This is a genomic window from Nonomuraea endophytica (assembly GCF_014203235.1).
Taxonomy (GTDB): Bacteria; Actinomycetota; Actinomycetes; order Streptosporangiales; family Streptosporangiaceae; genus Nonomuraea; species Nonomuraea endophytica.
In genome coordinates, this window is sequence record NZ_JACHIN010000012.1 from 204,026 (window position 1) to 259,438 (window position 55,413).

The 55,413-nt window shown below is 72.0% G+C and carries 50 protein-coding genes and 1 pseudogene (1 of these 51 running past the window's edge); 11 read left to right on the top strand and 40 right to left on the bottom strand.

Features of this window, described 5'->3' with window-relative positions; all coding sequences use genetic code 11:
* Nucleotides 1-65 precede the first annotated feature (65 nt).
* Genes HNR40_RS37395 through HNR40_RS37405 form a run of 3 tightly spaced genes read right to left on the bottom strand, consistent with a single transcriptional unit; the run spans nt 66 to nt 2,790 of the window.
* Nucleotides 66-380, bottom strand: coding sequence for a hypothetical protein (locus tag HNR40_RS37395; RefSeq protein ID WP_184969982.1), 315 nt, complete (start codon nt 378-380; stop codon nt 66-68).
* Nucleotides 371-1,609, bottom strand: a complete 1,239-nt coding sequence (locus tag HNR40_RS37400) for an NAD(P)-binding domain-containing protein (protein ID WP_184969984.1) — start codon at nt 1,607-1,609, stop codon at nt 371-373. The genes HNR40_RS37395 and HNR40_RS37400 overlap by 10 nt, the downstream gene beginning before the upstream one ends.
* The gene (locus HNR40_RS37405) at nt 1,606-2,790 is read right to left on the bottom strand and encodes a carboxylate--amine ligase (protein WP_184969986.1); all 1,185 of its coding nucleotides are present in this window, start codon (nt 2,788-2,790) and stop codon (nt 1,606-1,608) included. Before HNR40_RS37405 ends, HNR40_RS37400 begins: the two co-directional genes overlap by 4 nt.
* Before the next feature lie 362 nt (nt 2,791-3,152).
* Here HNR40_RS37405 and HNR40_RS37410 point away from each other — a divergent pair, with 362 nt between their 5' ends.
* A complete protein-coding gene (locus tag HNR40_RS37410; protein ID WP_184969987.1) occupies nt 3,153-4,901 on the top strand; it encodes a glycoside hydrolase family 26 protein in 1,749 nt (582 codons plus the stop codon).
* A 19-nt stretch (nt 4,902-4,920) separates the two neighbouring features.
* Here HNR40_RS37410 and HNR40_RS37415 read toward each other — a convergent pair whose 3' ends face one another.
* Genes HNR40_RS37415 through HNR40_RS37450 form a run of 8 tightly spaced genes read right to left on the bottom strand, consistent with a single transcriptional unit; the run spans nt 4,921 to nt 13,811 of the window.
* Nucleotides 4,921-6,027 (bottom strand): glycosyltransferase, encoded by a 1,107-nt coding sequence (locus tag HNR40_RS37415; RefSeq protein WP_221341312.1) that lies wholly within the window; start codon nt 6,025-6,027, stop codon nt 4,921-4,923.
* On the bottom strand, nt 6,024-7,136 hold the full coding sequence (locus tag HNR40_RS37420) for a GNAT family N-acetyltransferase (protein WP_184969989.1): 1,113 nt from the start codon (nt 7,134-7,136) through the stop codon (nt 6,024-6,026). Before HNR40_RS37420 ends, HNR40_RS37415 begins: the two co-directional genes overlap by 4 nt.
* On the bottom strand, nt 7,133-7,777 hold the full coding sequence (locus tag HNR40_RS37425; protein WP_184969991.1) for a YveK family protein: 645 nt from the start codon (nt 7,775-7,777) through the stop codon (nt 7,133-7,135). The genes HNR40_RS37420 and HNR40_RS37425 overlap by 4 nt, the downstream gene beginning before the upstream one ends.
* The gene (locus HNR40_RS37430; RefSeq protein ID WP_184969993.1) at nt 7,774-8,904 is read right to left on the bottom strand and encodes a glycosyltransferase; all 1,131 of its coding nucleotides are present in this window, start codon (nt 8,902-8,904) and stop codon (nt 7,774-7,776) included. The genes HNR40_RS37425 and HNR40_RS37430 overlap by 4 nt, the downstream gene beginning before the upstream one ends.
* Nucleotides 8,901-9,605, bottom strand: coding sequence for a polysaccharide deacetylase family protein (locus HNR40_RS37435; protein ID WP_312896662.1), 705 nt, complete (start codon nt 9,603-9,605; stop codon nt 8,901-8,903). The genes HNR40_RS37430 and HNR40_RS37435 overlap by 4 nt, the downstream gene beginning before the upstream one ends.
* Complete coding sequence (murJ, locus tag HNR40_RS37440) at nt 9,602-11,131, bottom strand: murein biosynthesis integral membrane protein MurJ (RefSeq protein WP_184969995.1); 1,530 nt, start codon at nt 11,129-11,131, stop codon at nt 9,602-9,604. Before murJ ends, HNR40_RS37435 begins: the two co-directional genes overlap by 4 nt.
* Entirely contained in the window at nt 11,128-12,423 is a 1,296-nt protein-coding gene (locus HNR40_RS57515; RefSeq protein ID WP_184969997.1) for an O-antigen ligase family protein, read from the bottom strand. The genes murJ and HNR40_RS57515 overlap by 4 nt, the downstream gene beginning before the upstream one ends.
* Nucleotides 12,423-13,811 carry an exopolysaccharide biosynthesis polyprenyl glycosylphosphotransferase gene (locus tag HNR40_RS37450; RefSeq protein WP_184969999.1) on the bottom strand — a complete coding sequence of 463 codons (1,389 nt, stop codon included), beginning with the start codon at nt 13,809-13,811 and terminating at the stop codon, nt 12,423-12,425. The genes HNR40_RS57515 and HNR40_RS37450 overlap by 1 nt, the downstream gene beginning before the upstream one ends.
* 658 nt (nt 13,812-14,469) lie before the next feature.
* Here HNR40_RS37450 and HNR40_RS37455 point away from each other — a divergent pair.
* Nucleotides 14,470-15,345: a hypothetical protein gene (locus HNR40_RS37455; protein ID WP_184970001.1), complete on the top strand. Its 876-nt coding sequence runs from the start codon at nt 14,470-14,472 to the stop codon at nt 15,343-15,345.
* 571 nt (nt 15,346-15,916) lie between these two features.
* Complete coding sequence (locus tag HNR40_RS37460; RefSeq protein ID WP_184970003.1) at nt 15,917-16,906, top strand: DUF8814 domain-containing protein; 990 nt, start codon at nt 15,917-15,919, stop codon at nt 16,904-16,906.
* 270 nt (nt 16,907-17,176) lie between these two features.
* Here the strand turns inward: HNR40_RS37460 and ptsP are convergent, their stop codons facing one another.
* The 9 genes from ptsP to HNR40_RS37505 form a co-directional block, all read right to left on the bottom strand.
* A complete protein-coding gene (gene ptsP / locus HNR40_RS37465; RefSeq protein WP_184970005.1) occupies nt 17,177-18,781 on the bottom strand; it encodes a phosphoenolpyruvate--protein phosphotransferase in 1,605 nt (534 codons plus the stop codon).
* Nucleotides 18,774-19,052: an HPr family phosphocarrier protein gene (locus tag HNR40_RS37470; protein ID WP_184970007.1), complete on the bottom strand. Its 279-nt coding sequence runs from the start codon at nt 19,050-19,052 to the stop codon at nt 18,774-18,776. Before HNR40_RS37470 ends, ptsP begins: the two co-directional genes overlap by 8 nt.
* A gap of 12 nt (nt 19,053-19,064) precedes the next feature.
* The gene (locus tag HNR40_RS37475; protein ID WP_184970009.1) at nt 19,065-20,060 is read right to left on the bottom strand and encodes a zinc-dependent dehydrogenase; all 996 of its coding nucleotides are present in this window, start codon (nt 20,058-20,060) and stop codon (nt 19,065-19,067) included.
* A complete protein-coding gene (locus HNR40_RS37480) occupies nt 20,057-20,473 on the bottom strand; it encodes a PTS mannitol transporter subunit IIA (protein ID WP_184970011.1) in 417 nt (138 codons plus the stop codon). The genes HNR40_RS37475 and HNR40_RS37480 overlap by 4 nt, the downstream gene beginning before the upstream one ends.
* On the bottom strand, nt 20,466-20,774 hold the full coding sequence (locus HNR40_RS37485; protein ID WP_184970013.1) for a PTS sugar transporter subunit IIBC family protein: 309 nt from the start codon (nt 20,772-20,774) through the stop codon (nt 20,466-20,468). Before HNR40_RS37485 ends, HNR40_RS37480 begins: the two co-directional genes overlap by 8 nt.
* Nucleotides 20,771-21,871 (bottom strand): mannitol-specific PTS transporter subunit IIC, encoded by a 1,101-nt coding sequence (gene mtlA / locus HNR40_RS37490; protein ID WP_184970015.1) that lies wholly within the window; start codon nt 21,869-21,871, stop codon nt 20,771-20,773. Before mtlA ends, HNR40_RS37485 begins: the two co-directional genes overlap by 4 nt.
* Nucleotides 21,872-21,873: 2 nt before the next feature.
* On the bottom strand, nt 21,874-22,881 hold the full coding sequence (locus HNR40_RS37495; RefSeq protein ID WP_184970017.1) for a 1-phosphofructokinase family hexose kinase: 1,008 nt from the start codon (nt 22,879-22,881) through the stop codon (nt 21,874-21,876).
* Nucleotides 22,878-23,639, bottom strand: a complete 762-nt coding sequence (locus HNR40_RS37500; RefSeq protein WP_184970019.1) for a DeoR/GlpR family DNA-binding transcription regulator — start codon at nt 23,637-23,639, stop codon at nt 22,878-22,880. The genes HNR40_RS37495 and HNR40_RS37500 overlap by 4 nt, the downstream gene beginning before the upstream one ends.
* Before the next feature lie 128 nt (nt 23,640-23,767).
* The gene (locus HNR40_RS37505; protein ID WP_184970021.1) at nt 23,768-25,351 is read right to left on the bottom strand and encodes an exo-alpha-sialidase; all 1,584 of its coding nucleotides are present in this window, start codon (nt 25,349-25,351) and stop codon (nt 23,768-23,770) included.
* 128 nt (nt 25,352-25,479) lie between these two features.
* On the opposite strand from HNR40_RS37505, the gene HNR40_RS37510 reads away from it, so the two are divergent.
* Together HNR40_RS37510 and HNR40_RS37515 are read left to right on the top strand one after the other, a co-directional pair.
* Entirely contained in the window at nt 25,480-27,042 is a 1,563-nt protein-coding gene (locus HNR40_RS37510) for an FAD-dependent monooxygenase (RefSeq protein WP_184970023.1), read from the top strand.
* Nucleotides 27,043-27,128: 86 nt separating this feature from the next.
* Nucleotides 27,129-27,731 carry a TetR/AcrR family transcriptional regulator gene (locus HNR40_RS37515; protein ID WP_184970025.1) on the top strand — a complete coding sequence of 201 codons (603 nt, stop codon included), beginning with the start codon at nt 27,129-27,131 and terminating at the stop codon, nt 27,729-27,731.
* Here the strand turns inward: HNR40_RS37515 and HNR40_RS37520 are convergent.
* Nucleotides 27,718-28,533, bottom strand: a complete 816-nt coding sequence (locus HNR40_RS37520) for an SDR family NAD(P)-dependent oxidoreductase (RefSeq protein ID WP_184970027.1) — start codon at nt 28,531-28,533, stop codon at nt 27,718-27,720. The two genes, HNR40_RS37515 and HNR40_RS37520, sit on opposite strands and share 14 nt — an antisense overlap.
* Nucleotides 28,534-28,599: 66 nt before the next feature.
* Here HNR40_RS37520 and HNR40_RS37525 point away from each other — a divergent pair, with 66 nt between their 5' ends.
* Nucleotides 28,600-29,079 carry a hypothetical protein gene (locus tag HNR40_RS37525; protein WP_184970029.1) on the top strand — a complete coding sequence of 160 codons (480 nt, stop codon included), beginning with the start codon at nt 28,600-28,602 and terminating at the stop codon, nt 29,077-29,079.
* Here HNR40_RS37525 and HNR40_RS37530 read toward each other — a convergent pair.
* From HNR40_RS37530 to HNR40_RS37590, 13 genes are read right to left on the bottom strand one after another with little or no spacing between them, the layout of a single operon-like run.
* Nucleotides 29,022-30,095: an alanine racemase gene (locus tag HNR40_RS37530; protein ID WP_184970031.1), complete on the bottom strand. Its 1,074-nt coding sequence runs from the start codon at nt 30,093-30,095 to the stop codon at nt 29,022-29,024. The genes HNR40_RS37525 and HNR40_RS37530 overlap by 58 nt on opposite strands.
* Nucleotides 30,092-30,919: an amidohydrolase family protein gene (locus HNR40_RS37535; RefSeq protein WP_184970033.1), complete on the bottom strand. Its 828-nt coding sequence runs from the start codon at nt 30,917-30,919 to the stop codon at nt 30,092-30,094. Before HNR40_RS37535 ends, HNR40_RS37530 begins: the two co-directional genes overlap by 4 nt.
* 25 nt (nt 30,920-30,944) lie before the next feature.
* Nucleotides 30,945-31,808, bottom strand: coding sequence for an IclR family transcriptional regulator (locus HNR40_RS37540; protein WP_184970035.1), 864 nt, complete (start codon nt 31,806-31,808; stop codon nt 30,945-30,947).
* The gene (locus HNR40_RS37545) at nt 31,805-33,364 is read right to left on the bottom strand and encodes an N-acyl-D-amino-acid deacylase family protein (RefSeq protein ID WP_184970037.1); all 1,560 of its coding nucleotides are present in this window, start codon (nt 33,362-33,364) and stop codon (nt 31,805-31,807) included. The genes HNR40_RS37540 and HNR40_RS37545 overlap by 4 nt, the downstream gene beginning before the upstream one ends.
* A complete protein-coding gene (locus tag HNR40_RS37550; RefSeq protein ID WP_184970039.1) occupies nt 33,354-33,785 on the bottom strand; it encodes a RidA family protein in 432 nt (143 codons plus the stop codon). The genes HNR40_RS37545 and HNR40_RS37550 overlap by 11 nt, the downstream gene beginning before the upstream one ends.
* A complete protein-coding gene (locus HNR40_RS37555; RefSeq protein ID WP_184970041.1) occupies nt 33,745-34,758 on the bottom strand; it encodes an ABC transporter ATP-binding protein in 1,014 nt (337 codons plus the stop codon). Before HNR40_RS37555 ends, HNR40_RS37550 begins: the two co-directional genes overlap by 41 nt.
* Nucleotides 34,755-35,732, bottom strand: coding sequence for an ABC transporter ATP-binding protein (locus tag HNR40_RS37560; protein ID WP_184970044.1), 978 nt, complete (start codon nt 35,730-35,732; stop codon nt 34,755-34,757). Before HNR40_RS37560 ends, HNR40_RS37555 begins: the two co-directional genes overlap by 4 nt.
* Nucleotides 35,729-36,598 carry an oligopeptide ABC transporter permease gene (opp4C, locus tag HNR40_RS37565; protein WP_184970046.1) on the bottom strand — a complete coding sequence of 290 codons (870 nt, stop codon included), beginning with the start codon at nt 36,596-36,598 and terminating at the stop codon, nt 35,729-35,731. Before opp4C ends, HNR40_RS37560 begins: the two co-directional genes overlap by 4 nt.
* A complete protein-coding gene (locus tag HNR40_RS37570; RefSeq protein ID WP_184970048.1) occupies nt 36,595-37,554 on the bottom strand; it encodes an ABC transporter permease in 960 nt (319 codons plus the stop codon). The genes opp4C and HNR40_RS37570 overlap by 4 nt, the downstream gene beginning before the upstream one ends.
* Complete coding sequence (locus tag HNR40_RS37575) at nt 37,554-39,104, bottom strand: ABC transporter substrate-binding protein (protein WP_184970050.1); 1,551 nt, start codon at nt 39,102-39,104, stop codon at nt 37,554-37,556. Before HNR40_RS37575 ends, HNR40_RS37570 begins: the two co-directional genes overlap by 1 nt.
* On the bottom strand, nt 39,101-39,958 hold the full coding sequence (locus HNR40_RS37580) for a fumarylacetoacetate hydrolase family protein (RefSeq protein ID WP_184970052.1): 858 nt from the start codon (nt 39,956-39,958) through the stop codon (nt 39,101-39,103). The genes HNR40_RS37575 and HNR40_RS37580 overlap by 4 nt, the downstream gene beginning before the upstream one ends.
* Nucleotides 39,955-40,911 carry a Gfo/Idh/MocA family protein gene (locus HNR40_RS37585; RefSeq protein WP_184970054.1) on the bottom strand — a complete coding sequence of 319 codons (957 nt, stop codon included), beginning with the start codon at nt 40,909-40,911 and terminating at the stop codon, nt 39,955-39,957. The genes HNR40_RS37580 and HNR40_RS37585 overlap by 4 nt, the downstream gene beginning before the upstream one ends.
* A complete protein-coding gene (locus tag HNR40_RS37590; protein ID WP_184970056.1) occupies nt 40,908-41,921 on the bottom strand; it encodes a Gfo/Idh/MocA family protein in 1,014 nt (337 codons plus the stop codon). Before HNR40_RS37590 ends, HNR40_RS37585 begins: the two co-directional genes overlap by 4 nt.
* Nucleotides 41,922-42,026: 105 nt before the next feature.
* Here HNR40_RS37590 and HNR40_RS37595 point away from each other — a divergent pair, with 105 nt between their 5' ends.
* Nucleotides 42,027-43,328 (top strand): aspartate aminotransferase family protein, encoded by a 1,302-nt coding sequence (locus HNR40_RS37595; RefSeq protein ID WP_221341313.1) that lies wholly within the window; start codon nt 42,027-42,029, stop codon nt 43,326-43,328.
* Nucleotides 43,329-43,340: 12 nt separating this feature from the next.
* Here the strand turns inward: HNR40_RS37595 and HNR40_RS37600 are convergent, their stop codons facing one another.
* The 4 genes from HNR40_RS37600 to HNR40_RS37615 form a co-directional block, all read right to left on the bottom strand.
* Nucleotides 43,341-44,165 carry an SAM-dependent methyltransferase gene (locus HNR40_RS37600; protein ID WP_184970058.1) on the bottom strand — a complete coding sequence of 275 codons (825 nt, stop codon included), beginning with the start codon at nt 44,163-44,165 and terminating at the stop codon, nt 43,341-43,343.
* Between the two features lie 75 nt (nt 44,166-44,240).
* Complete coding sequence (locus tag HNR40_RS37605) at nt 44,241-45,173, bottom strand: ABC transporter permease (protein WP_184970059.1); 933 nt, start codon at nt 45,171-45,173, stop codon at nt 44,241-44,243.
* Entirely contained in the window at nt 45,170-46,648 is a 1,479-nt protein-coding gene (locus HNR40_RS37610; protein WP_184970061.1) for a sugar ABC transporter ATP-binding protein, read from the bottom strand. The genes HNR40_RS37605 and HNR40_RS37610 overlap by 4 nt, the downstream gene beginning before the upstream one ends.
* Complete coding sequence (locus HNR40_RS37615; protein WP_184970063.1) at nt 46,645-47,649, bottom strand: sugar ABC transporter substrate-binding protein; 1,005 nt, start codon at nt 47,647-47,649, stop codon at nt 46,645-46,647. The genes HNR40_RS37610 and HNR40_RS37615 overlap by 4 nt, the downstream gene beginning before the upstream one ends.
* A gap of 206 nt (nt 47,650-47,855) precedes the next feature.
* Between HNR40_RS37615 and HNR40_RS37620 the strand changes: the two genes are divergently transcribed.
* Entirely contained in the window at nt 47,856-50,774 is a 2,919-nt protein-coding gene (locus tag HNR40_RS37620) for an AfsR/SARP family transcriptional regulator (RefSeq protein WP_184970065.1), read from the top strand.
* Nucleotides 50,775-51,814: 1,040 nt separating this feature from the next.
* Here HNR40_RS37620 and HNR40_RS58130 read toward each other — a convergent pair.
* A pseudogene (locus HNR40_RS58130) lies at nt 51,815-52,153 on the bottom strand (class III lanthionine synthetase LanKC N-terminal domain-containing protein); the annotation flags it as partial.
* A gap of 63 nt (nt 52,154-52,216) precedes the next feature.
* On the opposite strand from HNR40_RS58130, the gene HNR40_RS37625 reads away from it, so the two are divergent.
* Together HNR40_RS37625 and HNR40_RS37630 are read left to right on the top strand one after the other, a co-directional pair.
* A complete protein-coding gene (locus HNR40_RS37625) occupies nt 52,217-52,525 on the top strand; it encodes a hypothetical protein (RefSeq protein WP_184970067.1) in 309 nt (102 codons plus the stop codon).
* 111 nt (nt 52,526-52,636) lie between these two features.
* On the top strand, nt 52,637-54,562 hold the full coding sequence (locus HNR40_RS37630) for a glycosyl hydrolase family 8 (RefSeq protein WP_246509859.1): 1,926 nt from the start codon (nt 52,637-52,639) through the stop codon (nt 54,560-54,562).
* A 110-nt stretch (nt 54,563-54,672) separates the two neighbouring features.
* Here the strand turns inward: HNR40_RS37630 and HNR40_RS37635 are convergent, their stop codons facing one another.
* On the bottom strand, nt 54,673-55,251 hold the full coding sequence (locus HNR40_RS37635; RefSeq protein WP_184970069.1) for a TetR/AcrR family transcriptional regulator: 579 nt from the start codon (nt 55,249-55,251) through the stop codon (nt 54,673-54,675).
* 57 nt (nt 55,252-55,308) lie between these two features.
* Here HNR40_RS37635 and HNR40_RS37640 point away from each other — a divergent pair, with 57 nt between their 5' ends.
* Nucleotides 55,309-55,413, top strand: partial view of a fumarylacetoacetate hydrolase family protein gene (locus HNR40_RS37640; protein WP_184970071.1) — the 5' portion only. The gene runs 1,818 nt beyond the window's last position; the window shows 105 of its 1,923 coding nt (coding positions 1-105); its start codon is at nt 55,309-55,311; the stop codon falls past the right edge of the window.

Consider the following 55,413-nt stretch of genomic DNA (forward strand, 5'->3'; position numbering starts at 1 on the left):
GAAGGTGCCCGCGGGCGCGGTCGATCAGCCCCAAAGGCTGATCATTTCCGGCAAAACTACCCGTATTAGCGGGTGGGACCCAGGACCGCGACGTGCGGGTCGCCGTGGAGCATCTCGCTGCCCGGTCCCGTGCGCGAGGCCGGGGCCGTGACGGAGAAGTCGCTCGCGCTGACCACGGAGACCGAGTGCTGGCCGGAGCGCCTCGGCTCGACCGTCACCGGGGTGCCCAGGGTTCGCGCCCGGACCGGAGTGTCCGCGGGCGAGGTGACGACGATGGTCGGGGTGGTGGTGGCGGCAGCCGTACCGGGAGAACCCAGCCAGGCGAGCGCGCACAGACCCGCGGCGAACGCGAACGCGGCGCGGCGGTTGGTCATCGGCATGACGGCTCCACGGTGACGGGGGAGGAGGAACGGCGGCCGGACACCCGCGCGACCAGCGCGGGGGCGACCGTGGACGCGGCGAAACGGGAGCCGTGCACGAAGCGCATGACCGGGCCGAACGTGGGCGCGGCCGCGAGCCCCACCACGAACAGACCGGGCACGGAGGACTCGAACGTCTTGCTCAGCACGGGCGCGTGGCCCACGTGCGCGACGGAGTCACGCAGCCCCGGCTCCAGGACGCTGAAGCGGCGCACGTCGACGACGTACCCCGTCGCGGCGATGACGCGGTCGGCGTGCAGGTGGAAGAGTCCCCCCGCGCCGTCCTGCAGGCGCAGATCAACCCCTTCACCTGGTACGGCCCGCCGCAGCTGCGCGCCGAGGCTGGTCGGGACGCTGGTGAAGCGGTCCTTCAGCCACCAGGAGCCGGCCGGGCCCAGCGTGGTGCGCACGATGCGCCGCCGCACGCGTGCGGGCAGGTGGCGCACCAGCGCGGGCCGCTCCGACCACACCCAGGACCGCCAGCCGGCCCCCAGCCCGGAGCGCGGGGCGAGGCAGCGCGCCAGCATCGAGCGCTCCTCGACGGGCGTCTCGTTCCACTTCAGCGCCGCCGTGCGCGCGATCAGATGGGGGTACGCGCCGGCCTCCTGCAGCAGGCACGCGGTCTCGATGGCCGACTGCCCGGCGCCGATCACCGCCACCTTCTCGCCCGCGTAGCAGCTGAGATCGTTGAGCTGGCAGCTGTGGGCCAGCACCGACGACGGCAGCGAAGCCAGCGCCGCCGGGATGCGGGCGAACGGCAGGAAGCCCACGGCGAGCACCACGGCCCGCGCCCGCACCTGCCGGCCCGTCTCCAGGGTCACGGTGAACAGCTCGTCCTGCTTGGCGACGTCCACCACGTTGACCGGCGTGACGCGGTCCTGGACGGCCTGCTCGCAGAACCATTTCCCGTAGTCGACGAAACGCTCCACGGGAGTGGGCCGGGCATAGGCGTAGGGGAATCCGTGTGAACGGCAGTATGCCGCCAGCGTGAAATCCCCGGCCGGGTCTGCGAGGTGCGAGGCGAACGGCTCGGACTTCAGCAGCATGCCGGTGGGCATGTGCTTGTCCCAGGCGTTCATCGGCTGGCCGAAGACCTGGGTCTCAAGTCCGGCGCTGATGGCGTATGCGGCGACGGAAAGGCCGTAGGGCCCGGCTCCGATGACCGCGACGTCGACGGTTTCGGTGTTCATGGCATTCTTTCGATCGTTGGTGTGCATGCCCTCATGGCGCGTAGAAACGTTTGTTTCACCATTCCGGTGAAGGGCTTGACATCATCTCTCGCGTACCAGGCCAGCTCGTCGGCCCGGCGCAGGGACGACAGCCATCCCGGGCGGCGGCGGCCGTTTCCGCTGGGCTTTCTGGCCAGCTTCCGCAAGAGGTCGTAATTCTCCACCAGATACGTCCTGCCGTACTGGGGAGAACCGAAGTTTGAGACTTGCCCGGTCAGGTCCAGATAGGCGGCCCTGATGACGTCGATGCGGTTGGAGTCGCCGAAGAGGCGGAACTGCGCGCCGACGCGGGGATTGAAGTCGAGTAGGTAGTACTTGCCGTCCCTGATGTCGAAGCGGAAGTCCATGTCGAGGATTCCGGCGTAGCGCAGGGATTTGGCGAGGGTTCTGGCGGTGTGGTCGATCTCGGGGTTGGGCAGCCAGCGGCCGAGTGTCGTGATCCCGGCGGCCGGGGGGTAGGCGCGCTCCTTCCTGCCCGAGCCGGCGAAGTCGCAGGTGGAGTCCTCGCGGAAGTAGCCGTGGAAGAACCAGTCGGCGTCGCGGGTCGGCGGGATGTAGCGCTGCAGCAGCAGTTCGCTGTCCTGCTCCGGGGCCCGTGCGGCCAGGGCGCTGAGCTGGTCGTGCGACTGGAGCAGTGTAGTGCTGCGCAGGCCGCGGGCGCCGGCGGCCAGCCAGGGCCTGGCCCACTTGGCCATCATCGGGAAGCCGTAGGCGCGTTCGGCGAAGCGCAGGTCGTCCTGGGTCTCGGCCACGTGGGTGTCCGGGTGGGCGACGCCGAGATGGGCGCAGATGGTGGCGAGCGCGTGCTTGTCGGCGAGCTGGGCAGGGAGTTCGCCGGCCGGATTCGATATCCGGAATCTGGGGGACAGGTCCTGTGCGTGCTGCGCCGTATAGATGGCGGTGATGTCGTCCATTGGCAGCAGGACCGGATTTCCGCCGATGCGGTCGGCGGCCGAAAGCATTGTGCGCAGAAAGCTCTCGGCCGCGGTCGGCGCCGGGTCCCAGTGGCCGCAGCTGGAGAGGTATTTCGACTGGGCCGCTGGACCGTGCGGGCCTTCGAGAACGGCGTGCACCTCGACGCCCATGCGCCCGAGTGACCGAATGGCGGCGAGGGTGCCGTGATGGAATGGGTTGCGATCCATCCTGACGACCAGTGCCGGGGCCCTCGGGGCGACGGGCAGGCAGTTGCGGATATCGTTATTCCGCTTCTGTTGGGGAGCGTCGTTCACCGGTCTTTCCTATCATGGACACGGTGAATTGTTTTTCATGCGGGCGTTATTGTTTCTCCAATGTCAGGGACGAGATGGTGCGAAAAGCTCTTATGTGGCGAATCGGTCATCCTGTGCATTGCTTGCGAAATTCCGAAGGAGTTTTGATGTTCTCATCAAGCAGGAAGGGGAATGGAAGCCCGCAGTAATGCTTTGACGGGCAGGAATGGTGAGTTAGCCGCATGAGAAGGCACATGTTCCCCGGACTTAGGCACAGGGGCGCGCTTGGAGCCGCCATGTTGCTCGTGGCCGCCGTCGCCGTACAACCGGACGCGGTCGCAGAGCCCGAGCCCAAGCTGCTCGCGCTGAGCAAGCAGCGGGCGGCGCTCGGCGTCTTCATGGGCTCCGACGCCAACGGCACCGCACGCCTGCCCGACTTCGAGCGCTGGCTGGGCCGCGAGGTGACCGTCGGCAGGACCTACATCCCCGGCGAGACCTGGGCGGCCTTCCTCGGCCCCGACTTCATCCTCAAGCCCTGGACCGAGTGGCGGGCGGCCCAGCCGGGCAGGATCCTCGCGATCAACGTGCCCATGGTGGCGCCCAACGAGGGCAAGCTGTCCGACGCCGCGGTCTCCGTGCTGCTGACCGCCGGCGCGAGCGGGGCCTTCGACCTCACCTTCACGAAGCTGGCCGACCGGCTGGTCACCGAGGGGGCCGGGGACTCCATCATCGTCCTGGGCTGGGAGATGAACGGCACGACGTACTCCAGCCGGTGCGCGCCCGACCCGGTCGCGTGGAAGGCGTACTGGCGGCGGATCGTGACCAGCATGCGGTCCGTGCCCGGGCAGCGCTTCCGCTTCGACTTCACCGCCAACCGCGGGCGCGACGCGATCCCGTGGACCGACTGCTACCCCGGTGACGACGTCGTCGACATCATCGGCATGGACAACTACGACCAGCCGCCATCCGACGGCTTCCAGTCGTACGTCTCCCAGCCGTACGGCCTGCGCCACCACGCCGAGTTCGCCGCCGCCCACGGCAAGCCCATGTCGTTCCCCGAGTGGGGCCTGTTCCGCTACGGCGACCGGCCCACCTACGTCCGGCAGATGCTCGACTGGATCGGGCGGCACAACGTCGCCTACCACTCGCTGTCGGACTACTGCCCGCACGGGGTGTGGCAGTGCTCGTCCAACCCGCGGTCGGCCGCCGGGTTCCGGACCCTGTTGCAGCAGATGCTGCCGACGCCGGTCGCGCCCACCCCGACCACACCGCCACTTCCGAGCACGTCGGCGCTGCCGTCAGCACCCGCACTACCCAGCACGTCGGCGCTGCCGTCAGCGCCCGCGCTGCCCAGCACCTCAGCACTCCCGTCAGCGCCCGCGCTGCCGCCCAAGCCCGCGCTTCCCAGCGCGTCGGGACTGCCGTCGAAACCCGCGCTCCCGGACACGTCGGCGCTGCCCAGCGCATCGGGGGTGCCGTCACCGCCCGCTCTGCCGAGCACGTCGGCGCTGCCGAGCGCACCTGCGTTGCCCTCGAAACCCGCGCTCCCCAGCACGTCCGCGCTGCCGAGCGCACCCGCGTTGCCGAGTGCGTCGGCGCTGCCGTCGAAGCCCGCGCTTCCGTCCACGCCGGCGCTCCCGTCCACACCCGCGCTGCCCAGCACTCCCGCTCTGCCCACCACCTCGGCGCTCCCGTCGGCGCCCGCTCTACCCAGCACGTCAGCGTTGCCGTCGGCGCCCGCGATCCCGCTCGGCGCCGGTGAGCCCGGCGCGCCAGGTGCGCCGACCGGGGCGGTTCCGCCGCTGGGTGTGACGTCCAACCCGGTGCCGCCGTCGATCCAGCCCCCGATGCCGCCCACGCTCCCGGCCGTCACCCTGCCCCCGCAGGTCGTCGACGAGCCCATGCTGACCTGGCTGGTCGGCTTGTGGCGGAGCCTGCTGACGATGGTCGTGGTGCCGCCGCCGGTACAGCTTGAGGTGCCGGTGAACCTGCCCAGCCCGACGGTGATGCCGCCGGCCGTACCAGGGGATGAGCTGCCGACCTGAGCGCGGACGCTCGGGCGGGCTAGCCCCGCCCGAGCACCCCGGCGGTCACCCCGGCCAGCACCTCCATGGTCACCCGGGCATCGAACTCCTTGCTGAGCAGCGCCGCCACCTGTCCCTCGCGCCACGCCGTACCGTCGTGGGAGGACAGGCGGGAGGACAGCGCGTGGGCCAGCCCTCTGAGGTCGCCGGCCGTCACCAGCGCGCCGGTCTCCTCGCCGATCACCTCGCGCAGACCGGGGATGTCGAAGCCGACGACGGGACGGGCGCTGGCCATCGCCTCCAGCGCGGTCAGCGGCAGCCCCTCCCAGCGGGAGGGCATCACGACCAGGTCGCTGGCCGCGTACCAGGGCCGCACGTCGGCGCTGGGTCCGGCGAAGCGGACTCCGGGGAGTGCTTCGGCCTCCAGCTGGGCCTTCAGCTCGCCGTCGCCCACCAGGGCCAGTTGCGCGTCGGGGCAGGAGCGCAGGACACGGGGCCAGGCCCGCAGCAGCAGGTCCTGGCCCTTCTGCCGGGTCAGCCTGCCTACGCACACGGCCAGCCGGGCGTGCGAGGGGATGCCGAGTTCGGCGCGGGCCTGTAGCTGACCTTCGATGCCTGCGGGGGTGAAGTGGTCGAGGTCGACGCCGTTGCGTACGACGACCAGCCGGGCCGCCACGCCCCGCGCCGCGCCGGCCTCCGCCTCGCCCTCGCCGACGCACACGATCGCGGCGGCCCAGCGCGCGGCGGTGCGCTCCCACGCGATCGCGGTCCTGGCCGTCGCGCCCCGGCAGGCCAGCCAGGACCAGCCGTGCGGCTGGAAGAGCGTGGGCCGCCGGCCCCGGACGGCCAGCCGTCCCACCAGGCCGGCCTTGGCCGAGTGCAGGTGGATGATGTCGGGTTCGAGCTCGTCGACGATGCGGCGCAGCGCGACGGTCTCGTCCTTGCACGAGCGCACGGGGGAGCGGGCCGACTCCCAGGCCACGTGCGAGATCTTCTGCTCGGCGAGCCGGTCGGGGAGCGTGCCGCGGGACGGCGCGGCCACCGTGACCCGCCAGCCGCGCCGGGCCTGGTCGGCCGCGGCGGCGCTGACGTAGGCGGCCACGCCGGCCTCGACGGGCTGGCTGACGTGCAGGACGGAGATGGTCATGAGCCGGCCTTCGCTGAGAGGGGATGCAGGCGTTCCTTGAGCGTGCGGGCCGCGTGGATGCGGGCGCGGACGAGCGCCGCGTAGAGGCCGGCCCGGTGGGTCCTGCCGAAGATCATGCGCCGGTTGCCGATGGCCCTGGCGCCCCACTTGGCCTTGTGCGGCTCGGCGCCGCGCAGCAGGCTCAGCTTCTCCAGCCTGCGCGCGTGCGCCTGGCGCAGTCCATGCTGCAGGACCATGGCGAAGGTGTCGACCTGGGTACGCAGCCAGGGGTCGGCCCCGTAGAGGTAGCCACCGGCGAAGTCGGCGCCGATGAGGCAGAAGTCGGCGGCCACGAGGCGCTCGCCGACGCGGAACTCCGTCAGCGCGGCCCGGCCGGTGGCGATGAGCTCGGTGGCGGACCGGGTGAGGTGGGCCTGGAAGCGGGGGCTCAGGTGTTCCTTGTTGATCGGACGGCCCGCCCATTGCAGGGCGTGCAGGCGCAGGAGGTCCTCCATGGCGGCGGGCACCTGTTCGGGGGTCACCGCGTGCACCTGGAGGTCCAGCTTGTCGATCTTGTAGAGGCCGCGGCGGAGTTTGCCGGCCGTCCGCGTGCCGAGCGCGGCCAGCTGGTCCTCCAGCGGAAGGGCCGGCATGTACAGGCAGGAGGAGCCCTCCATGAGCCAGCGCCGGCCAGGCCAGCACGCGTGCAGCGTCTCCAGGGCGGCGCCCGGCTGGGCCTCGGGGAAGTCCATGACGTCCCAGCCGGGCAGGGCGAGCAGCGCCTCGCCCGCGGTCCTGGCGAGGCCGTCGCGGTGCGCCTCGTCGAGGAGTACGTCGGTGTAGTCGGACAGGCCGAGGCCCAGCGGGCTCAGCACCCGGCAGCCCCAGCGCCGCGTGCGCATCAGCGGCAGCCCGGCCACCAGCCGGTCCTGGTCGCGCAGCAGCAGGACGCGCAGGCGGGACCGCCCGCCGTACCACTGCCACCAGGAGGTGAGCCAGGCGTGCGACTGGAAGGGGGTGGAGGTGGCGCAGCGCTCGTACAGGTCATCCCATTCCGGCTTCATGGCCGCGAAGGCGCTCGGGTCGGTGACGACGCTGCTCTGGCCGCCGACCAGGAGGCTGGGCGTCATGCGCCGACCGGCCGCTTGCGTGAGCGCTCGCGGGCGCGGGCGGCGGGCTCGTCGCGGGTGGCGCTCTTGTCTCGGCCCGGCCTGGTCGGCGGGGTGACGAGGTAGAACAGGCCGCCGAGCAGGAGTCCGGCGGCGGCGCCCACGGTGAGGTTGATGAGCGGATCGGGGCCTGACGGCTCCTCGGGCGCCACGGCCTGGGACAGGTTGGCGATGCGCACGCCGGTGTCGGTGGCGCGGGCGCCGGCGTAGGTGATGAGGGACTGGGCCAGCGCGTTGGCCTGGGTCGCCGCCTGCGCGGCGTCGGGCGCGGAGGCGGCCAGGCTGATCATCGGGGCGTCGGGGGAGCCGGAGACGCGTACCGTGCGCTGGAGCTCGCCGACCGTGTGGGCGGCGAGGCCGGGACGGAGCGCGGCGGCGACGATGGCGGGCTGCGTGGCGATCTTGGTGAACGCCTGGGCGAACTTCGTCGTCTGCTCGATGCTCGACGGGGCGTCGGCCACCACGACGACGTACGCCTGGGCGGTGTACACGCGGTCGGTCAGGGCGGTGTACAGAAGTCCCGCGCACAGGCCCAGGACGACGGCGCAGCCTTGCGGCCACCACCGCCGGGCAGCGGCGGATACACGGCGGGTCACGCTCATGGTTGCTCTCCCCAGGCTGGCGCGATGGTCTTCGATCGGGATCTTTGCTCGTGCACGCGCAGGTACAGCGCTTCGATGCGGTTGACGTGATGGCCGATGCCGTAGTGGTCCACGGCCTGCGGCGGAAGCTGCCGTGGCGCGCCGGCCGCGATGAGCTCCTCCACGGCCTGCCGGAACGGCTCCGCCGCCGAGGGCAGCCGCCGCGCGTTGGGCGAGGCGCTCGCGGGCAGTTCGTCCAGTGCCGGGCAGGCGCTGTAGAGCACGGGCAGCCCGCACGCCAGCGCCTCGACGATGGCCAGGCCGAACGTCTCCTCCTGCGACGGCGCCGCGAAGACGTCCATGGCCGACAGCAGCGCGGGAACCTGGCTGGACTGCCCGGCCAGCACCATCCGGTTCGCGATCCCCAGCCGGCGCGCGTGCGCGACCAGGTTCGCCCGCTCGGGCCCGTCCCCCACCAGCAGCAGTACGGTGTCCGGCAACCCGGCCACGGCCTCGATCAGCACGTCGAACCGCTTGCCCGGCTCCAGCCTGCCCACCCCGCCCACGACCGTGATGTGCGGTGGGATCGTCAGCCGGCTCCGGGTCGTCTCCCGCACGGCCGGGTCGAAGCGGAACGCCCGCGGGTCGATGCCGTTGGCGATCACCTCGATCCGCTGCTCGGGCACCCCCCACCGGACCAGCCGCTGGGCAGCGGCCGACGACACCGCGACCGTCACGTGCCCGAGGCGCTCGCCGGCGCGGGCCAGCGCGCGCACCGGCGCGGTGATGGGCCGGCCCTCCAGGTGGCGTTCGCCGATGGAGTGCTCGCTGGCCACGATCGCGGCCACGCCGGACAGCCGGGCGACCAGGCGGCCGTACAACCCGGCGCGGAACAGGTGCGTGTGCACGACGTCGTAGCCGCCGCGCTGGACCAGCCGCCACAGCGGGCCCAGGACGCGCAGGTCCCGGTTGCCGGTCATGCCGAGATGGTGGACGGTCACCCCTTCCGCCTGGATGGCCTGGCTGATCAGGCCCGGCTTCGTGAGCGCGGCGACCTCGGCGGTGACGTGGTGGTTGGCCACCAGGTCGCGCAGCTGCCGCTCGGCCCCGCCCGCCTCCAGCCCGGTGATGACGTGCAGCACCTTCATCGCCGGCCCCACTTGCAGTAGTGCAGGGCGCGCTTGACGGTCAGCCGGAGCAGCCGGTCGTCGTCGCTCACGTGCGTTCTGGGCAGGCAGAGCTGGTCCGCTTCGCCGGGTTTGATGCCGCAGGCGTAGGCGTATCCGGCAGCGCGTACCGCCTCGACGGCCTCGCGGTCGGCGTGGCCGTACGGGTAGGCCAGGCCGATGACCTCGTGGCCGAGTATCGCCTCCAGGTCCGTGCGGCTGGTCTTGACCTCGTGGTAGAGGTCCCCGGTCGGGGCGCCGGCCAGCGACAGGTGCGTCTGGGTGTGGGAGGCGACCTCCATGCCCGCGTCGGCGACCTGCCTGAGCTGGTCCGCGGTCATGAGCGGTTTGCGCGGGCCGAGCGGGTCCCAGGCGTTGTCGCCGCCCAGGCGGCCGGTGACGGCGAACACCGTGGCGGTGAAGCCCTGGCGCAGGAGCACCGGCAGGGCGTGGGTGGCGAAGTCGGCGTACCCGTCGTCGAAGGTGAGGCCGACGAGGCGGCGGGCCGTACCCTCGCGCTGGGCGCGCAGGAGCTCGCGCATGGACACGCCGCGCAGCCCCCGCCCGCGCAGCCACGCCATCTGCGCGGCGAAACGGGCGGGTCTGACGGTGATGAGGTACGGATCCTCGTCGAAGTCGTCGACCGAGTGGTACATCAGGACCTGCTGCCTGGTTGGGCTCACAATCGCACTCCCCCTTCGCGGGGCCTCAGCGCGTCGCCGAGGTCCCGCCTGGAACCGGTGAGTAGTGCCGCGGTGACGAAGACCGCCAGGGTGACGGCGGCCTCGCACGGCACGGCGACGATCAACGAGAGGTCCGCGGTGACGGGGCGGACCAGGAAGGAGACGCCCGCCGCGACCACGGCCGCCGCGGATAGGCGGCCGAGGGACACGAGCAGCGCCCGCTTGGGCAGCACCAGGAGCGGCGCGCCGAGCCCGCTGAGCAGGAGCGCGGCCGTCAGGCTGATGCCCGCCGCGTTGGCCAGCGCGACCCCGCCCACGCCGAGCGGGCCGGCCAGGAACGGCGCGGCGACCGCGGTGAGCGCCAGACCGGCGGTCATGGCGGCGGCCGGATACCAGGAGGGCCGCGAGGCGCAGAAGTAGACCCGGCACAGCACGCCGACCACGGCCTGGCCGAGCAGGCCCAGGCAGTACAGGCGCATGCTCCACGCGGTCGCCGCGGTGTCGTCGGGGGTGAAGGCGCCGTGCTCCAGCAGCAGGCCCACCACGCCGGGCGCGTGCGCGACCAGGAACGCCGTGGCGGGCAGCACGATCGCGGCGGCCACCCACGTGTCCGCCAGCACCTGCCGGCCGGCGGCGGCGCCGTCTCCGGCGGCGATGCTGCGGGCCAGGACCGGGAAGGAGACCGTGGCGAGGATGAGCGAGGCCACCATGGGCACCTGGGCGATCTTCTGCGCGTAGTTCAGGTAGGAGATCGACCCGGCCGGCAGCGAGGAGGCGACGAACCGCTCCACGAACACCTGCGCCTGGCGCAGCAGGGTGAAGGCGGCGATGGGCGCGAAGACCGTCCACGAGATCGACGTCGCGAGGCCGGTCCTGACCGGGGTGCCGATGTGCCGGATGAAGGACGGGGCCTGGATGAGCGCCATGAGCAGGCCGCCGGCCGCCACGCCGCACGCCACCGCGGTGATGCCCCAGCCGTCGTGGCCGATGGCGATGGCGCCGACGATGGCGGCGTTGTAGGCCAGGTAGATGGCGGCGGGCGGGCCGAAGATCCGCCGCGTACGCAGCGCGGCGCTGCAGAACCCGGCCAGCCCGAAGCCCAGCACGGTCAGCGAGGTGATCTGCGTGCACCGGGTGGCCAGGTCGTGCTCCTGGATGCCGGGCGCCAGGCCGCGCGCGACGAGCGGCGCGGCGGCGGCCGTGGCGGCGCTCAGCAGCACGAACGCGAGGACGGCCTTGGGCATCGCGGCCCAGACGACCTCGCGCAGCGACCGGCCCTCCTCCACGGAGCGGCTGAAGTAGGGGATGAGCAGGAACGACAGCGCGCCTTCTATGAGCAGGGGCGCGGCCGTCTCCGGAATGGTCCAGGCGACCATGAAGGCGTCGGTGCCCGCGCTGGCGCCGAAGACGCCCGCCACCAGCAGGTCGCGGGCGAACCCGGACGCCGATCCGGCGATGACCAGGAGCATGGTGACCGTGGTGGCCCTGGCCAGCGGGCCGCGGGTCTCCTCGGTGGTGGCGCTCATGCCGCGTCCGCCGCGACCACCCAGGACAGCAGCAGGCCGATCATGATCGACATGACGACGGTGGGGGATCCGCCCACGTCGGCGTAGACGAAGTCGACGAGCTGCCAGGTCAGGAAGCCCGCCGCGCACAGCCCCGCCGCCTTCTGGGCGGGGGTACGGCCGCGCCGCGCCCGCTTGGCCGCCCACACCGCGAGCCCGGCCCACATCAGCGCGAAGGCGGTGAGCCCGAGCAGACCCTGCTCGCTCAGCACCAGCAGGTACATGTTGTGCGGGGAGCGCAGCTCCTGCCGCTGGAATCCGTTCACCGGGTCCGCGGTGTCGCTGCTGGCCGAGACGTGCAGGGGCGCGTAGTTGTCGCGCCAGGCCGCGAAGCCGCGCGGGCCCACGCCCAGGAGCGGATGGTCGTGCCACATGCCGCCGGCCGTCTCCCACAGGCCGTACCTGTCGTTGACCGACTGGTCCGGCTGGGAGGCGACGGAGGTCATGGAGGCCAGCCGCTGGGTGACGGTCCCCGACCCCCAGCCGCCGAGCACCACGAGGCCCAGCACGAGCGCCCCGGCGAGAGCGCCGCCGACGGCCCGCCTGCTGCCCGACAGCAGGATCATGACGACGCCGGCCATGAGCCATGCCAGCCACGCGCCCCGGCTGAGCGACAGGACCAGCGCCGCCAGCAGGACGATCAGGACCAGCGCAGCGGCGACCCGTGGCCGTCCGCGCGTGGTCAGCACCAGGGCCAGCGCCACGATCGCGCCGTAGCAGACGACGGTGGCCATGCCCATGACGTCGACCGCGCCGAACGTGCCGACCGCCCTGATGCTCTGCCCGCCGTAGGAGGCGCCGCTGCCCGAGTACGCCTGCCAGCACCCGAGCAGCGCCTGCACCAGGGCCGCGCCGAGCACAGCTGCGGCCACCAGCCGCCGGTCCACCTCGTCGCGGACGACGATCGCCATGGCCAGCGGCACGATCACGAAGATCTCGAGGTAGCGCACGAACCCCGGCAGCGCCGCGACCACGTCGACGCTGGCGAGCGTCGCCGCCGTCACCGCGACCGCGGGCGGAGCCAGCAGGTACGCCCGCCTCGGCAGCCGGAGCCGCGCCCTGAGCGCGTGCACGAGCGCGGCCACCACCAGGCACCCGGCCGCCACGTCGGCAGCGGTCACGTTGAAGGACGAGTCGAGCTGGGCACGTTGCTGCGGCACGCACACCAGCGCCACCGCCAGCACCGCCAGGACGCTGGGCCGCTGCCAGTCCATCTCGCGCAGGGGGGAGCGCGGCCGCAGGGCGAGCGCCACTACGCGCCGCCCAGGCGCAGCACGCAGCCGATCGTCTTGAGCGCGATCTTCACGTCCAGGCCGAACGACCACGTGTCGATGTAGTGGTTGTCCAGGCGCGCGCGCTCCTCGATGGAGGTGTCGCCGCGCAGGCCGTGCACCTGGGCCCAGCCGGTGATCCCCACGGGCACCCGGTGCCGCCGGTCGTAGCGCTCGACCGTCTTCGAGAACTGCTGCACGAAGTACGGCCGCTCCGGCCGCGGGCCCACGATGCTCATGTCGCCGGTGACCACGTTCCACAGCTGCGGCAGCTCGTCCAGCGACGTCTTGCGCAGGAAACCGCCGATCGGGCCGCTGAGGCGGCTCTGGCTCACGGTCCACTGAGTGGCCGAGTCCCGCGCGCTGGCCGGCTTGAGCGTACGGATCTTCAGCATGTCGAAGCAGCGCCCGCCCATGCCGACCCGCCGCTGGCGGAACAGCACGCCGGGCCCGCCTTCCAGCCGGACGCCCAGCAGGCAGATCCCCAGCACGGGCGCGAGCGCCAGCAGCGCGAGCAGCGCCAGCGTGACGTCACAGAAGCGCTTCGCCATCCAGTACGGCCGGCGCTGCGCGGGCGGCACCATGTCCACCAGCGGGAAGCTCTGAAGCTGCCGGCCCGGCGCCACGAAGTCCTGCACCAGGTCGTCCGGTCCGGGGGCGAGCATGATCTGGCACCCGGTGGCCCTGATCTCCTGCAGCACGGCCCGCGAGATCGGCGGCTGCCCGGCCAGGATGACGACGCTGACGGCCGAGCGGCGCAGCATCTGGGCGCAGCTGGAGTAGGTGGCCAGCACCGGCAGGTCGTCGGCCGGGCCGTGGGCCGACGCGCTGGCGCCGACCAGGCCGATCGGCTCGATGCCGTGCTCGGGGTGTTGCAGGAGGGTTCTGGCCAGCCGTACGCCGTGCTCGCCGGTGGAAAGGATCACGGCCTTGCGGGGCGCGCGGCGCCGGGCCGCGACATGCCGCCAGGCGCGGCCGGCCCCGTGGGCCAGGGCCATGAGCGCGGCGTAGCTGAGGCCCGCGAGCAGCCAGGCCGCGGACGGCGGCGCGGGGACGGGCGAGCACAGCCACGCCTCCAGGCTCAGCGTGCACAGCGCGGCCATCGCCCACCCGGTGAACCGGGCTCTGGGCAGCAGAATGTGCAGGGCGACCGCGATCGCGACCGCCGCCGCCACGTTGGTCAGCCGCCAGCCGGTGACGGTCGTCGCGGTCAGCAGGCAGGCGGTCAGCAGGCCGAGATGGGCGGCTCGCCGGGTGAGGTCGCGCAGGGGGAAGTCGGGTCGAGCTGGGGCGGGCGCCTCGGGTGCCATCGCGGGCTCGGAATCCAGGAAGTCCTCAGTCGGTTCGCTGGTGCCAACAGCTACGGTCATCTGTTGCCTCCAAGGTCGCGGTCACACGCCAGTGCTGCGGGATGAGGGGTAGTGGCAGGGGCTGGCAGTCGTGGCTGTTTCTCTGCAGGCGCTTGTGCGAGGACACAAGAATGGCGTTCATTCGCGCCTCAAGATCGTTGAGATGGTATCGGCGGAAGCGTTGGAACGCGCCGATGGAAGGCTCGCGCGGGGTTCATGGGTGGGCAAATCTTTCGCCACTGCCAGCGGCGCTGGAATTGTGGCCGGAGGCCGCGCGAGTTATTCAATGCCCGCGCGGAGCAAACGGACAACTTCTTTGTTCTCGGCAATACGGCCAGAGCAGGTCTTGTCCCGTGAAGCCGGACATGCCGTCAGGCGTGTCGCTGGTCAATGCAGAAGTCGCCGGCGAATTAACTGTGGTAATCGGCGGCTGTTTAAGGCAAAGCCTGTGCCCACATAGTTCAACGTCGTCGGATGGGGCCGAGATGCGGTGATAGAACTTTCCCGGTAGCTCGGTCGCGATAGCGCTTTGTGCGGTGTCCACAGGGCGCACGTCGCGGCATTCGGAGTAATCGGTTCGTAGGTCATGCGTAATCGCGAACACGTCCGATCACAGCCCGGAAAGGCAATCATGAATCGCATAGTCAAAAGCACGGCCATAGCTGTGGCCTGCCTGGGAATGGCAGCGGCGCTGGCCGGACCCGCCCTGGCCGCGGCCAGGACCGGCGGGGACCCGCTCGGCGGCCTCCTCGGCGGAGGCGGCGGCAGCAGCCTGCTCGGCGGGAAGGGGCAGAACCCGCTGATGTCTCTCACGAGCCCGCTCGCTGGGCTCACGCAGAGCAACAACCCGGTGGACGGGATCACCCGTTCCGCTGACGGCACGGCCCGTTCCGTGGAGGGCGCGGCGCGCCTTCTCCCGCAGGGGACCTTCCGCAACGGCCTGCCGCTGAACGAGGCCTCCAACGCCGCAGGCGTGGAGCACCGCAACCCGATCGAGCCGGCCCTCACCGGCGCGGCGAGCTCGCCGCTGGACTTCGCGCTGCTGGACGGGCGTGAGGTCATCGGTCTCGAGCACCAGGACGAGCCGGTGCCGGGTGTCGTCAGCTCCCTGACCGGGCGCGCCGACGAGATCCTGCACGCCCCCGCGCTCGAGCCCGCCGCCGAGGCGGCGATGCCGCAGATCACCGAGCGCCTGTCCGGTCACGCCGACCACGCGGCGTTCATGACGAAGACCGCCGCCCACCAGGTCGGCACCGTCTCCGCGCACGATCTGCTCAGCGGCCCGAACGCGGCGCTCAGGTCCGCGCTTCCCGCGGCGGTGTCCACCGAGCTGGCGCCCATCGTGGGCAGCCCCGAGGTCAGGCAGCCGATGGCGCAGCGCGCCGCCGGCCCGCGGACCGACGTCCCGCTCGACGAGATCGCCCCGCTCGTCGAAGGCCCGCTCGCCGCGACGCCGCTGGCGAAGTCGAAGGGCGCTCCTGAGGCCGTGGGAGACGCGCTGGGGGCCTCGGTCCCGACGACCGGCGCCGTCGGCGACATGGCAGCAGCTCACTAGAGTCACTCCCTCGTGCGCCGAAGGAACCGCGAGACCCTTCGCCGCACGGAGCAGCCCCCCATCCGTCTTCCGCACCCGTCCGGCGTAATGGTGCCTTTCGCCGGGCGTGAACAGATCGGCTGCGGTCACGACCTGCCCGCGTCGCTGTGCGCGGTGGGCTCTGACCTGGTGACGTCGATGCCCTCACCACATGAGGGGAACGGGAACATCGGCGCCACGAACTGCTGTGTGGCGTGACAGCTGCGTTCCTGACAGCGCAGCCCGCCGAGCGAGGTGATAGTGCCCGCTTCACCTGAGCTCGGTGGTTCGACTCACGTGGACAACCGCCGACGGCCGTGCCCGAGCACGGCCGTCGGCCGTCGCGTTTTTCCCAGGGAAAATTAGCAGAATGCCCGATATAGCTTCTTTCTCCCGCGCAAATCCCGTTTCATGACAGCGTCCATACCGTGCTTTTCCCATGGCGCCATTGCCCGAGGGTATGACCCGTCGGGGCGCCAAGGCGGAGATGTCGGACTAAGTCGATAAGCGCCCCGAAGATGCATCGCGTACGGCAAGCGAGGAGCAGTCGGGAATGCGGAAAGTGCTCAGCAGGATCGGTAAAACCGTGGCGGCGGCGGGAATCGCCGCCTTTTGGCTCCTACCACCAGGCGTGGCCACGGCCAGCCAGAGTTTCGCCGTCGACCTCACCACGGACGGCGTGAGCCAGTTCAACGTCGCCCACACCGCACGCGGCCTGCGGCTCGGCCCCCAGCTCGCGGCCACCGCCGCCGAAGGCGAAGAACGCCAGGGCTTCTACGTCACCACCGCGATCGGCACGCGCTCCCTGGCCAACCGCATCCGGCCGATCATGATGGCCGAGACGCCGCCGGGCGCGGACGTCCTGCTGGAACTGCGCGGTCAGACCCGCTCCGCCCGCTGGACGGAGTGGCGGGAGGCCAGGCAGGGCTCCGACGAGGTCGTCCTGCCCGCCTCGTCCACCCAGCTCCAGGCCAGGATCACGCTGACCCAACGCGGCGCCGGCCAGGGCCCGGAGGTGTACGGCCTGCGCCTGCTGGTCGTCGACCCCGCCCGAGGCCAGCCAGAGGCCGAGCCCGCCCCCAAACCCCTGACCACCCGGGTCTTCGCCACCCGGATCGGCCAGATCGGCGACAAGACCGCCAACGGCCACACGATCGGCTCCGCGGACCGCTTCGTCGCCCTCCCGTCAAGGCGGGCACTGAACGCCAACACCACGGAACGCGCCTACGAGGTCAAGATCTGTTACGCCACCCGCTGCGTCGTCGCGCCGATCTGGGACGTGGGCCCGTGGAATATCCGCGACGATTATTGGAACGCCGCCGCCACCCGCGATATGTGGGCCGATCTGCCCCAGGGAAAACCCCAGGCGCAGGCGGCATATCTCGATGGATACAACACGGGCCGCGACGACAGGGCGAGAAAGGTGCGCAATCCGGCGGGCATAGACCTGGCGGACGAACTTTTCTGGCAGGACCTCGGCATGACCACGAATGACTGGGTCAACGTCACATATCTGTGGACGGACGTGGAAGCACTGCTGTGAAACAGGGAGCCCGGCGCGACGCCGGGCTCCCTCATTTCTTTCTGCGGACGGGGGAACCATCCAGAGTGGCGGTGGGGGCCACGCGGAAAACGGTAGAGCACCGCTGATCCGGTCCGAGCCCGCTTTGCGATCTCTTGAGCAGTCGTAACCGCCCTGTTGACGGCAGAAGAGCACCCGGCCAATGCCGGGCGAGCAGCGGACCACCATGCTCGCCGCCCCGCACGACCTCAACGCCGCCGCGGCGGTCCGCGACCGGCTCCATGTCCTGCGCTAGGGGCGGATCGTGGCGTGGTCCCGTTGCAGCGCGGTTCTGGCGCCGGCCCGGCATTCCTCCAGGGTGTGCCCGGCCAGCGCCTCGCGTACGGCGGGGACGCAGACCGCGGACATGGACAGGCTCGTCACGCCCAGCCCGACCAGGACCGGCGCCAGGCGCGGGTCACTGGCGGCCTCGCCGCACACCCCGACGGGCTTGCCCGCGGCAAGGCCGGCCGCCGCGCACGTCTCCACCAGCCTGAGCAGCGCGGGCTGCCAGGGGTCGAGCAGGTCGGCCAGGGCGGGATGCTGCCGGTCGGCGGCGAAGGTGTACTGGCCCAGGTCGTTGGTGCCGATGCTGAGGAAGTCGACCTCGGCCAGGATCGCCTCGGCCAGAAGCGCGGCGGCGGGCACCTCGATCATCACGCCCACGCGGCGCACCCCGGCCGCGCGCGCCCGTTCGGCGAAGCGCGTGGCCTCCTGCCGGGTGCTGACCATGGGCGCCATCACGGCGGGTTCGGCGCCGGTGGCGCGGGCCGCCTCGGTGATGGCGGCGAGCTGGGTGTCCAGGACGTCCGGCCGCAGCCGGTCCACGCGCAGGCCGCGGATGCCGAGCGCCGGGTTCGGCTCGACGGGCAGTTCCAGGAACGGCAGCGGCTTGTCGGTGCCCGCGTCCAGGGTCCTGACGATCGCGTCGGGGACGGCCTTGAACACCGCCGCGTACGCGGCCACCTGCTCATCGAAGCCCGGAGCCGTCCTGCGGTCCAGGAACAGCAGCTCGGTACGGAACAGCCCCACCCCCTCCGCCTCCGGCGCCAGGTCGGCGGCCGAGCCGATGTTGAGCAGCAGCTTGACCGGGTGCCCGTCGGCGGTCTTGCCGGGTCCTCGGCTGTGGGCGAGCTTGGCGCGTTCGGCCTCGGCCTGGCGTCTGATCTCCTCGGCGGCCGGGGCGTCGAGGCCGGTGCGGATCTCGCCGGTGGCGCCGTCGACGCTCACCAGCGTGCCCTCCTCCAGCGTGAGCGCGCCGGCGCAGGCGACGACGGCGGGCAGACCCTTGCCTCGGGCCAGGATCGCGGTGTGGCTGGTCGGCCCGCCCTTCTCGGTGACCAATGCCAGGACGTCGTCGCTCAGCCCGGCGGTGTCGGCGGGGGAGAGGTCCTCGGCGACCAGCACGAACGGGTGGCCGGGGTCGGGAACGCCGGGCATCGGCAGGCCCAGCACGGCGGCCACGGCGCGGTTGCGCAGGTCGTCGAGGTCGGCGGCGCGCTCGGCGAAGTAGCCGCCCGCGGCGACCAGGGCCACGCGATGGCCGGTGAAGGCCGCGTCGAGGGCGTGGGCAGCGTCCATGCCGCCGGTGACGTGCTCCTCGGCCGTCTCCAGCAGCGTGGGGTCGGCGGCCATCATGGCCTGCGACTCCAGGATGTCGCGGGCCTCGCCGTCGGCCCGTCCCGCCCGCCGGTCGAGCTCCGCCGCGACGGCCGACAGCGCGGCCGCCACGGCGGCGGTCCCGGCCTCGACGGACAAGGGCGGGCCGGGGGGCGGGAGCGCGGGCGCGGCGGCCATGAGCAGGACGGGGCCCGCCGTACGCCCCGGGCTGACGCCTAATCCCCGCAGGTCAGGCATCTGCGGCGTCCAGGTCGCGAGCCAGCAGGGCGGCCAGCGCGTCCAGGGCGGCCTCGCCGTCGGGGCCGTCGGCGGCCGACAGCGTCACCTCGGTGCCCTGGACCGCGCCCAGTGACAGCACGCCCAGCATGCTGTTGGCCGGGACCTCCTTGCCGGATCCGACGCGGATCTTGACCGGCACGCCCAGCTTCATCGCCGCCTGGACGAACAGCTTGGCCGGTCGCGCGTGCAGGCCCGCCTGCGCGGCCACGGCCACCGTACGCTCTGCCATGTCACTACTCCTTCACGGCTCGATCGTGACCTTGATGGCCTCGCCCCTGCTGACCAGGGCGATCGCCTCCAGCACGTCGTCCAGGCCCAGCCGGTGGGTGATGAGGTCGGCGACCGGAACCTGTCCCGTGGCGATCAGGTCCAGCGCGCGGGCGTTGTGGGCCGGGCTCGACCCGTTCGCCCCGACGATGGTCAGCTCCCGGTAGTGCACGAGGTTGGAGTCGCACCGGATGATCGGGTCGTCCTTGGGCAGGCCGCCGAAGAAGCTGACCCGGCCCTGCCGGGCCGCCATCTGCAGCGCCTGCTCCTGGGCGGCGCCCGAGGCGGCCGCGGTGATCACCACGTCGGCGCCGCGCCCGCCGGTCAGCTTGAGCACCTGGGCGATGGCGTCGTCGTCTATCACCGCGTCGGGCTCGACCAGGGCGGCGGCCTTGGCCAGGCGGTCGGCGTTCACGTCGACCAGGAAGACCCTGGCCGCGCCGCGGGCGCGCGCCAGCCGTACGTGGAGGCAGCCGATCGGACCCGCGCCCATCACCACGACGTCGTCACCGTCGGACACCCGCGCCAGTTCCTGGCCGTTGAGCACGCAGGCGAGCGGCTCGGCCACCGATGCCTCAGCGAAGGACACCCCGTTGGGGATCGGGTTGACGCCGCCGACGGCGACGACCTTGTCGGGGATCGCCATGTACTCGGCGAATCCGCCGTCGTAGTGGTAGCCCATCGACTCCTGGTTCGGGCAGACCGTCATCCGGCCGCGCCGGCACTCGGCGCACGTGCCGCAGGGGATGGCCGCGATGACCTGCACGCGTTCGCCGGTGTCCACGACCTCCCCGGCGATCTCGTGGCCCATCACCCTCGGCGGCGCGATGTGGTGGTGGCCGTGCTTGTAGATCTTCGCGTCGGTGCCGCAGGTCGAGCAGTTGCGGACGCGGATCACCAGGCCGCCCTCGGGGCGCGGGGCCTCCTCGATCCTGATGTCGCCTGGGGCGTGGAAGCGGGCGACCTTCACGTGAGCTCCTTCATGACGGCTTCTACGTCGGGGGCCTCGCGCAGCGTGCGGGCCCGGTCGGGATCGAGCAGGATCTCGGCGAGTTCGGCCAGCAGCGCCACGTGGCCGTCTCCCTTGGCGGCGATGCCGATGCAGAGGGTGACCGGCTCGCCGTCCCAGTCGATCCCGCCCGGGAACCGGAGCACGCAGATCGCGTCACGCAGCACGTGCTCCTTGGACATGCCGTGCGGGATGGCCACGCCCTCGCCGACGTAGGTGGAGATGGAGCGCTCGCGCTCCAGCATGGCCTCCACGTACGGCGCCGCCACGGCGCCGATCTCCACCAGCACCTCGCCGCACCGGGCGACGGCCTCCTCGCGGGTCGCCGCCTTCTCGTGCAGGTGTACGGCTCGCGCCTCCAGCACCTCACGCACCGACGGTCCCGCCGTTCTTGATGGTCTCGACGAGCCGGGTGACGGCCGGATCGCCGAGGAAGATCTGGAAGGGGATGATGACCTTCCCGGGCGCCCCGGCCTGGGCGCGGGCGGCGAGCCCGGCGTGGGTGAGCACCACGTCGGCGTCGTCGGGGATGGAGTTGACTGGGGTGTGCTCCACCAGGACGCCGGTGCCCTTGAGCTGCTTGCGCACGGTGGTGGCGAGCATGACGCTGCTGCCCATGCCGGCGTCGCAGGCGATCACGATCTTGCGGATGTCCTTGCTGTCGATGCTGCTCATGCCGTTGCGACCTCTTCTGTGTCTCCGTCTTTCTTGTCTTCTTCGTTCCGCTCGCCCCGCCCGAAGCCGAGCAGGAGCGCGGCGATGATGAAGCTGGCCGCGGTCGCCAGCAGGATGCCGGCGCCCACCCCGAGCCAGCCGCCCCTGGGCGTCACCGTGAGGTAGGCGAAGATGCTGCCCGGCGAGGGCGGAGCCACGAGGCCGGAGCCGGTGATGATGAAGGTGAAGATGCCGACCGCGCCGCCCACGATGACCGCGAGGATCAGGCGGGGCTTCATCAGCACGTACGGGAAGTAGATCTCGTGGATCCCGCCGAAGAAGTGGATGATGATCGCCGCCGGGGTGCTGGGCCGCATGGCCCTGGGGCCGAAGAACATGAAGGCCAGCAGCAGGCCGAGCCCCGGGCCCGGGTTCGACTCCAGCATGAACAGGATGGACTGGCCGGTCCTGGCCGCCTCGGCGACGCCGAGCGGACCGAGCACGCCGTGGTTGATCGCGTTGTTGAGGAACAGCACCTTGGCCGGCTCGATGAGCAGCGAGGCCGCGGGCAGGAGGTTGCTGCTGACCAGCCACCCGACCGCGCCACCTGCCGCGTCGGTGATGACCTTGACGATCGGGCCGATGCCCCAGGCGCCGAGCAGCGCCATCGCGCCGCCCACGATGCCGGCGGTGAAGTTGTCGACCAGCATCTCGAAGCCGGCCTTGGTGCGTTCCTCGGTGAACCCGTCCACCAGCTTGAGCACGTACGCGGCCAGCGGGCCGATGATCATCGCGCCCAGGAACATGGGGATGGTCGCGCCGACGATCAGTCCGACGGTCGCGACCGCGCCGACCACCGCGCCCCGCTGGCCGTGGACCATCCGGCCGCCGGTGTAGCCGATGAGGATTGGGAGCAGGGTGCTGATGATCGGGGTGACGAGCTTGGCGAAGTCCTCGTTCGGCAGCCAGCCGGTCGGGATGAACAGGGCCGTGATGAGGCCGAAGGCGATGAACGCGCCGATGTTCGGCATGATCATGCCCGCTAAGTAGCCTCCGATGCGCTGGATGGTGGCCTTGACGCCGGTCCCGGTGACCGGAGGGGTGTAGGTGTCGGCCATGGTTACTCTCCCAGGGGGGTGGACGGATCTGCGGGAAGCAGCCGGACACGGTCGCGGCGGATGTCGGACGGGTGGGGCATGCGGCTCCCGGGCAGCTCGACGGCGGCGGCGGCCCAGGCCAGGGCCTCGCGTAAAGCGCGTTCGCAGGCGAGTGGATCGGCCAGGAGCGCGTCTCCGGGTGAGTCGTCCCGGCGGGCTGAGCGGGAGAGGTGGGCTGAGCGGGAGAGGTGGGCGAGGAAGCCGGCCAGCATGGCGTCGCCGGCGCCTACCGTGCTGCGCGGTTCTTCGACGCGGCAGTCGCCGTACCAGACACCGTGTTCCGCGACGAGGACGGCGCCGGCCGCGCCGAGGCTGGCCAGCACCGAGCGCGCGCCGGCGGCGCGCAGCTTCTCCGCGGCCTCCACGGCGTCGCCCAGGGTGGTGATCGGGCGGCCGGTCACGTCGGCGAGTTCGTCGCGGTTGGGCTTGACCAGCGCGGGACCGGCGGCGACCGCGGCCATGAGGGCGGGGCCGCTGGTGTCGACGGCCACGTGGATGCCCGCGCCGGTGAAGCGGCGGCAGAGCACGGCGTAGACGTCCTGGGGGACCGACGGCGGCAGGCTGCCGGAGGCGACGACCCAGTCGGCCGAGTGCGCGGCGGACAGGACGGCCTCGGCGACGGTGTCGAGCTCGTCGGCCGACAGCGCGGTGCCGGGTTCGTTGATCTTGGTGACGGTGCCGTCGGGTTCGGCCAGGGCCACGTTCGAGCGGGTGGCGCCCCTGACCGGGACCATCACCATCTCCAGGCCCTCGTCGGCCAGGAGGTGGATGAGCCGTCTGCCCTCGTCGCCGCCGAACGGCACCACCGCGCACGAGACGACGCCGTTGGCGAGGAGGGCGCGGGAGACGTTCACGCCCTTGCCGCCGGGGTCGAGCCTGGCCGCTCCCGCCCTGATCACCGCGCCACGGGTCAGTTCGCCGACCTCTATGGTGCGGTCGAGGCTCGGGTTGAGCGTCAGGGTGAGGATCATGCGCGTACCACCTCAAGCCCCGCCTGCGACAGGTCCGCGACGGTGGCCGGGTCGAGGCCGGTGTCGGTGATCACCACGTCGATCTCGTTCAGCGTGGCGAAGCGGGAGAAGTAGGTGCTGGTGAACTTGGTGTGGTCGGCCAGCAGCACGCTGCGCTCGGCGGCCGCGATCATCGCCCGCTTGATCGCCGCCTCGGCCGGGTCGGGCGTGGTGAGGCCCTTGGTGACCGAGCAGCCGTTGGTGGCCATGAACGCCACGTCCACGTGCAGGTCGCCCAGCGGCCGCAGCGCCCAGTCGTCGACCGTGGCCAGCGTGCGCCCGCGGACCCGGCCGCCCAGCATGATCACGGTCAGGTTGTTCCGGGTGGCCAGAACCGTGGCCAGCGGCGGAGAATTCACGACCACGGTCAGCTCCCGGTCGGCCGGCAGCACCTGGGCCAGACGGCCGGTCGTGGTGCCCGCGTCGATGATCACGGAGCCGTCGTCGGGCAGTTCGGCGAGCGCGGCCTTGGCGATGCGTTCCTTCTCGGCGGTCATCACCTCGTCGCGGGCGGCCAGCGCGGGCTCGAAGCCGAGTCGTTCGACCGGGATCGCCCCGCCGTGCACGCGGCGCAGCACGCCGGCCCGCTCCAGCACGGTGAGGTCGCGGCGGACGGTCTCCGTCGTGACGTCGAAGCTCTCGGCCAGGGCCACTACGTCCACGCGACCGGCCTCGCGCGCCCTGCGCAGGATCTCCTGCTGGCGCTCCTCGGCGTACATGCTGTTGATTCACCGCCGTTTCCGTGTTGTTTCACTTTGTTTTAGACCCGTACGTATTGTTCGTCAAGGTCTGTGCAGAGAAAAAGGCGCGCGATCCTGGTCGGATCGCGCGCCCTCGGTTCTTCTTGCTAGCCGGTGAAGCCTGTCGGGGCGACGCGGACCGCCACCTCGGTGAGCATCGCATGGCCGTTGCCGGAGGTGTCGGTGATGGTCACCCGCACGTACCTGGCCTCGCGCGGCGCCGCCAGCGTGGTCCAGTCGAGCGTGTCGGTGCGGGCCATCGTGTACGCGCGCACCTGCTGCCAGTCGCCCGACCCGGTCGCCGACACCTCGACCTTGGCCGACTCGTGGTAGCCGGGCTTGAGCACGACCCCCACCCCGGTGATCGGGTACGGCCCGCCGAGATCGGCCTGCCAGTAACGGGCGGGCGGCGCGGCCGTACCGGCGCCGGCGGCGTGCCAGTAGGTGAGGTCGCCGTCGATCGGCCCGAGCGGTCCCATCGACGGCCTGCTCGGCGCGGTGTGGGTGAGGTCGGTGGAGACGGTCAGCGTGCCGGCCTGGTGCAGCGCGGCCAGGTCGAGCCGGTCGGGGGTGGGCGTGATGTAGTTGCCGCCCAGGATGCCCTGGCCCCGGTCGTAGTAGACGGTGAGGACGCGGCCGTCGGCGAGCTGGACGCTGCCCGGGTAGCTCATGTCGGAGAAGATGCCGGGGTTGCGGTAGATGAGCTGGCTCTGGGTGGCGGACCACCCGCGCGAGTCGATGTACATGCGCCCGGCCACGGGGCGGCCGCCGACCCAGGTCGCCGACTGGTCGCCGTACGTCAGCAGGTGGCTGCCGCCGCGCAGCTTGAGCAGGTGCGGAGCGTGGCCCTTGAGTGTTGTCTCGTTGACCGGGGTGCTCCAGGTGTCGCCGCCGTCGTAGGAGTGGCTGACGCGCATCACGTCACCGTTGTTGGAGGTCCTGGCCACCATCATCACGTGGCCGCCGCCCAGGTTGGCCAGGGCGGGCTCGGCGTACCCGATGGTGGTGCCGGCGACGTAGACGGGGCCTTCCCACATGGCGACGCGTTCGTCGGCCTTGGCCCAGGTCAGGCCGCCGTCCCGGCTGCGCAGGACGTGGGCGCCGGAGCCGCCGAGGGAGCCGGAGTAGTGGCGGTAGCCGTACACGGGGAGGAGGATGTCGCCGTTGTCGAGCTCGACCATCTCGCCGTTGACGGCGACGCTGGCCTTGCCGCTGTCGTACATGAGGCTGGGCGGCAGGATCGGCGCCGACCAGGTGACGCCGTTGTCGGTGGAGCGCTTGACGTAGACCTGGCGGCGGTTGCCGCGTGAAGGCCGGTAGTCGTAATAGGCCATCAGCAGGGTGCCGTCGCGCAGGACGGTGAGGCTGGGCTCTTTCACGTCGACCGTCAGCGGGTCCGGGTCGCTCGCGATGATCTGCTGGGCTGACCAGGTCTGGCCGCCGTCGGTGCTGCGCCGGGCGGCGATCGCGCCCGAGTGGGAGTGGGAGACGCTCCAGCTGTAGGCGAGGTAGAGGTCGCCGTTGGCGAGCGTGGTGATGGACGGGAACCAGGGGCACTCGACGGTTTCGTTCTGCTCCCTGGTCAGGGCCGGGTCCCACGGGCGGCAGGTGCTGTTGTCGGGGCTGATGATCTGCACGTCCGGCGTGCTGGTCAGGAGCAGGGTGGCGACGGCTAACGCCTTGAGGAACATACAACCTCCTGGGGGGTTGCCGCGATCGAACGCGAAATATCGTTCCATGTCAACGTGAAAGGTTGTTCCATGTTCTGGGTACGCTACTGTCTCTTAATTAGAGGCACCAATGTACCTAAAGGAGCGACATGACGGCACGACACGAAGTACCCGTCCTGATCGTGGGCGGCGGCATGAGCGGGCTGTCCGCCGCGCTCTTCCTCTCCCTCCAGGGCGTCCCCTGCCTGCTGGTCGAACGGCACGCCGACCACTCACCGCACCCCCGGCTCAGCGGCCTGTTCCCCCGCGTGATGGAGGTGCTCAGGCAGGCGGGGCTGGAGCGGGACCTCCGGGCGCTCGACGAGTTCGAGGGCAGGGAGGGCCGGTTCATCAGGGCCGAGACGCTGGCCGGGGCGGAGATCGCCAGCAACCCCGACATCCGGGAGGACGCCGACCTCGGGCCGTACACCCCGGCGCCGGGCGCGATCCTCGACCAGGACCAGTTCGAGCCGCTGCTGCGGGCCAGGGCAGTCGAGCTCGGCGCGGACGTCAGGTACCACACGGAACTGCTGGAGTTCCGGCAGGACGACGACGGCGTCACGGCGGTGGTCCGCGACCGGGGCGACGGCGCCACGACCACGGTCCGCGCCGCGTACCTGCTGGCCTGCGACGGAGACAGCAGCCCGATCAGGGAGCGCCTCGGCATCACCAGATCGGGGCCCGGCCACCTGGTGGAACGGCTCGGCGTCCTGTTCAGGGCCGACCTCGGCGCGGCGCTGCGCGGACGGCACGTCCGGATCTGCCTCACGTCCGGCCACGGCGACCTGCACGTCCGCGCGCTGAACCGCTGGGGCTACGGCATCGACTTCGACCCCTCGCGCGACCGGATCGAGGACTTCACCGACGAACGCTGCGCCGAACTGGTCACCGCCGCCGTCGGACTGCCCGGCCTGGAGCCCGAGATCCTGCACGTCCAGCGCTGGCGCATCACCGCCCTGATCGCGACCCGCTTTCGCGAGGGCCGGATCTTCCTGGTCGGCGACGCCGCGCACGCCTGGCCGGCCACCGGCGGCTTCGCCGGTCAGGCGTGCGTGCTCGACGCCCACAACCTCGCCTGGAAACTCGCCGCCACCCTGTACGGCGGCGCCGGAACCACCCTCCTCGACACCTACGAACAGGAACGCCTGCCGGTGGCCAGGATCAGCATGGACGACTCGCTGCGCAGGATGTCCTGGTTCCACGCGGCGGCCGAGGAGGCAGAACGCCCCCGCGACCACGCCACGGTCGCGATGGGCCAGGTCTACCGCTCGTCCGCGATCCTGACCGAAGACCCGAACCCGCGGCATCCGGATGGGGAGTCGCTTGAGGACCCCCGCCGTCCCACCGGGCGGCCGGGCACGCGGGCTCCGCACCTGCTCATCGAGCGTCACGGTGTCGAACGGTCCACCGTGGACCTGTTCGGCGGCTCGTTCGTGCTGCTCACCGACGACCCGGCCTGGACGGAGGCGGCTGAGGAAGTCGGCGGGCTGGTCGCGCACCGCTTCGGCGGCGACCTCACCGACCTCGACGGCCTCTTCCACCACCGGTACGGGATCAGGCCAGGGGGCGCGGTGCTGGTCAGGCCCGACGGGCACATCGCCTGGCGTTCGCCCGCCGGTGACCCCGAGCCGGCCAGGACGCTGAAGTCCGTGCTGGCCAGGGTGCTCGGGTGAGGGGCGGCCGGCCGTACACGGGAGACGGGCGAGGATGCGGGACAATGCCCGAGTGCGGCCGGCCGCTGCCCGAGAGGAGAGTCCGCGTGTCCGAGCAGGTGAAGAAGGCGCGGCGGCGCGGGCAGGCCCTGCTGGACGCGATCTACGCGGCGGTGCTGGCCGAGCTGGCCGAGGTGGGGTTCCGGCGGCTCACGATGGAGGGCATCGCCGCCCGCGCCGGTTCCGGCCGGATGCCGCTCTACCGGCGCTGGGACACGCCGGAGGCGCTGGTGCTCGACGCGCTGGCCGACGCGCTGTCGGCCGGCGGCGGCCCGGTGGACACCGGTGACCTCCGTGAGGATCTGCTGGTCCACTTCCGCCGGATGACCGAGCAGGTCCTGGCCGGTGACCTCGGCGCCGCGCTCGGGGCGGTGGTCGGCGAGGGCGCCAGGCACCCCGAGCTGGTGGCGACGCTGCGGGACCGGCTGCTGCGCCCGCACCTGGTCGCGATCGAGCAGAGCCTGCGCCGGGCCGTCGAGCGCGGGGAGATCGGCGCGGCCGCCGTGTCGCCCGAGGTGTGCGCGGCGGGCCCGGCGCTGATCACCGTCCAGCACCTGATCAACGGCGTGACGCCCACCGGCGACGAGCTGGCCGCGATCGTCGACCGGCTGGTGCTGCCCGCGCTGGGCAGGCCGTTCAGCGCATCCTGACGAGCTGGCCGGTGACGCACCGGGCCTGCTCGGAGGCGAGGAACGTGATCACGTCAGCCACGTCCTCCGGCCGCGCGATGTGTCCCAGCGGGCTGAGCCCGCGCAGCGTCTCCTCGTCCTCCTTCTTGATCCACCCGGTGTCGGTGACCGGCGGGTAGACCATGTTGGCGGTGATGCCGTACTTGCCGAGTTCGTGGGCGGCCGACATCGTGTAATTTTCCTGGGCCGCTTTCGCGGCGCCGTACGAGACCTCGGTGGGGAAGCCGTCTGGACCGCCCGACGTGAGGCCGATGATCCGCCCCCAGCTCGCCTCCCGCGCGATGTGGCGGGTGGCGAACTCGGCGATCAGCAGGGCCGCCGCCCGCGCGTCCACGGCGAACTGCCGGTCGTGGCCGGCCGCGTCCACCAGCAGCAGCGGGCGGCCGAGGTCGTCGGTGGCGCGCGGCTCGAAGGTGTTGCCGATCCAGCCGGTGGCGTTGTTGACCAGGATCTCCACCGGGCCCAGCGTCTCCTCGGCCCGTTCGAAGAGCGCGCGGGGCGCCTCCGGGTCGGACAGGTCCGCCTCCGCCGACTCGGCCACCCCGCCCGCCAGCCGGATCCGCTCGACCACCTCGTCGGCGCTCGCCGCGCGCAGCACGTCGTACTGGGCGGGGAAGGCCGGGTGGTCCACCGGCTCCAGCCGCTTGTACGTCAGGAAGACCGCCACCCCCTGCCCGGCCAGCGCGACCGCGGCGGCGGCCCCGATCCCCTGGTTGGCGCCCGTCACGAGGGCCACGCGTCCTTGCAGTCCGGTGTCGATCATCCCGTCATCATGCCCAGCCGCCGCGGCCCGCCGCCAACGGGTTTCGCGCCGTAGGGTGAAGGCGTCATGCGAGGAATGGTGGCGGCCGGAGCGGTCGCGGCGGCGCTGGGGGTCGGCGTAATCGCCGTCGGGACCGGCGCGTTCGGGCTGGAGACGCAGGAGTTCACCCGGATCGAGTGCCGCTCGGTCATGGTCAAGGGCGGCGCGGTCTGGCACTGCGACGGCGAGAGCCCGGCACAACTGCGCGCCAACGACGCGGCCGTCCGCCGGGCCGAACTGGCGGCGTTACGCGCCCACCGCGAGGCCGTTCCCCCCTTCAGCCCCCGGCGTCGCACGGATCTCACGTTCGTGGACCACGACGGGCGGACCGGCCCGCAGCGGGTCACCGCCACGCGCCTGCCCGGCGGCGAGCGCTGGATCGCGCATTCCAGCATGGTCGTCGGCACGGGCGCCGGGCTGCTGGCGCTCGGCGGCGCCGTCATCGCGTTTCAGTGGCGGCCGGTGATGGGCCAGCGCTCCACCGCGAAGCCGTCTTCGACGACGTAGGCGCCGCTCCACATGTTCACCACCCCGCAGCCGTGGTTGGGCAGCACCGACACCAGCGACCCGACCCGCAGGCCGCCCGCTCCGGTGAGATAGCCGTGCTCCTCGTTGGCCTTGCCGAACGCGACGCCGGGCACACCCAGCACGGCGCCGAACCCACTGCCCCTGACCGACGCGTCGGAGCTCATCGCCTTCAGCCCGGCGTCGACGATCGCCAGATCCTCGCCCCGAGGCACGCTCACCACCCGGGTCAGCACGGTCAGCGCGCACCGGGACTCCTCGGCGGTGCCGAGCGCCACCTGGTTGCCGTCGTAGAAGACGTAGGTGCCGGGCCGCGCCTCCGTCACCCCGGGCACGAACGGCGCACTTGCCGCCCCCGGCGTCGAACCCACCGAGACGACCGCGCAGTCGTGCCCGGCCGCGCGCAGGTCGGCCGCCACGCCCGCCATCGTCTCGCCGACCCGCCGCCCGGCCTTCTCCCGCCCGCCCGGATCGCCCAGGTAAGTCATCAGATGGCCCTCGTGCGTGAGCACGCCGCGCAGGCTCAGCCCGCCCAGCCGTTCCAGCTGAGCGGCCGTCCGCACCGCATCGGCGGGCGCGACGCCCGCCCGCCCCATCCCGGTGTCCACCTCCAGCAGGTACGGCTGCCGCACCCCCGCGGCCCGTGCGGCGGCGGCCAGCGGCTCGGCGGCGGCCACCGAGTCGAGCGACACCGTCACCCCGGTACGCACCGCGAACCGCACCTTGGCGGGCCCGACCGGCTGGTGCGCCCAGACCAGATCCTCGATCCCCGCCTCCAGCAGGGCCTCGACCTCGCCCATCGTGGCACAGGTGAACCCCGTCGCGCCGTGGCCGAGCTGCCGCCGCGCCACCTCGACACACTTGGACGCCTTGAAGTGCGGGCGCAGCGCCACCCCCGCGGCGGCGGCCAGCCCGGCCATGTCCGCGAGGTTGCGCTCCAGCTTGGCCAGGTCGATCAGCAGCGCGGGCGTGGGCAGCTCATCGAGCGGGATCTTCATGCGAGCCCCAGCAGCGCGCGCGGGTCGGCGTCGAGCAGCGCGTCCAGGGTCTCCGGCCGCACGCCCTCCAGGCCGGGCACCCGGATGCCGGTCAGCGAACGCAGGCCCTTGACCGCCTCGTCCGGCGTCCACAGCGGGAAGTCGGATCCGAACAGCAGCTTGTCCGCCACCCCCCACTCCTGGGCGCGCACCAGCGACAGGTACCCGTCCAGCGGCCTGGCCCAGCTCGCCGACACGTCGGAGAACACCCGCCGGTTCTTCCGCAGCACGATCATGGTCTCGCGCTGCCAGGGATGGCCCATGTGCGCGATGATCTGTGTCAGCTCCGGATGGCGGCGGGCGACGGCGTCCACGGTGAGCGGGTTGGTGACGTCCAGGTCGCCGGCGGGGCTCGGGGTGGCGCCCATGTGCCACAGCACCACCAGTCCGGCCGTCGCGGCGGCGGCGTAGAACGGGTCGTGGGCGGGGTCGCGCGGATCGAAGTGGGCCAGCACCGGGTAGAGCTTGATGCCGCGCAGCCCGCGCGCCACCCCGTCGGCGAGCTGCTCCAGCACGTCGGGGTCGGTGGGGTCGAGTGCCATGAAGCCGACCGTCTCGGTACGGGTGTCGGCGCAGAAGCGGGCCACGTGCTCGTTGGAGGTGGCCACGCCCGCCGAGGTGGCCCGGATGCCGAACACGAACGCCGCCCGCACCCCGGTCATCGCCCGGTCGTAGTCCTCGGGGGTCACGTCCTGCCAGGGCCCGCCGTACACCGGCCGCCAGTGGTCGTCCCACTCGCACCCCCAGTCTTCGGCGAGCATGCAATGGGTGTGCACATCGATCATCGGCCCCGTCCTTTCCACACGTCGGTCATCGGCTTCGTCCCTCTGGCGCGGGTAGCAGTGAGCGGGTCACCACGCGCAGGGCCGTCACCAGCTCGTGGTCGGCGAGCATGACGGCGGCGGTGGCGCGCAGTTCGGTGAGCAGCGCCTCGTGGCGGGCCGGTTCGAGCTCCCCGGCCGGCCCCGAGACGCTCAGCGACGCCAGGACCTCGCCGCCCGCCTCCAGCGGGATGGCCAGGCAGCGCAGCCCGATGCTGTTCTCGTTGTCGTCGAAGGCGTAGCCGCGCTCGCGGGTGACGCGCAGATCCGCGAGCAGCTCGGCGAAGGTGGTGCGGGTGTGTTCCGTCCTCCTCCGGTACGGCTCCGCGGGCAGGAACTCCGGCAGCTCACCCTCCTCCAGCCGGGACAGCAGCAGCTTGCCGAGCCCGGTGGCGTGCGTGTCGTCGCGCGAGCCGCTCATGGACATGTACCTGATGGGCCGATCCGGCTCCTCGACACACAGGTGGAGCACCTGTGTGCCGTCCAGGACGCCGAGGTTGGCCGTCTGCCCGGTCCGCTTGGCCAGCTCGGCCAGGTGCCCGCGGGCCGAGGCGCCCGCGTCGAGCGTGGAGACGTAGGCGGTGGATAGGTCGAGCACCTTGTGGCCGAGCCGGAACGACGGCCGATCGTCCACGCGCACCACGTACTCGGTCTCGGCCAGCACGGACAGCAGCCGGACGAGCGTGCTCTTGGGCAGCCCGGTCTCCTCGAACAGTTCCGACAGGGTCACCGGGTGGCGGCTGGTGGCCAGCCGTTCCAGCAGGGCCAGGCCGCGCGCGAGTGCGTGCGCGTGGTAGTTGGCCGCCGCGGGCTTGTCCTCGTCGATGCTCCGCTTCTCGGTGCCTCTCTTCATGCGCTGACTCCGATCTGGCCGCGGGCGCGTAGCACCTGGCCCGGTCCGGCGCCCGTGTGGCCTGTGCTCTCCACGACGGCGACGCCGTTCACCAGGACGAGCTCCACCCCTGACGGGAACTGGTGTGGTCGGTCGAACGTGCTCAGATCATTGAGCGTGCCGGGGTCGAGGACAAGCACGTCGGCCGCCGCGCCCTCCTCGATCAGGCCGCGGCCGTCGAGGCCGAAGACCTCGGCGGGCAGGCCGGTGCTCTTGCGCACGGCTTCCTCCAGCGTGAGCGCGCCCTCGTGGACGTAGCGGGCGAGCAGCCTTGGGTAGCAGCCGTAGGAGCGCGGGTGCGGGGTGGCGCCACCGGTGAGGCCGGCGGGGTCGAGGGCGAAGCCGTCCGAGCCGATCATGGTCGCGGGGTGGCGCAGGACGGTCAGCAGGTCCTCCTCGCAGCGTCCGAAGGCGACCATCGTGACCGTGTTGCCGTGCTCGGCGATGAGGTCGAGCGCCTGTTCGCCGGACTCCAGCGGGTGGCCGTCGACGAGGATGTCCGGCCAGTCCCACCAGCGGCCTTCCCAACCTGCGAGTACGCGGTCGCGGGCGCCCGGTTCGGCCAGGCGTTCCTGTGTCCTGCCGCCCTCGTGGGCCCAGCCTGGCAGGAGCTGGGACAGGTTCGCGCTGCCGGCCAGGTACGGGTAGACGTCCACGTGGACCGGGGCGTCGGCGATGAGGTCGAGCGCCTTGGCCACGGCGCCCCAGTTGCGGCGGCCCACCGCGGCCAGGTGGGAGATCTGGGTGACGCAGCCGGTGGCTTCTGCCACGCGTACCGCCTGGGCCACCGACTCGGTCAGCGTGTCGGTGTAGTCGCGCAGGTGCCAGGCGAAGACGCCGCCCGCCTCCGCGACCACCTCGGCCAGCGCGGTGAGTTCCGCCTCGGTGGCGTAGCTGGCGGGGGCGTAGATGAGGCCGGTGCTCAGGCCCAGCGCGCCCTCCTCCAGCGAGCGGGCCAGTTCCTCGCGCATCGTGCCCAGCTCGGCGGGGGTGGCGGGGCGGTTGGCGAAGCCCACGGCGCTGGCGCGCAGCGGGAGGTGGCCGGTGAGGGTGGCGACGTTCAGGGACGGGGCGGCCGCCTCCAGGGCACGCAGGTGGCCGGCGGTGCCGCCCTTTGGCCAGGGCAGCGCCGGGTCGAGGTCGATGAAGGCGACGGCGGCCCTGAGTGCCTTCTGGTCGGCGGCCGGGGTCACGCCCAGGCCGCAGTTGCCGACGATCTCGGTGGTGACGCCCTGCCGTACCTTGCTGTGGGCTTTGGGGTTGGCCAGCAGGGCCAGGTCGGAGTGGCTGTGGACGTCCACGAAGCCGGGACAGATCACGCGGCCCGTGACGTCCAGGACGCGGGCGGCGCGGCCGGCGCCGGGCGGGCGGACGGCGCTGATCCGCGCCCCCGTCACCTCGACGTCGGCCGGACGCGCCGGCGCGCCGGTGCCGTCCACCAGCGTCCCGCCGGTCAGCACCATGTCGGCGCGCCTTCCGGTTGGCGGCGCGTCGGTGAGCCCATGGTCAGCCGACACGGAAGACGCCCTCGACCTCGACCTGGCTGCCGAGTGGCAGGGCGGCCACGCCGATCGCGGCCCGTGCGTGCCGGCCGCGCTCGGGGCCCAGCACCTGGAGGACCAGCTGTGAGGCGGCGTGCGCGACCAGGTGCTGCTCGGTGAAGCCGGGCGCGCTCGCCACGTAGACGGTCAGCTTCACCGCGTGGACGTCGTCCAGCGAGCCCGTGTGCTGCTGGACCGCGGCCATGAGGTTACGGGCGCACTGCCAGGCGCAGTGCCGGGCGGTGTCCAGGTCGGTGACGGGCCCGGTGGCGACCAGCGTGTCTCCCGCCATCGCGACCTGGCCGGAGGCGAACAGCGTGTCGCCGTCGCGGCGGACCAGTTCGATGGTCACCGGCTCAGCGGGAGTCGGCGGCGTGTCGGGCAGGGAGTCGAGCATCGGGGTTCTCCTCGGGGAAGTGGCAGGCGACGCGGTGGTCGGCCCCGGTCAGCGCCGGCGCCTCGGCCGCGCACCGCTCCTGGGCCTTCCAGCAGCGGGTACGGAAGTGGCAGCCCGACGGCGGATCCGCCGGACTGGGCACGTCTCCGGTGAGCACGATCCGCTCCCGGTCGCCGCGCGCTGACGGGTCCGAGATGGGCACCGCGGAGATCAAGGCCCTGGTGTAGGGGTGGGCGGGCCGCCGGAAGACCTCTTCGCGCTCGCCCTCCTCCACGACCCGGCCGAGATACATGATCGCAACCCGGTCGCACACGTGCCGCACGACTGAAAGATCGTGCGAGATGAACAGGTACGCCAGGCCGAGCTCCCGCTGCAGTTCCGCCAGTTTGTTGACCACCTGCGCCTGGATGGAGACGTCCAGCGCGGAGACCGGCTCGTCCAGCACCAGCACGCGCGGGCCCAGCGCCAGCGCCCTGGCGATGCCGATGCGCTGGCGCTGCCCGCCGGAGAACTCGTGGGGGTAGCGGTTGGCCTGCTCGGGCAGCAGCCCGACCATGTCCAGCAGCTCGGCCACCCGCTCCCGGCCGCCGTCGCGGTAGCGGCCCTGGGAACGCAGCGGCTCGGCGACGATCTCGTGCACGGTCAGCCGGGGCGACAGCGACGAGTACGGGTCCTGGAAGACGATCTGGATCTCGCCGCGCAGCGGGCGCAGCTCGGCGGGGGAGAGCTTGGCCAGGTCCCGGCCCTCGTACACGATGCGGCCGGCGGTGGGCTCGGCCAGCCGTACGACCAGCCGGCCCGTCGTGGTCTTGCCGCAGCCTGACTCCCCGACCAGCCCCAGGGTACGGCCGGCGTGCAGCGCCAGATCGACCCCGTCCACGGCGCGTACCGCCCCGGTCTGCCTGCGCAGCACCCCCGACCGGATCGGGAAGTGCTTCACCAGGCCCTCGACGGACAGCAAGGGCTCGCTCACACCAGCTCCTCGTGGTAGTGGCAGGCCGAGCGGTGGCCGGGCCCGACCACCGCGGCCTCCGGCCGGTCCGTACGGCACGCCGCCCGCCCGTCGCTCAGCCCGCACCGGGGCTGGAACGCGCAGCCGGGCGGCGGCGCCAGCAGGTTCGGCGGGCTGCCAGGGATGGCTTTCAGCTCGCCGGTCCCTTCGAGCCGCGGCCGGCTGGCCAGCAGACCGGCCGTGTACGGGTGCCGGGGCGCGGCGAAGATCTGGTGCACGTCGCCGTGCTCGACGACCCGGCCCGCGTACATGACCGCGACCCGGTCGGCCAGTTCGGCGATCACGCCGAGGTCGTGGGTGATGAGGATGGCCGCCGCCCCCGCCTCGCGCCTGGCGGTGTCCAGCAGGCCGAGCACCTGCGCCTGGATGGTCACGTCGAGCGCGGTCGTGGGCTCGTCGGCGATGAGCAGGTCCGGCTCGTTGGCGATGGCCATCGCGATCATCGCGCGCTGGCGCATGCCGCCGGAGTACTCGTGGGGATGCCTGCCGTACCGGTCGGCCGGGTTGGCGATGCCGACGGCGGTCAGCAGCTCCAGGACCCTGGCCCGGACGGCGGCGCGTGACAGGCGCGGCTGGTGCAGCCTGATCGCCTCGGCGATCTGCGCGCCGACCGGCACCACCGGGTTGAGCGCGGTCATCGGGTCCTGGAAGATCATGGCGATGCGGCGGCCGCGGATCCGGCGCAGCCTGCGGGCCGGGAGCGCCAGCAGGTCCTCGCCGTCGAAGGTCACCGAGCCGCGCACGATCCGGCCCGGCGGCCTGATCAGGCCGAGCGCCGACATGGCGGTGACGCTCTTGCCCGAGCCGGACTCGCCGACGACGCCCAGGATCTCGCCGGGCCGTACGTCGAGGCTGACGCCGTCCACGGCGCGTACCACGCCGTCCTCCGTGGGGAACTCCACGGCCAGGTCGTCCACCTGCAGCAGCGGGCTCATGCGCGGGCACCCTTCGGGTCGACGGCGTCGCGCAGGCCGTCGCCGACGAAGTTGACCGCCAGCACGGTGAGCGCGATCGCCAGGCCGGGCGGCAGCCACAGCCACGGCATGGTCTGGATGAGGGTGAGGCTCTGGGCGTCGTTCAGCATGTTGCCCCAGCTCGCCTGGGGCGGCTGGACGCCGAGCCCGAGGAAGGACAGCACCGCCTCCAGCAGGATCATCTGCGCCACCAGCAGCGTGCCGACCACCGCCACCTGGGAGAGCACGGCGGGCAGCACGTGGCGGAAGACGATGGTCAGCCGGCCGGCGCCGAAGGCCCGCGCGGCCTGCACGTACTCCTGCTCGCGCAGCGCCAGCGTGAGCCCGCGCACCACGCGGCAGGCGGTGGGCCAGTTGCAGGCGGCGAAGACCACCACCAGCATCGCGGTGCTGGGGCCGAGGACGCCTGCCAGCACGACGACCACGACCAGCGAGGGGAAGGACAGCACCACGTCGGCCACCCGCATGACGGCCGCGTCGAGCAGGCCGCCGAACATGCCGGCCAGCGCCCCCAGCAGCGCGCCGAGGACGACCGCCGCCAGCGCCGACATCAGGCCGACCAGCAGCGAGACCCGCCCGGCGTGGACGAGCCTGGCGAAGACGTCACGTCCCGATGAGTCGGTGCCGAGCAGATGCGCGGCCGAGGGCGGCTCGCGGAAGGCGGACAGGTCCACCGCGTTCGGGTCGTGCCCGCTGACCAGCGGCGCGGCCAGCGCCATGAGCACGATCACGGCGAGGAAGACCGCGCCGGCCGGCGCCATCCGGTTGCGGCGGAAGCGCCTGGCGGCCAGCCGGGCGGGGGAGCGGGGGATGATCTGCGTGGTCATGACAGGCTGATCCTCGGGTCGGCCACCGCGTAGAGCAGGTCGGCGGCGAGGTTGCAGATCAGCACGAGCACCGCGATGAACATCGCGAACCCGATCACCACCGGATGGTCGAGCTGGCCGATGGAGCTGACCGCGAGCTGGCCCATGCCCGGCCAGGCGAAGACCTGTTCCAGGGCCACGGCTCCGGCCAGCAGCTGCGGGACGTAGATCATGACGACGGTGATGAGCGGGATGAGCGCGTTGCGCAGCGCGTGCCGCAGCAGCACCCGGCCGGGGCCGGCGCCCTTCGCCTCCGCCGTGCGCACGTAGTCGGCGCCCAGCTCGGCCAGCAGTCCGGCGCGCACGTACCTGGTGAACGGCCCCGCGATCGACAGTCCGAGAATCGCGGCGGGCAGCACCAGATGGGCCAGGACGTCGGCCCCGCTTCCGTCGCCCGGTGTGGACATGCCCGATGAGGGCACCCAGCCGAGCTTGAGCGCGAACACGTAGATCGCCGCGATGCCGAGGAAGAAGCTGGGCACCGAGATGGTGCCCAGGCTCGCCGCGGTGGCGGCGTAGTCCACCGCGGTGTTGCGCCGCACGGCGGCCAGGGTGCCGACGGCCACCGCCAGCAGCAGCCCGATGACCAGGGCCGTGGACATGAGCAGCACCGTGGGGCCCACCCGCTCCAGCAGCACGTCGGCCACGGGCCGGCGGCTGACGAAGGAGTAGCCGAGGTCGCCGCCCAGCGCGTCGCCCAGCCAGATCAGGTAGCGGACGAAGGCCGGGGCGTCCAGCCCCAGCTCGGCGCGCTTGGCGGCGAGGAACTCCGGCCCGCCCGACTGCAACTGCTCCGGGTTGACCATCATCAGGACGGGGTCGCCGGGGACCGACTGGACCAGGACGAACACCCCCACGCTGATGAGCAGGAAGACGGCGGCGTTGACCAGGAGCCGGCGCACGAGGAAGGCGAGCATCAGCCGGCCAGGGTCCACTCGTCGGCGTTCCAGAACCCGGAGACGAAGTCGCCGCTCGGCTTGAAGCCCCGCAGCCGGGCGCTGCTCGCCCAGAGGGTGTCCGGGTTGTACAGCCACAGGTACGGCACCTGCGCGTTGTCCTTCTCGGCTGCCTTGCGGTAGAGACCGGCGCGTTCGTCCTGGTCGGAGATGCCGTCGGCCTCGGCGGTCAGCTCGTCCAGCGACTTGTCGCAGAAGGAGCTGATGTTGCCGCCGGTCGGGTAGAAGGCGCCGCAGCCGAGGATGGGCACGCTGCTGGAGGGATCGACGGCGTAGGTGCCGCCGCCGAACAACGCCAGGTCGAAGCTGTGATCCTCGTACGACTGCAGCAGCTGGGCCGCCTGGACCTGCTTGAGCTCGACCTTCACCCCGGCCGCGGCCAGCGAGCTCTGCACCACGGTCGCGGCGGCGTCGCGGTCGCGCTGGCCGGGGATCCACGACAGCGTCACCGGCTTGGACGCGTCCCAGCCCGCCTCGGCCAGCAGCGTCTTGGCCTTGGCCGGGTCGTAGGCGTAGCCGGCGAGCGTCTCCGGCAGGGCCCAGGCGGCGACGAACGAGGAGTTCTGCACCCGGCCCTTGCCCGCGAGGAGCTTGTCGACCAGCGCTTTCCTGTCGATGGCGTGGAGCATGGCCTGCCGTACCCGGGGGTCGGCGAAGCGTTTGTCGGTCTGGTCGACGGCCATCCTGAGGAAGCCGGGGCTGGGCTTGCCCGCGACCGTCACGCCCTTGAGCGCGCCGACCGCCTGCAGGTCGGTGGGGGAGATCTGGACCAGGTCCATCTCGCCGGTGCCCAGTTGCGCGGTCGCCACGTCGGAGCTGACCGGCTTGAGGAAGATCTTGGGGATGGACACCGGCTTGCGGTAGTTCGGGTTGGCGGCCAGCTCCACGTACTGGTCGGTCTTGTACTGCACGAACGTGTACGGGCCCATGCCGGCCGTGGGCTTGTTGAAGAACGCGTGCCCGGTGAGCTGGGCGGCGGGCACGGAACCGAGCACGTGCTCCGGCAGCACGAACCCGAACGGCCCGGCCAGCAGGCTGAGGAAGCCCACGTTCGGCTTGGCCAGATTGATGACGAACGTGTCCGCGTCGGGGGCCTCGAAGGCGGCTCCGGCGAGCTTGCCGGCCATGGCGCTGCCGAGCTTGGCGTCGGCCAGCAGCTTGTAGGTGAACAGCACGTCCTTGCTGGAGAACGGCGCGCCGTCGCTCCACTTCAGGCCCTTGCGCAGGTGGAAGACGACCTTGCGGGGCGTGACCTCCCAGCGCTCGGCCAGGCGCGGCTCGTACTCGTAGCGGTCGTTGACGGTCAGCAGGTTGTCGTAGACGAGCTGCATGACCTGCTGGTCGGGGCCGGTGAGCGGGTCCAGCGGGCTGAAGCGCTTGGGCTTCTGGTAGAGGTACACGCTGAGCGCGCTGCTGCCCTGCGCGGTCTTGGCGCCGGAGTTGGTTGGGTCGGAGCAGCCGGTGGCGAGCACGAGGACGGCGGCGGCCAGCACGCCGAGCGGACGGATCATGAGGGCTCCATGGGCGAGACGGGATTGACCAGCGTGCCGAGGCCGGAGATCGAGACCGAGACCTCGTCGCCCGCGGCGAGAAACTCCCCCGTGGTGGCGCCGACGCCGGCCGGGGTGCCGGTCATCAGCACGTCCCCCGGGCTCAGCGTCATCAGACGGGAGGCGAAGGCCACCAGCTCCGCCACCTTGAAGATCATGTTCTTGGTCGAGCCGCGCTGCCTGACGCGGCCGTTCACGCGCAGCTCGACGTCGAGCGCCTGCGGGTCCCCGACCTCGTCCACGGTGACCAGGTACGGCCCCAGCGGCGCGAAGCCGTCCAGCCACTTGCCGGCCAGCCAGTCGAAGAAGCGCACGGCCGGGTCGTCGAGGTCACGCGGGTAGCCGTAGTCGACCGAGCGGGCCGAGACGTCGTTGGCCACGCAGTACCCGGCCACCGCGTCCAGCGCCGTCTCCGCGTCCAGGTCCTTGGCGGTGCGGCCGATCACGACGGCCAGTTCGGCCTCCCAGTCCACCCGCGTGCTGACCGACGGCAGCGGGATCGGGCGGCCGTGGGCCAGCAGCGCGGTCGGCGGCATGAGGAACAGCCGGGGCGCCAGCCGGGACTTGTCCAGCGGTTCGGCGCCGGCCTCCGCCACGTGGTCCTGGTAGTTGGCGGCGACGCCGAGCAGCTTTCCGGGGTTCAGCAACGGGGTGAGGACCTCGACGGCCGACAGCGGCACGGTCGCCAGGTTCCGTTCCTGGGATCCGGCCAGCCAGTTCGTCAGGTCGCCTTCGCCCCACTCCTCGATCACGTCGCCGTCCAGGAGGCGGCCGTGCCGTACCGCGCCGTCGTGGCGGTAGGTGAGCAGCTTCACGGCAGGACCTCCTCGACCTGGCCGGACGCCAGTGAGCGGCGGGCGGCCTCGACGACGCGCAACGCGGCCACCGCGTCGGCTGGGCCGAGCTCGGCGGGTCGGCCGGTGACGACGGCGGTGTGCAGTTCGGTGAGCATGCGGTCGACGGTGGACGGCCCGGCCCACGTGCCGCGCGGTGTCCCGGTGGTGGTCAGCACGCGCGCGGCCGGGCGGTTGGCGTCGGCCAGCAGAGTGCCGTGGGAGCCCGCGACGCGGTAGCGGTGCAGCGACAGGCCGCCCGCTCCCGGCATCGCCGGTGTACGGCCCGCCACGACGGTGCTGGTCATCCCGCGCTCATGGGTGAGGCAGAGCGTGACCAGATCCTCAGGTCCGTCCTGGAAGGAGCTGTTTTGGGAGGGGCCGTCCTGGAAGCGGGGGCCGCCGGTGGCGTAGACGGCGGTGACCGGCAGGGCGGTCATCGCGTGGATGGCGTCGGTGGCGTAAGGGGCGAAGTTGAGCAGTTCGCCCAGCGGCCAGACCGCGCCGCCGCCCGCGACCAGGAAGTCGGCCTGCACGTTCCACGGCAGCCCGACCTTGCCGGCGGCGATCGCCTCCCGAGCCACCCTGACCGCGGGCTGGAAGCGCTGGTGGTGGGCGGGCAGGCAGACCAGGCCGGTGCCCGCGGCCGCCTCGGCGATCCGCGCGCACTCGGCGGCGGTCAGCGCCATCGGCTTGTCGACCAGCACGTGCTTCCCGGCGCGCAGAGCGCGGGTGACCACCTCGACGCGCCGCTCGTACGGCACGCAGACGCTGACGACGTCGGCGTCCGGCCGGTCGAGCGGGTCGTCCGCCTCGGCCCGGCCGGTGACGCGGAAGCCCGGGTGCGCCTCGAAGGCGGGGGCGTACATGTCGCGCTGGTGGTTCTGGTGGCCGAGGCCGTACTCGCCGATCAGCAGGACGTCGAGAACCCTCATCGGACCTCCTCCAGAGACACCGGGCGGCCGAGTTCCATCGAGCGTTCGGCGGCGACGCCCATCGCCACCGCGAGCAGGGCCTCGTCCCCGGCCACCCCGGTGCTCGCGGTGCCGGTGACGGTGTCGAGCCAGGCCGACATCTGGGCGGCGAAGCCCGCGGCCGGGCCCTCCGCGGCCAGGTGGGTGCCGCGTTCGTCGGCGAGCAGCACGCCCTCGCCGTCCCACTCCATCGTCAGCAGGCCCTCGGTGCCCTGGACGACGACGTCGCGGGCGCTCAGGCTCGCGGGCCGGTGGGCGCGGCTCATCTCGCAGATCGCGGTGGCGCCGCCGGCGTAGGTGACGACCATCTCCAGGTGGTCGTGGACGTCCAGTTCGGCGGCGGTCCTGCGCTGGCCTCTGGCGTACACGCTGACCGGCTCGTCGCCGATCCACCAGGTCACCAGGTCGAGCAGGTGGACGCCGTTGTGCAGGGCGTGGCCGCCGGAGCGTTCGCGGTCGATCACCCAGGTACGCCAGTCGGGCCAGATCCAGCCGCCGAGCAGCGCCAGCCGTACCAGGAGAGGGCGGCCGAGCGCGCCGGAGGCGATCTCGCCGTGGACGGTGCGGGCGTAGTCGTAGAAGCGGTGCGAGTGCGCGACGGAAAGGGTACGGCCGGCGGCGGCGAAGGCCTCGACGGTCTTGCGGGCCGCCGGGACGGTGGTCGCCAGCGGCTTCTCCACCAGCAGGTGCTTGCCGGCCGCGGCGACGCGGGCGGCGAGTTCGTCGTGGGTGTCGTTGGGGGTGCACAGGACGCAGGCGTCGACGCCGGGCCAGGCGAGCGCCTCGGCCAGATCGGTGGTCCAGGGGACGCCGCCCTGGGCCCGCGCGGCCTGTCCGGCGCGTGCGGCGCTGGTGTCGACGAAGCCGGCCAGCCGCCCTCGTGGATCGCTGGATAACGCGGCGACGTGCTGGTCGGCGATGGCGCCCGCACCGATCACGAGCACGCCCACCGACGTGGAACCTCTTTCCATGCGTGCATCCTTCGTGCGTGCCCAGGCCAATGTCAAGGGTTGACGTGGAATCTCCTTCCACGTAACTTCCGCGACATGGAACGTCTTTTCACGTAAGGAGCAGTTGTGGAATTAGACCGTCCGCTGGGACACGCGATCGACGAGGCCGCGCGCCGGGTTCTGCCGGGAGGCGTCAACTCCGCCACCCGCCAGGTGGGCGCGCCGTACGCCTTCACCGCCGCCGACGGCGCCTATGTGAGCGACGCCGACGGCCACCGCTACCTGGACTACCACGCCGCCTTCGGCGCCGTTCTGCTCGGTCACAACCATCCGGCCGTACGGCAGGCGGTCCTGACCGCACTCGACGGCGTCGACCTGATGGGCCTGGGCGTGACGCCGATCGAGGTCGAGCTGGCCGAGCTGGCCTGCGAGCTCATCCCGTCCGCCGAGATGATGATCACCACGATGAGCGGCTCGGAGGCCACCGTCCAGGCGGTCCGCCTGGCCCGCGCGGTCACCGGCCGGTCGCTGCTGGTCAAGTTCCAGGGCTGCTATCACGGATGGGGCGACGCCCTGGCCAGGAACGTGATCTCCAAGCCCGAATCCGCCTACGGCCGCGACCCGCTCTCCGCCGGGCTGCTCGACTCGGCCGTGGACGCCACGCTCATCGCCGAGTTCAACGACCTGGACTCGGTGCGCGCCCTGTTCGAGTCCCATCCCGAGCAGATCGCCGCGGTCTTCCTGGAGCCGATCCCGCACAACGTCGGCGCGCTGGTGCCCACGCAGGAGTTCGTCGAGGGCCTGCGCGAGCTGACCAGGCAGCAGGGCGCGCTGCTGGTCTTCGACGAGGTGATCACCGGATTCCGCCACGCGCTCGGCGGCTACCAGCAGGTCTGCGGGGTGCAGCCGGACCTGACCGCCTTCGGCAAGGCGATGGCCAACGGCTTCCCGACGGCGGGCCTGGCCGGACCGCGCGAGCTGATGGAGCGCTTCGCCGCCGACGTGCTGCTCGCCGGGACCTTCAACGGCCACCCGGTCGCCGCCCACGCCGCCATCGCCACCATGCGGCACCTGCGCGACAACCCGGACTTCTACCTCAGGACGCACCGGCTGGGACAGCGCCTGCGCGACGGGCTCGGCGAGATCACCGCCGAACTCGACGTGGACGCGACCGTCAGCGGGTTCGGCGGCGTGTTCGTGCTCTACTTCGGCACCGGCCCGGTCTCCGGCTACCGCGACCTGATGCGCAACGACCACGCGGCGTACGCGGCCTTCCACCGCAGGATGACCGGCAAGGGCTTCCTCATGCTGCCGATGGCGCTCAAGCGCAACCACGTCTCGGGCGCGCACACCGACGCCGACATCGACCTGACCCTGGAGGCGGCCAGGGACGTGCTCAAGGAGATGCGCGCGGACGGCCTCATCTGACCTGGCCTGCGGTCAGGAGGTGCGCTGAGGACTTGCGGGCTTGCGGGCGACGCCCACGTACCACCACTCGCTGCCCTCGGGGTCCTCCTCCCACGGCTCCTCCGGCCGCCAGTCCGCCACGTGGACCACGCCGGGCTCGACCAGGTCGAAGCCGTCGAAGAAACGGGAGATCTGCGCGAAGCTCCGGTGCAGCAGGGGCGTGTCCGCCTTGTCGTACACCTTCCGGGCGGCCACACCCACCTCGGGATGGGCGTCGTCGGTCAGGTGGGAGACGATCAGGAAGCTGCCCGGCGCCATGCGCTCGGAGAAGGCCCGCACCACTTGGTACGGATCGTCCTCGTCGGGGATGCAGTGCAGCACGCCGAGGAACACCACCCCGACCGGCTGGCTGAAGTCGATGAGCCGCTTCACGTCGGGATGGTCGAGGATCGTGCCCGGCTCGCGGATGTCGGCGTGCGCGATGGCGGTGTTGCCGTCGACGTCGGCCAGCAGCGCCCGCGCGTGGACGATGACGACCGGGTCGTGGTCCACGTAGACCACGGGCGCGTTGGGGTGGATCCGTCGGGCGACCTCGTGCACGTTGTTCTGGTTGGGCAGCCCGGTGCCCAGGTCGATGAACTGGCGGATGCCAAGGTTGGCGACATGGCGTACGGCCCTGCCCAGAAACCACCGGTTGGCCAGGCAGATCTGGCGGCTGGGACCCAGCGCCATGATCTTCTCGGCCGCGGCGCGGTCGGCGGCGAAGTTGTCCTTGCCTCCGAGGTAGTAGTCGTACATGCGCGCGGCGTTGGGCACGTTCGGGTTGATCCCGGAGGGCACGCGCGTGGGGTTGCTCATCGTCACACCTTTGATCAGCGCAATCCGATGAACAGATGCTAACGGTATGAACACTCATTATTCGCGATCTTTTGGTTACTCCTCGCGATGCCGTAACGCGTAGTCCGTGCCGACGGCGGCAAGGATGAGCAGTCCCTCGACGATCGGGCGGTATGTCGTATCCCAGCCGAGCAGGTTGAACCCGTTGCCGATCAGCGTCAGGATCAGCACGCCGATCATGCCCCGCCAGATCGCGCCCTCGCCGCCCAGGATGCTGGTGCCCCCGATCACCGCGGCGGCGATCGCGCTGAGCTCCAGCAGCGTGCCCATGCTCGCCTGCGCCGAACCGCCACGGGCCGCGAGCACCAGGCCCGCCAGCGCCGCGCAGACCCCGCTGATCGTGAAAACGACGATCCGCACCGGCCCCACCCGGATGCCGGAGAGCCTCGCCGCCTCCGGGTTGCCGCCGACGGCGTACACGCGCCGGCCGAGCGTGGTCCGCCACAGCACGAGCGAGGTCACCGCCGAGACGGCGAGCAGCAGCAGCGACGGTACGGTCACCCCGCCCAGAGCCGTCGGCCAGCTCAGCGACTGGAACTCCGTCAGCCGCGCCGGATCCGGATACACGATCGCCCCGGCCGTGATGACCAGCGCGAGCCCACGGTAGACGATGCTCAGCGCCAGCGTCACGATGAACGAGTGCACGCGCAGCAGCACGACGGCGGCGCCGTTCAGCGCCCCGAGCAGCGCGCCCGTGAGCACCGCGGCGCCGAACCCCAGCGCCACCCCGCCGCCGCGGGCGGCCAGCACGCCCACGACGGCGCTGACGGCCAGCACCGCGCTCGCCGACAGGTCGAACACGCCGCAGATCATGCACAGGGTGATCCCGCAGGTCAGCAGCCCCACGATGACGGCCTGGTCGAGCAGGTTCACCAGGTTGCCCTGGGTCAGGAACGTCTGCGTGGCCAGCGACAGCGCCACCACCAGCACGAACAGCGCCAGCAGGATCCCGGAGTCGCGCACTCTCATCGCGGCCGCCCGGCGAAGGCGAGTTCCATGACGTCCTCGCGCTCCGCGCCGCGCGCGAACTCGCCGGCCACCCGGCCGCCGCGCATCACCAGCACGCGGTGCGAGAGCCCGAGCACCTCCTCGATCTCCGACGACACCATGAGCACGGCCACACCGCGCGCCGCGAGCTCGACCAGCAGCCGGTGGATCTCCACCTTCACCACGACGTCCACGCCCCTGGTCGGCTCGTCCACCAGCAGCACCTTCGGTTCGCGCATGAGCCACTTGCCGAACATGGCCTTCTGCTGGTTGCCGCCCGACAGACCGGCGGTCCTGCCCCTGGGGTCGGCCGCCCTGACGTCGAGGCGGTCGAGCCACCGGCCGACCTCGCGGGCCTCGGCGGCCCGCCGGACGAACCCGGCGTGCTGGCGGGTGGACAGACCGGCCAGCGCCAGGTTCTCGCGCAGCGATCGGACCAGGACCAGGCCCTGCTCCTTGCGGGACTCGGGCACCAACGCCATGCCCTCGGCCATCGCGTGGCGGGGGGAGGCGGGCCGTACCGGATGGCCGTCGACCGTGACGTGGCCGGACGTGCGGCGATCGGCGCCGAACAGCAGCCGCAGGACCGCCGACCTGCCGCTGCCGGTCAGCCCGGCGAGCCCGACGATCTCGCCGGCGCGGACATCGAGCCGCTCCACCTGGGGCAGCCCGGCGGCCGACAGCACCACCGGGGCGTCGGCGGCGACCGGAGCCGGTTCGGGGTAGAGGACCTCGATCGGGCGCCCGACCATGTGCTGGACCAGCGAGCGCGGGGTCTGCTCCGCGGCCGGCGCCGTGAGCACGTGTCGGCCGTCGCGCAGCACCGTGACCACGTCGCAGGCCGACAGCACCTCCTCCAGCCGGTGCGAGACCAGCACGATCGCCATCCCGTCCGCCGCGAGCGTGCCCAGCAGGTCCAGCAGCCGCTCGGCCTCGGTGCGCGGCAGCAGCGCGGTCGGCTCGTCCAGGGCCAGCACCCGCGCGCCGCTCGCCAGCGCGCGCAGGATCTCCACCCGCTGCTGGTCGGCGACGGGCAGCTCCCGCACGGGCCGGTCCGCGTCGAGCGCGAATCCGGTACGGCCGAGCAGCCCGTCGAACAGCAGCCGGTCGGCCCTCGGCCGCCACCATCCCGCCCGGTGGGTCCAGCGGCCGAGCATGACGTTCTCCAGCACCGTGAGCCGGGGGACGAGCGCCACCTCCTGCGTCACCAGCGCGATCCCGTGCGCCCGCGCGGCCCGCGGGCTGTCGAGCCGCATCGCCCGGCCGTCCGCGACGATCCGCCCCGCGCCGGGCGTGGTTACCCCGCACAGCACCTTGACCAGCGTGCTCTTGCCGGCGCCGTTCTCGCCGACCAGGCCGTGCGTCCGTCCCGGCTCGACGCGCAGGTCGACGCCGTGCAGCACGGTCGTGCCCGCGTAGCTCTTGGTGATGCCCTCCAGGAGGAGCGGGCCGGTCATTCGTCGTACTCGCCGGTGACGCCCGCCAGCACCTCCTTGGTGCCCAGGTGCTTGCCCGGCGTGACGTCGGTCATCAGGTTGCCCGGCCGCACCTGCCTGCCCTGCGCCTTGTCCAGGCCCAGCTCGGCGGCTCTGGCGCCCAGGGTGCGGACGGGCAGGTAGTAGGCGGCGAACCAGCGTCCCTCCTGGACCGCGGTGACCGTCTGGCGGGAGCCGCCGTTGGCGACGTACAGGATGGGCTTGCCCTTCGCGACCGCCTCGGCGCCGGCGATCGCCTGGGAGGAGCCGATGACGACGTCGACGCCGGGCGCGCGCTGGAGCACGTCCTGCATGGCCTTGCGCCCGCTGTCCTGGGTGTAGCCGCCCTCGACCTGGGCGACGATCTTCATGCCCGCCTTCTTCAACGCCCCGACGGCGGCATCGGTGCGCGCGTTGTCGAGCGGGAGCGCCTTCAGGCCCTCCAGGTAGGCGATCTCGCACGGGTCCAGCTTCTTGCTCGCGCAGGCGCGCACGGCCAGTTCGGCCAGGGCCGCGCCGTTCGCCGTGGGCACGTCGATCAGCGTGATCGTGCCCTCGACCTGCGGCTCGGCGGTGTCGTAGCGGGTGCCGAGCGGGGTGAACTGCACGACGACCGCGATCCCCGCCTGTACGGCGGAGCGGACCGCCGGAACCACCGCGGCCCCGTCGTTGGCCTGGATGACGAACACGTCGAAGCGCTTGGAGGTGACCGCGTCCTGGATCTGGCGGACCTGCGCCTGCGCGTCGAAGTTGGGGTCGAAGAACTCGGCCGTCGCGCCGCGGGACTTCGCGTGCTCCTCGACGCCGGCGTACGTGGCGGCGGTGAACGAGTTCGCCTTCGCGAAGCCGAAGAACGCGATGCGGTTCTGGGCCTTGGGACTCGGCTGCGCCGTCGGGCCGCCCTCGGTGTTGGGGTTGACGCACGCCGCCGCCAACGCCACAACCGCGGCGAGCAGGGGTAATCCGGTCCAGCGTGCGACCATCTTCGGTCTCCTTCGCATGTCAGCGAACGTGCACGTCCCAGAGAGCTTGATCATAGGGAACGGCGGGCGCTTTCGCCCACCGATAACCGATCGAAAGCGGTCACGGTTACGGTCCTCGCGGGCAGTAGAGAGACCGTGATCAGGGGTGGCCGCGTGATGACCTATTCCGGGTTGACCTCCGCGGCGAGCCGGACCGGGCGGCGCCGATGGCGCTGAGCGGAGAGCCGGGCACGAGGTTCGGGATTCTCGGGCCGCTGGAGGTCGCGGTCGGCGACCGGCCCGTCCACGTGGGAGGCCCGCGGCCGCAGGCGGTCCTGGCGACCCTCCTGTTGCACAGCGGGCAGACGGTCAGCACCGGCCGCCTGGTCGACCTGGTGTGGGAGGACGCGCCGCCCTCCTCCGTACGCGGGCAGGTGGCCGCGGCCATCTCCGCCCTGCGTGGCGCGCTGCGCAAGGCCGGAGGAGACCCGGCGCTGATCGAGACCGTCGCGGGCGGCTACCGGGTTCCCCGGACGCTGGCCCTGGACGCGCTGACGGTCGAGCAGGGCCTCGCCGCGGCCCGGCAGGAGGCGGCGGGCGGCCGTACCGGCCAGGCGGCGGCCACGTTCCGCGCGATGCTCAAGCTGTGGCGCGGCCCCGTGCTCGGCGGCATCACCAGCTCCGCCCTGCTCAACGCGGCCAGCAGGTGGGAGGAACTGCGCCTGACCGCGCTGGAGGAGTGCGTCGAGCTGGAGCTGGACCTGGGCCACCACCGGGAGCTGACCGCCGAGCTCAGGACCTTCGTCGGCGAGCACCCGCTGCGGGAGCGGGCCCGCGCCCAGCTCATGCTCTCCCTGTCGCGCTCCGGACGGCAGGCCGACGCGCTGGCCGTCTACGACGAGGGACGCAGGCTGATGGTCGACGAGCTCGGCCTGGAGCCGGGGCCGCGGCTGCGCGAGGTGCACAACATGATCCTCCTGGAGGATCCGGTCACCCGAGAGCCGGAGCGCGAGGTCGCCGACGTACGGCCGGCGCAGCTTCCGCCCGCCGCCTTCGCCTTCACCGGCAGGCAGGCGGAGCTGGAAGAGCTGGACAGCCTGCTCGAAACCGGCGACGAAACCGGCGGCGAAACCGGTGATGCCGTCCGTGTCAGCGTGGTGAGCGGCGTGGGCGGCATCGGCAAGACCGCCCTCGCCATGGCCTGGGCACACCGCAGGGCCGAGCGCTTCCCCGACGGGCAGCTCTTCGCGGACCTGAGCGGATTCACCCGCGGCAGCCCCCCGGCCGCACCGGAGAGCGTGCTGGACGGCTTCCTGCGGGCGCTCGGGGTGCCGGGCCGCCGGATCCCGCAGAGCCTCGCCGAGCGCACCGCCCTCTACCGCAGCATGCTCGTCGGCCGGCGACTGCTGGTCGTGCTGGACAACGCGCACTCCGCCGACCAGGTACGCCCGCTTCTGCCCGGCTCCGGCACCTGCCGCGTCATCGTCACCTCCCGCAAACGGCTCAGCGGCCTCGTCGTACAGGAGGGCGCCCGGCCGCTGGCGCTGGAGGTGCTGCAGCCCGCCGACGCGCGCCTGCTGCTGCGCCGCATCGCCGGTCGGCGGCGGGTCGAGGACGACGGCGACGAGCTGTCCACGCTCGCCGAGCTGTGCGACCGCCTGCCGCTCGCGCTGCGCATCGCGGCGGCCAAGCTGGCCGTCGGCAGCGCATGGTCCCTGGGCGAACTGACCGGGAGCCTGCGCGCCGAGCGCCACCGGCTGAACGAACTGCGCCAGGACGAGGAGCAACTCCGCAACACCTTCGAGCTGAGCTACCTCGACCTGCCGCAGCCCGCCCGGCGGGCCTTCCGGCGAATCGGCCTGCTCCAGGGAGTGCGGGACCTGGCCCCCTGGACCCTCGCCGCGCTCCTGCACACGTCGCTGCGCGGCGCGGAGGAGCTGTGCGAGGAACTGGCCAACGCGCAGATGCTCCAGCCCGCCCGGCGCGACGCCAGCGGGCAGCGCCGCTACACGATGCACGACCTGGTCCGCCTGTTCGCGATCGAGCGGGCCGAGGCGGAGGAGAGCCAGGAACAGCGCGCGGAGGCACTCACCCGCGCGATCGGCGGCATGCTCGCGCTGGCCGAGCGCGCGCGCGGGCACGACCACCCCCGCCACGACCTCATGCTTCTCCGGGGTACGGCGCCGCGCCACCCGGCCGAACCGCCACCCCAGCTGGACGCCGACCCGATGACCTGGCTCGACGCCGAACGCCACACGCTGATGGCCTTCGTCACCCAGGCGGCCCGCCTCGGCTGGGCCGGCCTGGCGTGGGAGCTGGCCGCCACTCCGGTCTACCTCTACGAGATGTCCTGCTACTTCGACGACTGGCGCACGGTCGCGGACGCGGCGCTGTCGGCCTGCCGGGAGTCCGGCGACCGGCGCGGCGAGGCCGCCATGCTGCTGTCGCTCGGCGAGATCCTCCACCAGCGCCGGCAACTGCCCGAGTCGCAGGCCACGCTCGCGACGGCCATGCGGATCTTCGAGGAGGTCGGCGACGAGTACGGCGCGGCCCTGGCCCGCCGCTATCGCGGCGTCGCCTTCCTCTACCAGGGCGCGGAAGACGCGGCCCTGAAGGAGTTCCGGGCGGCCTTCGCCGTCTTCGAGCGGGTGGGCGACTCGACGGCGGAGGCGGTGACGCTCGGCAACATCGCGCTCCTGCACACGACCGCCGGCTGCCTGGAACTGGCCGAGGAGCCACTGGTCCGGGCCTTGGCCCTTCCCCTCGGCAAGCGGACGCAGGCACTGCTGACCAAGCGCCTGGCCGACACCTATCACGCGCTGGGCAGGAACCTCGAAGCCGTCGAGGCCGGCCGGCTCGCACTCCGGCTCACCAGGGAGCAGCGCGACCAGATCGGCGAGGTCTGGGTGCTGCTGAGCCTGGGGGAGGCGCTCTCGGACCTGGACGGGCGACTCGGCAGGGAGACGCTCGTGTCGTCCCTGGCCGGGGCCGACCGGCTCGGGGACCTCCTGCTCTCCGGCCGCGCTCACCTCGCGCTCGCCCGCCTGGGCGGCGAGGACGCGGACGACCATCTCGACCTCGCCATCACCGCCTTCCGAAGCCTGGGCGCCCAGCACTGGCTGGAGAAGGCACTCCACCTCAAGTAACCAGTCCTGGAGGACATCAGATGAAGCGCCGTCTTTCCGCACTTTTGCTCAGCGTCGCCGTAGTGCTCGGAGGTAGTGCCGCGGCGACCCACCTCGAACCGCCGCAGTCGCCTCCCGCGCAGACCGTCGTCGCCGGGGGCTGCCCTGGCGACCACGAGTGGTGTTAGGCGCCGGCCCGGTCCTCGGGGCCGGGCCGCCGCGGGTAAAGGGCCGCGTGGGCGCTCCGTAGGCGGGCAGCCGGTCGGCAGTGTCGGGGGCGGGCCGTCGCCGGTCAGGTCGATCCCGGCGGCCGTCTGCGCGGTGAAGGTCGCGTCCACGGGAAACAGATCGGTCACCGTGCCGATCGCTCGGCGGACCTGGGCGGGGGTGTGTTCTGGCCGCATGTTCATCGGCAGGTGGAGCCAGACGCGTACGCGCTCCAGCTGGTGGCGGTCGGCTTCGGCGCCGTTCAGCCCGGCGGGGGCGTGGAGGCCCGGTGCGCCGCCGTCCATCGTCGTGTCGCCGAGGTCGCGGGCGTACTCGTAGCCGACCAGCACGATCTCGCCGCCGGGGCGGACGATGACGTTGCCGGGATGCAGGTCGCCGTAGCGCACGCCGCGCTCGTGGATTCGCTCCATCGCGTGGCCGATCCTGCCGACGACCTCGGCGGCCCACTCGGCATAGGCCCTGACCTCGGGCTCCGGCGGGCCGTCGGCGTCGTGTGCGCACGGGTAGCGGCGGACCATCTCCTCCAGCAGGCTCACGCCTTCGACGTGCTCCTCGACCAGGAAGTGGTGTTCCCGGGCGACGTGGTGGCCGAGCAGGCGGGGCACGCACGGCAGGCCGTCCAGCCGCCGCAGGATGTCGCGCTGGACCTGGAGGCGGGCGATCGCGTCGCGGCCGTCGCGGTCGAGGCCGGCGTGCGGCCTGGCCTCCACCAGGACCACGCGCTCGCCCGTGCCCTCGCGGGTGGCGAGGTAGACGCCGCCGGCGTTGGAGTAGCTCATGACGCTCTCGATCGCGAACGGGAAGCCGACGCTGTCGCGGGTCTCCGGCTCGCCCTCCTCGCCGACGCGGGTGAGCTTGGTGAAGGCGCCGTGGCGGACGAACAGCGGGCCGTCGCTGCGGGCGTACGGGCCGGTGATGCCCTTGAGCAGGCGGCCGAGCGTTTCCAGCGCGTCTTCCAGCTCCTTGTCGTCGGCCGGGTAAATGGTGACGGCCTTGCCGCCGGCGTGCGGCTCGCGGTGGGCGGGCTCCAGCCGGTCCGCTGCGTCGAGGTCGGGGTCCGGCTGGTGGAAGGGCGCGAGATGCTCCCACTCGATCATTGGTGTCCCCCTCGGCGTTGATCGGCTGGCCACAGCCTGCCCGCCGCCGCTTCGAGCTCGATATGAGGCGCTCATATCTGCCGCGAATCCCGCATCCCTAACGTTTCGCCGCGCAACTCCCAGAAAGGAAAGTCAGTCATGCTCAAGAAGGTTCTGCTCGGCGCCGCGGCGCTGGTTTCCCTGTCGATCGCGGCACCGGCGCAGGCGGACGTCTCGGCGGTGGCGTCGGCGTGCAGCGTCCAGCACGAGGGGTGGGGCAACGGCGGCTCCGCCAACTTCTTCAGGTACGTGAAGGTCGTCAACGAGTGCGGCCACTCGAAGACGGTCTGTGTCGACGTCCCCAACTGGCCCGACCCCGGGCCGTACACGATCAAGGCCTACGAGCGGAAGAAGCTCACGTACGGCAACGTCTCCCACCGGCAGGGGCGCGGTCTCTATCCCTGCTGATCGCGCGAGGGGGCTCTTGCCAAGCGGGCGAAGGTTCTTTACTGTCCTACAAGTTAGGAAAGGTTCCTAACTAAGGCGTCGCCGAACCCTCACCCCCCAAGGACCCCGCTGATGCCGCACGTTGTCAGAGCCATGGCCGCCGCCGCGGCCATGGTCGCAGCCCTCACCGCACATCCCGCCGCCGCCAGTTCCGCGGCCGACACCCTGATCTCCCGCGACCGGCCCGCGACCGCCTCCTCCGTCGAGGGCGCCGGTTTCGAGGCGGGCAAGGCGGTGGACGGCAGCACGAGCACCCGCTGGGCCAGCGCCGAAGGCCACGACCCCGAATCGGTCACCATCGACCTCGGCGCCACGGCGACCATCTCCCGCGTGAAGCTGAGCTGGGAAGCCGCCTACGGCAAGTCGTACAAAATCCAGACCTCGCCCAACGGCTCGACCTGGACCGACATCTACTCCACCACCGCCGGCAACGGCGCCACCGACGACCTGACCGGCCTGTCGGGCAGCGGGCGCTATATCCGCATGTACGGCACCGCCCGCGGCACCGCCTACGGCTACTCCCTGTGGGAGTTCGAGACCTACGGCTCGTTCTCCTCCGGCGGCGACACCACGCCACCGAGCACCCCCGGCAACCTCCGCTCCACAGCCACCACCTCCACCACGGTGTCGCTGGCCTGGAACGCCGCCACCGACAACGTCGGCGTCACCGGCTACGAGGTTTACCGAGGCAACACCCTGGTCAACACCGCCACCGGCACGACCTTCACCGACACCGGCCTGACCGCGAGCACGAGCTACACCTACACGGTCAAGGCCCGCGACGCCGCGGGCAACGTCTCGCCCGCGAGCGCCCCCGTCACCGCCACCACCCAGGCGGCCGGCGGCGGGCCCGCCGTACCGTTCGGCAGCCACGCCTTCCCCTACGCGTCCGGCATGCTGAAGCCCTCCGGGGCCCAGGCGACGCTCGACCAGAAGGTGATCGACTACTACAAGCGGTGGAAGACCGCCTTCCTCCGGCAGAACTGCGGCAACGGCTGGTATCAGGTCTACTCCCCGGACGCCTCCCATCCGTACGTGGCCGAGGCCCAGGGTTACGGCATGGTGATCGCGGCGACCATGGCCGGAGCCGACCCGGACGCCAAGAAGATCTTCGACGGCCTGACCAAGTGGATGATCGACCACCCGTCGGTGATCAACCCCGACCTGCTCGCCGCCGAGCAGAACGAGGCCTGCCAGAGCGTCAACGGCAGCGACGGCGCCACCGACGGCGACATGGACGTGGCCTACGGCCTGCTCCTGGCCGATCGGCAGTGGGGCAGCAACGGCACGTACAACTACAAGAGCCTCGCGGTGCGGCACATCAACGCGATCAAGAAGGACGAGCTCAACCCCTCCACGAACCTGCTCAAGCTGGGCGACTGGAGCACCCCGAGCGACCACCGCTACTACGTCTCGCGCGCCTCGGACTGGATGGCCGACCACTTCCGCGCCTTCAAGAAGGCCACCGGCGACTCCACCTGGGACACCGTGCGCAACGCGCACCAGAACGTGATCGCCTCCCTGCAGTCCACCTACGCCCCGAACACCGGCCTGCTGCCCGACTTCGTGGTCGACACCAACACCTCGCCGCGCCCCGCGCCCGGAGAGGTGCTGGAGGACCCGAACGACGGCCAGTACTGGTGGAACTCCTGCCGCGTGCCCTGGCGGATCGGCGCCGACGCGGTGACCAGCGGCGACGCCAAGTCGCTCACGGCCGCTCGCAAGCTGAACACCTGGGTCAAGTCCAAGACCGGCGGCGACCCCGGCAAGATCGCCATGGGCTACAAGCTCAACGGCACGCAGATCTCCTCCGGCAGCGACGCCTCGTTCTTCGCCCCGTTCGCGGTGGCGGCGATGACCGACTCCGGCAGCCAGGCCTGGCTGGACGCGCTCTGGAACAAGATGCTGGCCACGCCGATCGACACCAGCAGCTACTTCGCGGCGAGCATCCAGCTCCAGGTCATGATCACCGCCACCCACAACCACTGGGTGCCCTGAAGTACCCGGCGGCCGGCCTGACCGGCCGCCACCCCACTCCACCCCGGCGCGGGCACGGGCGCCTTAACCCCGCGCCGGGGTGGCACCAACGGCATCAGGTCTGTTCAGGGTCAGGGGAGCACCGCTCGTGCCATCAGCGTGCGCAGTGCGGCCAGCGCCTCCGGGTAGTCGACGCGATCGGGCGCCAGCAGCCATTGCTGGTGCACGCCGATCACCGCCCCGACGAGCAGGACCGACAGCCCCTCGGCCGACATCCCGGGCGGCAGCGGCAACAGCTCCAGCACCCGCCGGCCGTGCTCGCGCAGCGCCTCGTGCATCTCGACGTAGCGCCCCTGGATCGGTGAGCCCGGCTCCAGCGCCTCCACCAGCAGGTTGACGAAGAGCCTGCCCGCGGGCAGCACGAACAGCGCCCCCGCGCCCTCCGCCAGCAGGTCGAGCGCCGTCTCCACCCGCGCGGTCGGTTCGCCGAGCCCGGCGCGCAGATCCGCCAGCGAGCGTTCGAGAACGGCCAGCAGCAGCCCCTCCTTGCTGCCGAAATGCCAGGGAATCGACCCCCTGCTGATCCCGGAGCGCTCGCCCACGTCGGCGAACGTGGTCTGCCGATAGCCCTTCTCCGTGAACAGCTCGGCCGCCGCCGCCAGGATCAGCTCGCGGCTCTCCTGACTGGTCTGCTCTCGACGTGTTGTCACCGCACCTCCTCATGTGCTAGCAATCATATTCTATGCTGGCCAACACAGGAGGTCATTTTGCGCTTCGTCACCTACGCGTCGGCCGACGGTGACCGGGTCGGCGTCGTCAACGGCGACCAGGTCCACGCCCTACCTGAGGGCACGAGCCTGATCGAGCTGCTC

Excerpts from the sequence above, each read along its gene's own strand:
- HNR40_RS37395 (WP_184969982.1), bottom strand. The coding sequence starts at position 380 with ATGCCGATGACCAACCGCCGCGCCGCGTTCGCGTTCGCCGCGGGTCTG.
- HNR40_RS37400 (WP_184969984.1), bottom strand. The coding sequence starts at position 1,609 with ATGAACACCGAAACCGTCGACGTCGCGGTCATCGGAGCCGGGCCCTAC.
- HNR40_RS37405 (WP_184969986.1), bottom strand. The coding sequence starts at position 2,790 with ATGGATCGCAACCCATTCCATCACGGCACCCTCGCCGCCATTCGGTCA.
- HNR40_RS37410 (WP_184969987.1), top strand. The coding sequence starts at position 3,153 with ATGTTGCTCGTGGCCGCCGTCGCCGTACAACCGGACGCGGTCGCAGAG.
- HNR40_RS37415 (WP_221341312.1), bottom strand. The coding sequence starts at position 6,027 with ATGACCATCTCCGTCCTGCACGTCAGCCAGCCCGTCGAGGCCGGCGTG.
- HNR40_RS37420 (WP_184969989.1), bottom strand. The coding sequence starts at position 7,136 with ATGACGCCCAGCCTCCTGGTCGGCGGCCAGAGCAGCGTCGTCACCGAC.
- HNR40_RS37425 (WP_184969991.1), bottom strand. The coding sequence starts at position 7,777 with ATGAGCGTGACCCGCCGTGTATCCGCCGCTGCCCGGCGGTGGTGGCCG.
- HNR40_RS37430 (WP_184969993.1), bottom strand. The coding sequence starts at position 8,904 with ATGAAGGTGCTGCACGTCATCACCGGGCTGGAGGCGGGCGGGGCCGAG.
- murJ (WP_184969995.1), bottom strand. The coding sequence starts at position 11,131 with ATGAGCGCCACCACCGAGGAGACCCGCGGCCCGCTGGCCAGGGCCACC.
- HNR40_RS37450 (WP_184969999.1), bottom strand. The coding sequence starts at position 13,811 with ATGACCGTAGCTGTTGGCACCAGCGAACCGACTGAGGACTTCCTGGAT.
- HNR40_RS37455 (WP_184970001.1), top strand. The coding sequence starts at position 14,470 with ATGGCAGCGGCGCTGGCCGGACCCGCCCTGGCCGCGGCCAGGACCGGC.
- HNR40_RS37460 (WP_184970003.1), top strand. The coding sequence starts at position 15,917 with ATGCGGAAAGTGCTCAGCAGGATCGGTAAAACCGTGGCGGCGGCGGGA.
- ptsP (WP_184970005.1), bottom strand. The coding sequence starts at position 18,781 with ATGCCTGACCTGCGGGGATTAGGCGTCAGCCCGGGGCGTACGGCGGGC.
- HNR40_RS37470 (WP_184970007.1), bottom strand. The coding sequence starts at position 19,052 with ATGGCAGAGCGTACGGTGGCCGTGGCCGCGCAGGCGGGCCTGCACGCG.
- HNR40_RS37485 (WP_184970013.1), bottom strand. The coding sequence starts at position 20,774 with ATGAGCAGCATCGACAGCAAGGACATCCGCAAGATCGTGATCGCCTGC.
- mtlA (WP_184970015.1), bottom strand. The coding sequence starts at position 21,871 with ATGGCCGACACCTACACCCCTCCGGTCACCGGGACCGGCGTCAAGGCC.
- HNR40_RS37495 (WP_184970017.1), bottom strand. The coding sequence starts at position 22,881 with ATGATCCTCACCCTGACGCTCAACCCGAGCCTCGACCGCACCATAGAG.
- HNR40_RS37500 (WP_184970019.1), bottom strand. The coding sequence starts at position 23,639 with ATGTACGCCGAGGAGCGCCAGCAGGAGATCCTGCGCAGGGCGCGCGAG.
- HNR40_RS37505 (WP_184970021.1), bottom strand. The coding sequence starts at position 25,351 with ATGTTCCTCAAGGCGTTAGCCGTCGCCACCCTGCTCCTGACCAGCACG.
- HNR40_RS37510 (WP_184970023.1), top strand. The coding sequence starts at position 25,480 with ATGACGGCACGACACGAAGTACCCGTCCTGATCGTGGGCGGCGGCATG.
- HNR40_RS37520 (WP_184970027.1), bottom strand. The coding sequence starts at position 28,533 with ATGATCGACACCGGACTGCAAGGACGCGTGGCCCTCGTGACGGGCGCC.
- HNR40_RS37525 (WP_184970029.1), top strand. The coding sequence starts at position 28,600 with ATGCGAGGAATGGTGGCGGCCGGAGCGGTCGCGGCGGCGCTGGGGGTC.
- HNR40_RS37530 (WP_184970031.1), bottom strand. The coding sequence starts at position 30,095 with ATGAAGATCCCGCTCGATGAGCTGCCCACGCCCGCGCTGCTGATCGAC.
- HNR40_RS37535 (WP_184970033.1), bottom strand. The coding sequence starts at position 30,919 with ATGATCGATGTGCACACCCATTGCATGCTCGCCGAAGACTGGGGGTGC.
- HNR40_RS37540 (WP_184970035.1), bottom strand. The coding sequence starts at position 31,808 with ATGAAGAGAGGCACCGAGAAGCGGAGCATCGACGAGGACAAGCCCGCG.
- HNR40_RS37550 (WP_184970039.1), bottom strand. The coding sequence starts at position 33,785 with ATGCTCGACTCCCTGCCCGACACGCCGCCGACTCCCGCTGAGCCGGTG.
- HNR40_RS37560 (WP_184970044.1), bottom strand. The coding sequence starts at position 35,732 with ATGAGCCCGCTGCTGCAGGTGGACGACCTGGCCGTGGAGTTCCCCACG.
- opp4C (WP_184970046.1), bottom strand. The coding sequence starts at position 36,598 with ATGACCACGCAGATCATCCCCCGCTCCCCCGCCCGGCTGGCCGCCAGG.
- HNR40_RS37570 (WP_184970048.1), bottom strand. The coding sequence starts at position 37,554 with ATGCTCGCCTTCCTCGTGCGCCGGCTCCTGGTCAACGCCGCCGTCTTC.
- HNR40_RS37575 (WP_184970050.1), bottom strand. The coding sequence starts at position 39,104 with ATGATCCGTCCGCTCGGCGTGCTGGCCGCCGCCGTCCTCGTGCTCGCC.
- HNR40_RS37585 (WP_184970054.1), bottom strand. The coding sequence starts at position 40,911 with ATGAGGGTTCTCGACGTCCTGCTGATCGGCGAGTACGGCCTCGGCCAC.
- HNR40_RS37590 (WP_184970056.1), bottom strand. The coding sequence starts at position 41,921 with ATGGAAAGAGGTTCCACGTCGGTGGGCGTGCTCGTGATCGGTGCGGGC.
- HNR40_RS37600 (WP_184970058.1), bottom strand. The coding sequence starts at position 44,165 with ATGAGCAACCCCACGCGCGTGCCCTCCGGGATCAACCCGAACGTGCCC.
- HNR40_RS37605 (WP_184970059.1), bottom strand. The coding sequence starts at position 45,173 with ATGAGAGTGCGCGACTCCGGGATCCTGCTGGCGCTGTTCGTGCTGGTG.
- HNR40_RS37610 (WP_184970061.1), bottom strand. The coding sequence starts at position 46,648 with ATGACCGGCCCGCTCCTCCTGGAGGGCATCACCAAGAGCTACGCGGGC.
- HNR40_RS37615 (WP_184970063.1), bottom strand. The coding sequence starts at position 47,649 with ATGGTCGCACGCTGGACCGGATTACCCCTGCTCGCCGCGGTTGTGGCG.
- HNR40_RS37620 (WP_184970065.1), top strand. The coding sequence starts at position 47,856 with ATGGCGCTGAGCGGAGAGCCGGGCACGAGGTTCGGGATTCTCGGGCCG.
- HNR40_RS37625 (WP_184970067.1), top strand. The coding sequence starts at position 52,217 with ATGCTCAAGAAGGTTCTGCTCGGCGCCGCGGCGCTGGTTTCCCTGTCG.
- HNR40_RS37630 (WP_246509859.1), top strand. The coding sequence starts at position 52,637 with ATGCCGCACGTTGTCAGAGCCATGGCCGCCGCCGCGGCCATGGTCGCA.